General features: G+C 67.7%; 42 protein-coding genes and 2 pseudogenes (1 of these 44 running past the window's edge). 24 read left to right on the top strand and 20 right to left on the bottom strand.

Features of this window, described 5'->3' with window-relative positions:
• Positions 1-28 precede the first annotated feature (28 nt).
• The 6 genes and pseudogenes from QFZ47_RS01565 (at position 29) to QFZ47_RS01540 (ending at position 7,683) form a co-directional block, all read left to right on the top strand.
• Entirely contained in the window at positions 29-1,210 is a 1,182-nt protein-coding gene (locus tag QFZ47_RS01565) for an AAA family ATPase (RefSeq protein ID WP_307653945.1), read from the top strand.
• Between the two features lie 243 nt (positions 1,211-1,453).
• Complete coding sequence (locus QFZ47_RS01560; RefSeq protein WP_307653944.1) at positions 1,454-2,533, top strand: ParB/RepB/Spo0J family partition protein; 1,080 nt, start codon at positions 1,454-1,456, stop codon at positions 2,531-2,533.
• A 677-nt stretch (positions 2,534-3,210) separates the two neighbouring features.
• Entirely contained in the window at positions 3,211-5,376 is a 2,166-nt protein-coding gene (locus QFZ47_RS01555) for a site-specific integrase (RefSeq protein ID WP_307653943.1), read from the top strand.
• Positions 5,377-5,432: 56 nt separating this feature from the next.
• Positions 5,433-6,314: an amidohydrolase family protein gene (locus QFZ47_RS01550; RefSeq protein ID WP_307653942.1), complete on the top strand. Its 882-nt coding sequence runs from the start codon at positions 5,433-5,435 to the stop codon at positions 6,312-6,314.
• Positions 6,315-6,359: 45 nt separating this feature from the next.
• Positions 6,360-6,461: pseudogene (locus QFZ47_RS01545) on the top strand (LysR family transcriptional regulator); the annotation flags it as partial.
• A gap of 139 nt (positions 6,462-6,600) precedes the next feature.
• Positions 6,601-7,683, top strand: coding sequence for a hypothetical protein (locus tag QFZ47_RS01540; protein WP_307653941.1), 1,083 nt, complete (start codon positions 6,601-6,603; stop codon positions 7,681-7,683).
• Between the two features lie 17 nt (positions 7,684-7,700).
• Here the strand turns inward: QFZ47_RS01540 and QFZ47_RS01535 are convergent, their stop codons facing one another.
• From QFZ47_RS01535 to QFZ47_RS01515, 5 genes are all read right to left on the bottom strand, one after another.
• Positions 7,701-8,636, bottom strand: coding sequence for a CsgG/HfaB family protein (locus tag QFZ47_RS01535; protein ID WP_370880552.1), 936 nt, complete (start codon positions 8,634-8,636; stop codon positions 7,701-7,703).
• Between the two features lie 146 nt (positions 8,637-8,782).
• Positions 8,783-9,283 carry a hypothetical protein gene (locus QFZ47_RS01530; RefSeq protein ID WP_307653940.1) on the bottom strand — a complete coding sequence of 167 codons (501 nt, stop codon included), beginning with the start codon at positions 9,281-9,283 and terminating at the stop codon, positions 8,783-8,785.
• Positions 9,284-9,778: 495 nt separating this feature from the next.
• The gene (locus QFZ47_RS01525) at positions 9,779-10,951 is read right to left on the bottom strand and encodes a cadherin-like domain-containing protein (RefSeq protein WP_307653939.1); all 1,173 of its coding nucleotides are present in this window, start codon (positions 10,949-10,951) and stop codon (positions 9,779-9,781) included.
• A gap of 88 nt (positions 10,952-11,039) precedes the next feature.
• A complete protein-coding gene (locus QFZ47_RS01520) occupies positions 11,040-12,860 on the bottom strand; it encodes an ATP-binding protein (RefSeq protein ID WP_307653938.1) in 1,821 nt (606 codons plus the stop codon).
• Between the two features lie 59 nt (positions 12,861-12,919).
• Complete coding sequence (locus QFZ47_RS01515; protein WP_307653937.1) at positions 12,920-13,633, bottom strand: response regulator transcription factor; 714 nt, start codon at positions 13,631-13,633, stop codon at positions 12,920-12,922.
• A gap of 199 nt (positions 13,634-13,832) precedes the next feature.
• Between QFZ47_RS01515 and QFZ47_RS01510 the strand changes: the two genes are divergently transcribed.
• The 4 genes from QFZ47_RS01510 to QFZ47_RS01495 are packed head-to-tail and all read left to right on the top strand — an operon-like array spanning position 13,833 to position 22,688.
• The gene (locus tag QFZ47_RS01510; RefSeq protein ID WP_307653936.1) at positions 13,833-14,705 is read left to right on the top strand and encodes a sterol desaturase family protein; all 873 of its coding nucleotides are present in this window, start codon (positions 13,833-13,835) and stop codon (positions 14,703-14,705) included.
• Between the two features lie 47 nt (positions 14,706-14,752).
• Complete coding sequence (locus QFZ47_RS01505) at positions 14,753-19,936, top strand: beta strand repeat-containing protein (RefSeq protein ID WP_307653935.1); 5,184 nt, start codon at positions 14,753-14,755, stop codon at positions 19,934-19,936.
• Positions 19,854-21,005: an autotransporter outer membrane beta-barrel domain-containing protein gene (locus QFZ47_RS01500; RefSeq protein ID WP_307653934.1), complete on the top strand. Its 1,152-nt coding sequence runs from the start codon at positions 19,854-19,856 to the stop codon at positions 21,003-21,005. The genes QFZ47_RS01505 and QFZ47_RS01500 overlap by 83 nt, the downstream gene beginning before the upstream one ends.
• 33 nt (positions 21,006-21,038) lie before the next feature.
• Positions 21,039-22,688: a serine hydrolase gene (locus QFZ47_RS01495; protein ID WP_307653933.1), complete on the top strand. Its 1,650-nt coding sequence runs from the start codon at positions 21,039-21,041 to the stop codon at positions 22,686-22,688.
• Here QFZ47_RS01495 and QFZ47_RS01490 read toward each other — a convergent pair.
• The 5 genes from QFZ47_RS01490 to QFZ47_RS01470 are packed head-to-tail and all read right to left on the bottom strand — an operon-like array spanning position 22,660 to position 29,782.
• Complete coding sequence (locus QFZ47_RS01490; RefSeq protein ID WP_307653932.1) at positions 22,660-24,978, bottom strand: molybdopterin-dependent oxidoreductase; 2,319 nt, start codon at positions 24,976-24,978, stop codon at positions 22,660-22,662. The genes QFZ47_RS01495 and QFZ47_RS01490 overlap by 29 nt on opposite strands.
• Before the next feature lie 23 nt (positions 24,979-25,001).
• Positions 25,002-25,871 carry a sulfurtransferase gene (locus QFZ47_RS01485; protein ID WP_307653931.1) on the bottom strand — a complete coding sequence of 290 codons (870 nt, stop codon included), beginning with the start codon at positions 25,869-25,871 and terminating at the stop codon, positions 25,002-25,004.
• Complete coding sequence (locus QFZ47_RS01480; protein ID WP_307653930.1) at positions 25,868-26,872, bottom strand: tripartite tricarboxylate transporter substrate binding protein; 1,005 nt, start codon at positions 26,870-26,872, stop codon at positions 25,868-25,870. Before QFZ47_RS01480 ends, QFZ47_RS01485 begins: the two co-directional genes overlap by 4 nt.
• A 57-nt stretch (positions 26,873-26,929) precedes the next feature.
• The gene (purB, locus tag QFZ47_RS01475) at positions 26,930-28,288 is read right to left on the bottom strand and encodes an adenylosuccinate lyase (protein WP_307653929.1); all 1,359 of its coding nucleotides are present in this window, start codon (positions 28,286-28,288) and stop codon (positions 26,930-26,932) included.
• Positions 28,289-28,303: 15 nt separating this feature from the next.
• Complete coding sequence (locus tag QFZ47_RS01470) at positions 28,304-29,782, bottom strand: FAD-binding oxidoreductase (protein WP_307653928.1); 1,479 nt, start codon at positions 29,780-29,782, stop codon at positions 28,304-28,306.
• 172 nt (positions 29,783-29,954) lie between these two features.
• Between QFZ47_RS01470 and QFZ47_RS01465 the strand changes: the two genes are divergently transcribed.
• Entirely contained in the window at positions 29,955-30,776 is an 822-nt protein-coding gene (locus tag QFZ47_RS01465; RefSeq protein WP_307653927.1) for an IclR family transcriptional regulator, read from the top strand.
• Between the two features lie 12 nt (positions 30,777-30,788).
• On the opposite strand, the gene QFZ47_RS01460 is transcribed toward QFZ47_RS01465, so the two are convergent.
• Positions 30,789-31,661: an MBL fold metallo-hydrolase gene (locus QFZ47_RS01460; protein ID WP_307653926.1), complete on the bottom strand. Its 873-nt coding sequence runs from the start codon at positions 31,659-31,661 to the stop codon at positions 30,789-30,791.
• Between the two features lie 74 nt (positions 31,662-31,735).
• Here QFZ47_RS01460 and QFZ47_RS01455 point away from each other — a divergent pair, with 74 nt between their 5' ends.
• A complete protein-coding gene (locus QFZ47_RS01455; RefSeq protein ID WP_307653925.1) occupies positions 31,736-33,133 on the top strand; it encodes an MmgE/PrpD family protein in 1,398 nt (465 codons plus the stop codon).
• Positions 33,134-33,401: 268 nt separating this feature from the next.
• On the opposite strand, the gene QFZ47_RS01450 is transcribed toward QFZ47_RS01455, so the two are convergent.
• The 5 genes from QFZ47_RS01450 to QFZ47_RS01430 form a co-directional block, all read right to left on the bottom strand.
• Entirely contained in the window at positions 33,402-34,934 is a 1,533-nt protein-coding gene (locus QFZ47_RS01450) for a glycoside hydrolase family 25 protein (protein ID WP_307653924.1), read from the bottom strand.
• A 98-nt stretch (positions 34,935-35,032) separates the two neighbouring features.
• The gene (locus QFZ47_RS01445; protein ID WP_307653923.1) at positions 35,033-35,173 is read right to left on the bottom strand and encodes a hypothetical protein; all 141 of its coding nucleotides are present in this window, start codon (positions 35,171-35,173) and stop codon (positions 35,033-35,035) included.
• 400 nt (positions 35,174-35,573) lie between these two features.
• Positions 35,574-36,368, bottom strand: coding sequence for a hypothetical protein (locus QFZ47_RS01440; protein WP_307653922.1), 795 nt, complete (start codon positions 36,366-36,368; stop codon positions 35,574-35,576).
• 26 nt (positions 36,369-36,394) lie between these two features.
• Positions 36,395-36,760 carry a hypothetical protein gene (locus QFZ47_RS01435; protein WP_307653921.1) on the bottom strand — a complete coding sequence of 122 codons (366 nt, stop codon included), beginning with the start codon at positions 36,758-36,760 and terminating at the stop codon, positions 36,395-36,397.
• A gap of 44 nt (positions 36,761-36,804) precedes the next feature.
• Positions 36,805-38,298, bottom strand: coding sequence for a hypothetical protein (locus tag QFZ47_RS01430; RefSeq protein WP_307653920.1), 1,494 nt, complete (start codon positions 38,296-38,298; stop codon positions 36,805-36,807).
• A gap of 268 nt (positions 38,299-38,566) precedes the next feature.
• Between QFZ47_RS01430 and QFZ47_RS01425 the strand changes: the two genes are divergently transcribed.
• Positions 38,567-40,102 carry a metallophosphoesterase gene (locus QFZ47_RS01425; protein WP_307653919.1) on the top strand — a complete coding sequence of 512 codons (1,536 nt, stop codon included), beginning with the start codon at positions 38,567-38,569 and terminating at the stop codon, positions 40,100-40,102.
• Positions 40,099-43,854, top strand: coding sequence for an alpha/beta fold hydrolase (locus tag QFZ47_RS01420; RefSeq protein WP_307653918.1), 3,756 nt, complete (start codon positions 40,099-40,101; stop codon positions 43,852-43,854). The genes QFZ47_RS01425 and QFZ47_RS01420 overlap by 4 nt, the downstream gene beginning before the upstream one ends.
• Here QFZ47_RS01420 and QFZ47_RS01415 read toward each other — a convergent pair.
• Complete coding sequence (locus QFZ47_RS01415) at positions 43,806-46,484, bottom strand: ATP-binding protein (protein WP_307653917.1); 2,679 nt, start codon at positions 46,482-46,484, stop codon at positions 43,806-43,808. The two genes, QFZ47_RS01420 and QFZ47_RS01415, sit on opposite strands and share 49 nt — an antisense overlap.
• 340 nt (positions 46,485-46,824) lie before the next feature.
• Between QFZ47_RS01415 and QFZ47_RS28840 the strand changes: the two are divergent.
• Together QFZ47_RS28840 and QFZ47_RS01410 are read left to right on the top strand one after the other, a co-directional pair.
• A pseudogene (locus tag QFZ47_RS28840) lies at positions 46,825-46,999 on the top strand (IS3 family transposase); the annotation flags it as partial.
• A 172-nt stretch (positions 47,000-47,171) separates the two neighbouring features.
• Positions 47,172-47,738: a hypothetical protein gene (locus QFZ47_RS01410; RefSeq protein WP_307653916.1), complete on the top strand. Its 567-nt coding sequence runs from the start codon at positions 47,172-47,174 to the stop codon at positions 47,736-47,738.
• On the opposite strand, the gene QFZ47_RS01405 is transcribed toward QFZ47_RS01410, so the two are convergent.
• Entirely contained in the window at positions 47,735-48,676 is a 942-nt protein-coding gene (locus QFZ47_RS01405; RefSeq protein ID WP_307653915.1) for a LysR family transcriptional regulator, read from the bottom strand. The two genes, QFZ47_RS01410 and QFZ47_RS01405, sit on opposite strands and share 4 nt — an antisense overlap.
• 115 nt (positions 48,677-48,791) lie before the next feature.
• On the opposite strand from QFZ47_RS01405, the gene QFZ47_RS01400 reads away from it, so the two are divergent.
• The 7 genes from QFZ47_RS01400 to QFZ47_RS01370 all read left to right on the top strand — a co-directional run bounded on the left by QFZ47_RS01400 (position 48,792) and on the right by QFZ47_RS01370 (position 55,453).
• Positions 48,792-49,766 carry a Bug family tripartite tricarboxylate transporter substrate binding protein gene (locus QFZ47_RS01400; RefSeq protein ID WP_307653914.1) on the top strand — a complete coding sequence of 325 codons (975 nt, stop codon included), beginning with the start codon at positions 48,792-48,794 and terminating at the stop codon, positions 49,764-49,766.
• 5 nt (positions 49,767-49,771) lie between these two features.
• Positions 49,772-51,016 (top strand): hypothetical protein, encoded by a 1,245-nt coding sequence (locus QFZ47_RS01395; RefSeq protein ID WP_307653913.1) that lies wholly within the window; start codon positions 49,772-49,774, stop codon positions 51,014-51,016.
• Positions 51,013-51,939, top strand: coding sequence for a hypothetical protein (locus QFZ47_RS01390; RefSeq protein ID WP_307653912.1), 927 nt, complete (start codon positions 51,013-51,015; stop codon positions 51,937-51,939). The genes QFZ47_RS01395 and QFZ47_RS01390 overlap by 4 nt, the downstream gene beginning before the upstream one ends.
• A 126-nt stretch (positions 51,940-52,065) precedes the next feature.
• A complete protein-coding gene (locus tag QFZ47_RS01385; RefSeq protein ID WP_307653911.1) occupies positions 52,066-53,034 on the top strand; it encodes a LysR family transcriptional regulator in 969 nt (322 codons plus the stop codon).
• A 117-nt stretch (positions 53,035-53,151) separates the two neighbouring features.
• On the top strand, positions 53,152-54,030 hold the full coding sequence (locus QFZ47_RS01380) for an alpha/beta fold hydrolase (protein ID WP_307653910.1): 879 nt from the start codon (positions 53,152-53,154) through the stop codon (positions 54,028-54,030).
• A 26-nt stretch (positions 54,031-54,056) separates the two neighbouring features.
• Positions 54,057-54,632 (top strand): carboxymuconolactone decarboxylase family protein, encoded by a 576-nt coding sequence (locus QFZ47_RS01375; RefSeq protein WP_307653909.1) that lies wholly within the window; start codon positions 54,057-54,059, stop codon positions 54,630-54,632.
• Positions 54,629-55,453 carry an amidohydrolase family protein gene (locus tag QFZ47_RS01370; protein ID WP_307653908.1) on the top strand — a complete coding sequence of 275 codons (825 nt, stop codon included), beginning with the start codon at positions 54,629-54,631 and terminating at the stop codon, positions 55,451-55,453. The genes QFZ47_RS01375 and QFZ47_RS01370 overlap by 4 nt, the downstream gene beginning before the upstream one ends.
• A gap of 5 nt (positions 55,454-55,458) precedes the next feature.
• Here the strand turns inward: QFZ47_RS01370 and QFZ47_RS01365 are convergent, their stop codons facing one another.
• Together QFZ47_RS01365 and QFZ47_RS01360 are read right to left on the bottom strand one after the other, a co-directional pair.
• Positions 55,459-56,076, bottom strand: coding sequence for a glutathione S-transferase family protein (locus QFZ47_RS01365; RefSeq protein WP_307653907.1), 618 nt, complete (start codon positions 56,074-56,076; stop codon positions 55,459-55,461).
• Positions 56,076-57,305, bottom strand: a complete 1,230-nt coding sequence (locus tag QFZ47_RS01360; protein WP_307653906.1) for a CaiB/BaiF CoA transferase family protein — start codon at positions 57,303-57,305, stop codon at positions 56,076-56,078. The genes QFZ47_RS01365 and QFZ47_RS01360 overlap by 1 nt, the downstream gene beginning before the upstream one ends.
• Positions 57,306-57,506: 201 nt before the next feature.
• Between QFZ47_RS01360 and QFZ47_RS01355 the strand changes: the two genes are divergently transcribed.
• On the top strand, positions 57,507-57,671 hold the start of the coding sequence (locus QFZ47_RS01355) for a Bug family tripartite tricarboxylate transporter substrate binding protein (RefSeq protein WP_307653905.1). It continues 804 nt past the right edge of the window; 165 of the gene's 969 nt are visible here — the first part of the coding sequence; its start codon is at positions 57,507-57,509; its stop codon lies off the right edge, out of view.

Here is a 57,671-nt window from a genome sequence, read left to right as displayed (position 1 = left end):
TGGAAACCTGGTTTCCAGCGACGTCCAGGTGCCTCCCCGCCAAACCATCAACATGCAGAAGATCGCGGCGCTGGCGACTCGGGCCGGGTCGATGGTGGAGCAGATCCGGGGCATGCTGCTGGCGCCGGAAGCCCGCAAGATTCCACCCACCTACTCCACCGCGCAGCTTGCCGCGCTCTGCGGCGTCGACAAGGCGCACGTGGCCTATCGCATCACCAAGGAAGATCTTCCGGCCGGGCGGCTGACCCCTTCGGGCGGCAAGCGGACCTTCGAGCTGGACGAACTGCGCCGGTGGACCCGGACCTACCGCGCGGAAAAGATGCGGCCGGCCGGCCGAAAGGCCATCACGATCGCCGTGGGCAATTTCAAGGGCGGCGTGGCCAAGACGACCACGGCCATGGTGCTGGCCCAAGGGCTCAGCCTGCGCGGGCACCGCGTGCTCGCGATCGATACCGACCCGCAGGGCTCGCTCACCACGCTGCACGGCCTGCTGCCGGAAGCCGAGGTCACCGAGGACATGACGATCGGGCCGCTGTGCGACGGATCCGAGAGCGACATCCGCTACGCCATCCGGTCGACCTACTGGGACGGGATCGACCTGGTCGCCGCCGCCCCGTTCCTGTTCTCCGCCGAGTTCGCCCTCCCCGCGCGCCAGATGCAGCAGCCCGGCGCCAAGTTCTGGGACGTGCTCAACGAAGGCCTGGAGACGGTGCGGGACCTGTACGACGTGATCGTGATCGACACGCCCCCTTCCCTTTCGTATGTCACGATCAACGCGCTGTGGGCCGCGAACGGCATCGTCGTGCCGGTGCCGCCCTCGGGCCTCGACTTCGCATCGTCGGCCCAGTTCTGGTCGCTGCTCGCCGACCTGGGCGGCAACCTGGACGGCCAGAGCAAGGACCGCGAAGGCAAGGCCTTCGACTTCCTGCACGTGTTGCTGAGCCGCGTGGACGCGGCCGACCCGGCCATGCCGGCGGTGCGGCAGTGGATCCAGGCCACCTACGGCGAATACACCCTGCCGGTGGAAATCCCCAAGACCAGCGTGACCAGCAACAAGGCGGCCGAGTTCGCGACCGTCTACGACGTCCAGAAATACGAAGGCGCCGCCAAGACATACAAGCGCGCGGTGGACGCCTACGATTCGTTCGTGGAGCTCGTCGAGCAATCGGTGATCGGCGCATGGACGGCGCAGGGAAAGGCCAAGCAATGAGAAAGCTGGCGATGCTTCCAGGAGCCGCCCCGAGTGGAAACCTGGTTTCCACCGGGCGGATCGTTCTGTCTGTACGCGGCGCACCGAAAGCCATGGAAACCTGGTTTCCACGGCCGCAAGTTCCGCGAGCCGGCTGCGGCGCAGCGATGCCGCAAAACCTGCCGGATGCCGCGGACTGCGCCTGCAGAAGGCCTCGCTTCCCGACATCGAAGGCGGCGCATGCCGCGCCAAGGAGTGTCCATCATGGCTAGCACCCGCAAGCGGCTGGAGGCATTGACCGCCGGCCTGATGCTTCCCGAAGCCGCAAGGGATCCGGTCGATGCGCCGGCCCCGGCGGCCGCTCCCGCGGTGCCCCCGTCGGCATCGAACGCCGTGGAAACCAGGTTTCCACCGGCCGTCGGCGGCTCGCTCGCGCCGCGCACCGGCCCTGGCCAGATGATGGCTTTCCGGGGCCAGATCCAGCAGGTCGAAGGAGAGATGGCGGCGCTGCGCGAAAAGCTCAGCCAGTACGAAGGGTCGCTGCCCACGCGGAAGATGGACCCGAAAACCATCCATCCCAGCCGCTGGGCGAACCGCCACGACGCCTCGTTCACGAGCAGTGCCTTCGCAGGCCTGAAGGCGGACATCGAGCACGCCGGCGGCAACGTCCAGCCGATCCTGGTGCGGCCGCTCAAGGACGAACCCGGCCAGTTCGAGATCGTCTTCGGCCACCGCCGGCATCGGGCCGCGCTGGAGCTCGGCATCCCGGTGCTGGCGTCCATCTGGGTCGACGAGCTGGGCGATGCGGCGCTCTTCGCCGCGATGGACCGGGAGAATCGCGAACGCGCGGATCTGTCCAATTACGAGCAGGGCCTGATGTACCAGCGCGCGCTGGAAGAGCAGCTGTTCCCAACGCAGCGCCAGTTGGCCGAGGCGCTCGGCGTGAGCCATACTTGGGTGCGCAAGGCGCTGATGGTGGCGCAGCTGCCGACGGCGGTGGTGGAGTGCTTCCGCAGTCCGCTGGAGATCAGCTTCCGGCATGCCGAGCAGATCAACGCCGCCATGGAAAAAGACCGCCGCGGCGTCCTGAAGCGCGTGGAAAGGCTGCGGGGCCACAGCCTCGCGCCGGCGATGGTGGTGGCCCGGCTGCTCGATGCCAAGCCCGGCTTCGAGCGCTCGGAGAAGCTCGACATCCTGTCCGCAGGGGAGAAGATCGGCACGCTGGTGCGCGCCAAGAGCGGAGAGATCACGATCACCATCGTTCCGGAAGCCGCCACCGGAGCCAGCCAGGAAGCACTCGAAGCCGGCATCGCCGAAACCTTGCGCAAGGCACGCACGCTGTAAATTTGCCTGCCGGGGGAGGGCGGCATGGCAATTGTGAGAACCGTTGGGATTTACTTCGACCGCGTCCTCAGACGTTCCGCGGCCGCTGTGGCATCCAGACCAGGAGCCCGCAGGCCGCCGAGCAGGGAGGAGGGCGTGCCCGCCTGGGTTGCCTCATGGCGCCCGGCTCATCTATGCGGGCCGGGCGGCGTTTGCGGCCAAACCACGACTCGCGCCTGATACGCCGGGGCATGCGAGGCGTGGCCCTTGCACTGCGCTTCTCCTTGTCTTCGCGGCCTCCAGTCGTCTCTGCCGCTCTCGTCCTTGCCGGGAGCAAGGTGATCCGGGCCAAGGCGGCGGGCGCTCCTGGCCGACGGCAGGGGAGGCCTGACAGGCGGATCGGGCCGGTGGGCAGGCGCTGCGCAGACAGCTCATCTCAGCGATCTGCGGGCAGTTTCAAGGGCGCCAGGGATCTGGCGGCACTTGGAAGATCTCGACCAACCCGGATAAAATCCAATAAAATCAACAACTTAGGCCGGAGTACTCGTGGAGATGCTTGATTGCAACACAAAATGTGTATTGATGATTACTTCAGTTATCATCAGCCAAATCATGACAACGACCACCGTACCCAACGGCCGGCAGGCACGAGCCAACGCCATGTTCCATCCCGCCGCAACGGCGAGATGGAACGCCGCATGAGTGCGACAGACATGCCTGCCGTCCCCACACCCTCCCAGCTGTCCCACGTCGATGACGACGAACTCGCGCGCCTGGCGTCGAGCTGGCGAGCCCTTGCGGGCCGCGGCGACCGCGAGGCGTTCGGCATCGCGCATGCGCTCGAGGTCGAGCAGCGCCGGCGCACGCGGGTGAGCCAGCTGCAGCAGCTGCCGGAGGATCCCGGGCCCCCCGCCGCGCCCATGGTGGAAGTTCTGGCAGCCGGCCGGCGAGCGGAACCCGACATCGGCCTCATGAAGGCCGTGAATCCGCGCAAGCTGCACCGCGGACACTTCGCGTTCATGCGGGCACTGGCCCAGGGGCTCGACGAACGGGCCAGCTGGGATCGCTACCTGCGGCTGGAGGGCGAGCACACCGATCTGCGCACCGTGCGCCGCACCATCGCCTGGATCCGCGACGAATTCGCGGCGGCCGCGCGGCGCGAGCACAGGCCGGGCACCGCCCGCCTGATCCTGCTCGACGCGGACCGCTTCTCCGCAGCGCCGGCGCTGCCCAGCCTTGCCGAGTTCGCCGAGGCGAACGGCCTGGAAGATTTCTCCGAATCCGAACAGGTCGAGGCTTATGAGGCCGCCTACCCGGCCGCGGGCAGGGCAGGGCAGGGCGCCCGGCCCTCGCGGCGCGCCCGGGTGGTCGAGCGCCAGCTCGAAGCGCTGCGCTGGCTCGAGAACCTCGTGGCCCAGGACCCGCGCCCGCTCGACAGCGTGTCGGCATGGCTCAATCCCTCGATGGCAAGCCGCCTGGAACGCGCCGGCCTGCGCACGCTCCACGCGCTGGTCGAGCGCATCAACGGCATCGGCGCGCGCTGGTGGGCGCATGTGCCGGGCGTGGGCGAGCTGAAGGCGGCGCGCATCCTCGATTGGCTGCGCGCCAACGAGCAGGTGCTCGGGCTGCGCATCGGCGCCCACGCGATGACGCCCAGGGCGCAGCTCGGCCCGCTGGCGCTTGCCGCGGTGGTGCCGGGCGGCACCGCGCTCGTGCCCTACGAGAAATTCGTGCTTCCCGCCGAACTCGACGGCAGCGCAGGCAGCAACCGCGCGCCGCGCGGGCAGTGCCTGCTCATGGCGGCCAACGACCACGAGGCCGTGGGTGCGTGGCTCAGCGCCAAGCGCGCGGGCGATGCCACGGGCGACCTGTCGGCCACCCAGCGCGCCTATCGCAAGGAGGCCGAGCGCCTGCTGCTCTGGGCCGTGCTGGAGCGCGGGAAGGCACTGTCGTCGCTCACCGTCGAGGATGCGATCGACTACCGCGACTTCCTGCTCGATCCGCCCACCCACTGGTGCGGCGCGCGCCATCACCAGCGCTGGTCGCCGCTGTGGCGGCCGATGGAAGGGCCGCTGGCGCCTTCGGCGCTGCGCCAGGCCATCGCGATCCTGCGCAGCCTGCACGCCTTTCTGGTGAACCGGAACTACCTGGTGGGCAATCCCTTTGCCACGCTCGCGCCGCCCGCGAGCCTGCAGCAGCCGCTGGACTCCAGCCGCGCGCTGAGCTTCGCGCAGTGGGACCACGTCGACGCGCTGCTCCAGGCGCATGCCGACACGGAGGCCAGGCGCCGGCTGCGGCGCGGCATGCGCTGGCTCTATGCGACCGGCCTGCGGCTGGCCGAGATCACCAGTGCCAGGTGCGAGGACCTGGAACAGATCGAGTATCGCAGCGCCGACGGCGCGCTGGCCACCGGCTGGCAACTGGCGGTGGCCGGCAAGGGCGGGCGCTGCCGCCGGGTGCCGGTGCCGCCGGCGCTGGTGGCCGAGCTGGAGGACGAGCTCGCCCGGCATGGCTTCGAGCGGCAGGTCGGCGCCGCGAGCAACCGCGGCATCCACCTGCTGGCGCGATTCGACGCCGAACTCCGGCGCCCGGCCGCATGGTCGGCCTCGGGCCTGTACCAGGCGATCAAGGCCTTTGTCGCACAGGCCGCCGCCGGCCTGCGCGGCCCCGACGCGCAGCAGCTCAAGAAAGCGAGCACTCACTGGCTGCGGCACTCGCATGGATCCCATGCGCTTCGGGGCAGGGAAGGGCAGGTGCCGGTGCCAATCCAGGTCGTGCAGAACAACCTCGGACACGCCTCGGTGGGAACCACGGCCATGTACCTGGCGGCCGCGCACGCGCAGAGCCATACCGAATTGCGCTAGCTGCTAGCGCGCCTTGGCGCTCGCTCGCCGGTGGGAATCTGCGCAAGATGCGAGCCATGCAAACGATGGACAAGAACTGGCTGTGCTTCCACCCGAACCCGTTGAAGCCGCGCTTCACGCCGCCGCCCGGCGCAGTGGACGCGCACTGCCACGTCTTCGGCCCGGGTGCCGTGTTCCCCTACGCGCCCGAGCGCAAGTACACGCCCTGCGACGCTTCGAAGGAGCAGCTCTTCGCCTTGCGCGACCTGCTGGGCTTCGAGCGCAACGTGATCGTGCAGGCGACCTGCCACGGCAGCGACAACCGCGCGCTGCTCGATGCCATCGCGCATTCAACCGGGCGCGCGCGCGGCGTGGCCTTGGTCGCACCCGACGTGAGCGAGGCCGAACTGCGCCGCCTGCACGAGGCTGGCGTGCGCGGCGTGCGCTTCAACTTCCTCAAACGCCTGGCCGACTTCACGCCGCGCGAGGTGCTGATGCGCATCGCCGAGCGCATCGCGCCGCTGGGCTGGCACGTGGTCGTGTATTTCGAGGCGCAGGACCTGCCCGAGCTCTGGGATTTCTTCACCCGCCTACCGACGATCGTGGTGGTCGATCACATGGGCCGGCCCGATGTGACCCAGCCGGTCGACGGGCCGCAGTTCGAGCGCTTCGTGCGGCTCATGCGCGAGCATCCGAATGTGTGGACGAAGGTGAGCTGCCCCGAGCGCGTGTCGGTCTCCGGGCCGCCGGCCTACGATGATGTCGTGCCGTTCGCGCAGCGCCTGGTCGAGACCTTCCCGGACCGCGTGCTGTGGGGCACCGACTGGCCGCATCCCAACCTCAAGACGCACATGCCCGACGACGGCACGCTGGTCGACATGATTCCGCGCATCGCGCGCACGAAGCAGCTGCAGCAGCAGCTGCTCGTGGACAACCCGATGGGGCTGTACTGGGCCTGAGACGGGGCAGGCGCTTGCCGCACGGCAAGCCTAGACTCCAGCCCCATGGACCTCAAGCAGCTGGAGTACTTCGTTCGCGTGGCCGAACTGGGGAGCTTCACGCGGGCGTCGATCATGATCGACGTGGCCCAGCCCGCGCTCAGCCGGTCGCCACTCGGGCGGCGCTTCGCTATCCGGGCCGGGCACCTTTAGATATGTCGCGGCGGCATACCTGGCGCGCGCACCTTCCTCGCTAAGATGCGCGCGGGACCGCGCCGCCATTGCCATTGCCACCGAGGAAACCTCTTTGACCATCAACCTGCAAACGCTCAAGTGCGGTGAATGCGGCAGCGGCGTGCTCCAGCGCGCCGGGCTCAACCAATACGCCTGCGCGCATTGCGGTTCGGTGTCGATCGTCGAAGACAACGTCTCTGACCGGCTGGAGCGGGTGCTCGAGCAGGTCAAGGACGAAGCCGGACGAAGGCTGGCGGTCGAGCAGTCGGCGCGCAGCAGGAGCGTGGTCCGGTCGATGGGCCTCGCGGTCGCGGCGGTCGTGGTGCTGGTCACCGGCGTTTTCGGCGTCATGGCCTATGTCGTGGACCGCAACCAGCCGGGTGGCGCCTCGATGGCGTCGCGCACGATTCCGGGCGAGGGCCTCAGGCTCGATGCGCGCCAGGTGCTGGCGGGCAGCGGCAGTTCGGCGCAGCCTTGGCTGCTGGTGACGGCGCGCAACGAGAGCGGCACCGCGCTCGAGCGGCCGAACCTCAAGGCGATCTTCTACGACCGCGACAACCGCATCGGCGAGAGCAGCGAATCGGTGCCGATCGGCACGCTGATGCCCGGCGAGACAGCGCCGGTGCTGATCAAGCTGCCGGGCGACCAGACCGTCACGCGGCACGAGCTGCAGGCCCAAGCGCTGTCGGCGCCGTTCTGGACGACCGAGGGGCCGCCGCTGCAGTTCACGCGTGTGCGCCTGGTGCAGCAGGCGGACGAGGTGTGGCTGTTCGGCCGCCTTGCCAACGCGCGCAAGGACGCCCTGGCGCTGACCATCGTCGAAGTGCTGGTCACGCTGTACGACGATGCCGGGGCGGTCATCGGTGTCGGGCGGGGCTTTTCGCAGGCCACCGAACTCAGGCCCGGCGAACGCAGCGCGGCGGAAGTGCGCATCGAGCGCCTTGGCAACCGCAAGGTGCCGATCGCGGCATGGGACTACCGCATCGACTACAGCCTGACCGAAGGCGCGCAGCAGGTCAAGAAGCGGGTGCTGACCCGCAGCAGCCGCGTGATCCGCACCGCCGGCGCGCCGGAAATCATCCGTGCGTCGCAGCGCCTGAGCAGCGCAGACCTGCTGGCCGACAGCGGCACCGAGCCGAGCGATAAGGCGCGGTGACTTCGCTGCGGGCCGGGTTACTTTCTTCTGCGACCTGACGCCGGCTGCGCCGAAGTCTGCGAAGGCGCCGCGCCGCCGTCCACGCCAAGCCGGCCGCCGCCGCCCAGGCCCTGGCCGCGCACCGTCTGCGCCTTGTAGCTGCGCAGCGAGCGCACCATCTGGTTGAAGGCGTCCATGAAGGCGGCGGCGATCAGCTTGCCCTGCGGCGTGCGGGTGTAGCCGCCGATGTTGCCGCCGCCGCGCAGGCCGCTCAACTCGCCGAGACCCGCGAAGTCGGTCTTGGAGGCGCTGCCTTCCGACGCCGCGACCTGCACGCCCGAGCGGTTGTCGATGAGCGTCAGCAGGGCCGCGGCTTCCTTGGTCTGGAGGCTGGCGCCAAGGCTCGCGATGGCGCGGCCGCGGCCGCCGCCGACCAGCCCGCCAATGGTGCCGCCGAGCCCGCCCGCATCGTTGTTGCTGAACACGATCTCGGGCGAAAGGCCGTAGTCGGAAGCCACCATCTGGCCGCGGCCGAAGTTGCTGCCGCCGCGCATTTCGCCCGACTGCATGAGCGCGCGCTCGCGCGTCATGGCGTTCATGCCCGAGGCGCCGCGCTCGATCACCACGAAGCAGTTCGACTGCTGCACCAGCAGGCGCAGCAGGTTGGCCGTGGGCGGCAGCTTGTATTCGCCGGTGAGCACGGTGTACCAGCCTGCATCGACGTTCTCGATCAGCGAGACGGTGCCCAGCGGCGAATCGCAGCGCTCGAGGGCGCTGCTCTCACCGGACGTGGCCGAGCCCGCGGCGCTGCCCGTGGCGACCGTCTTGGCGGACTGGCTGCCCATTTGCATGTCGAGGCTGGGCATGTTCTGGCAGCCGGTGAGCGCCAGAGCCATGAGCGCCGCCACTGCCGTGGCCATGGCCGAGTTTGAAAGAGCGGACTGCTGGCGTGGCTTGCCCGTGGACTTCTTCATGCGATCCTCCCCCGTTGGTTGCGAAAGGGCCGAGATCAGCCCCCGCGCAAATCTAGAGGGAAAGCAGGATTGCCCACAGTGTCTAAAGTCACTTCTTGGCGCCGATGCCAACGCCGGTTGCCCGGATCGCAGCAGCCCGCAGGATCTCACTTGATGTCGAACACGCTGATCTTGGTGGGCTGCAGCACCTGGCGGATCGTGGGTGCATTCGGGTACTGGCCCACGACCTCCGTGCGCAGTTCAAACCCACGGTACGGGCCTTCCGCGGCGACCCAGCTGATCTTGTCGAAGGTCTGCGTCGTGGGCGAGGAGGTGATGGGAGTGTCCACCTGATGGGTGGTGAACTTGCAGACCGCGAAGGTTCCCACAGCGCTCTGGAGAGTCTCGCGGCCCACGTAGGTGTAGGCCGTCGTCGTCGTGCCTTCTTCGACACGGTCGGCGTATTCGTTCCGGGTCGTGTACGTGAAATCGAAGGTCTGTCCGGGCTCCATGGCGACCGGTTGCCGACGCGGCGGGCTCATCGTCTGGCGGACGTTGCTCCCGGTCATGCCGTAGCTCACCAGGAAGCCGCCCACAAAGGCGTTGTAGCCCATGTTGGTTGCTGCGTAGCTGCCGTCGTCCCCATAGAAATCTACCTTCGTTTCCATGGTCGCCGCACCATTGAACTCCTTGGGTCCCGTGACAGTGCTCACGGTGCGCCGAGGCGGCGTGGCGCCATCCCCGCTGAGGGTGAGTTCGAAATCCATGGTCGTTCCCGTGCGGAGGAACCCTTCGTTGAAGCAGGGCGCGGAACTGGTGGGGGAGGGCGCGGGCGAGGGCGCGGGTGCAGGCGGAGGGGGCGGCGGAGGAGGTGGAGGTGGTGGTGCATCAGGCGTCGGAGCAGGTGTGACGGGGAGGGCTGGAAATCCGCCCCCACCTCCGCCGCCCCCGCCACATGCCACCACTACCGTCGCGACGGCAACGGCTACCGTACCGATCGCCCATGGATTCTTCTTCATACGATTTTCCCTGTTGAGTGTCGAAGGGCCGGGATCCGGCCCTGTGTCAATCTAGGGGAAGCGAAGACGACACTACAGTGTCTAAAGTCACTTCCTGCGCCAATGCCAACGCCGGTTGTCCGGATCGCAGCAGCCCGCAAGAACTCACTTGATATCGAAAACGCTGATCTTGGTGGGCTGCACCACTTGGCGGGTCGTGGGTGCATTCGGGTACTGGCCCACAGCCTCCGTGCGCAGCGCAAATCCCCGGTACGGGCCCTCCGCGGCGACCCAGATGACCAGGTCGAAGGTCTGTGTCATGGGCGCGGGGGTGACGACAGTGTTCACCCCATGCGAGGTGAACTTGCAGGCCGCGAAGGTTCCCACAGCACTCTGGAGGGTCTCGCGACCCACGTAGGTGTAGGACGTCGTTGTCGTGGCTTCTTCGACGCGGTCGGCGTATTCGTTCTTGGTCGTGTACGTGAAGTCGAAGGTTTGTCCGGGCTCCATGGCGATCGGTTGCTTCTTCGGCGGCACGCTTATCTGACGGACGTTGCTGCTGGTCATGCCGTAGAACAGCATGAAGCCATCCTGAATGGCGTTGTAGTCCATGGTGGTTGTTGCGAAGCTGCCGTCGTCCCCATAGAAATCTGACTTCGTTTCGATGGTCGCCGCGCCATTGAACTCCTTGGGTCCCGTGACGGTCCTCACGGTGCGCCGAGGCGGCGTAGCGCCATCCCCGCTGACGGTGTGTTCGAGATCCATGGTCGTTCCCGTCCGGAAGAACCCCTCGTTGAAGCAGGCTGCCGAACTGGTGGCTGATGCCACCGCGACGGTGATGGTGATCGTCGCGGCCGAGGACGTGAGCCCGGTGGTATCGGACACGGTGTAGCTGACCACCGTGGGGCTGCCGGTGAAGCCGCTCGCGGGAGTGAAGACCACCGCCCCGTCGCTGCCAACCTGCCAGCTTCCCTCGTTGGGCACCTGCAGGCTGCGTCCGTCGCCGGACAAGGTGGCGCCGGCCGGTGGCTGCACGAAGCGCACCGAATTGCGGTCGAGGTTGCCGTCGGCATCCTGGTCGTTGTCGAGCACGCCGACGGTAACGCTGGCACCCGCCTGGCCGCTCGCGCTGTCATTGGTCGCCACTGGCGCGGTACCGGTGGGGCTGCCGCCTGTGCCGCCCGTGGGGTTGCCTGTGCCAGCGACGGGGGTACCTGCGCCGGCAGGGAGCCCGCCTGCTGCAAAGCCGGCGCCATTGGAGCCGCCCCCTCCGCATGCCACCACCACCGTTGCGACGGCAACGGCCACCGTACCGATCGCCCATGGATCCTTCTTCATACGATTCTCCCTGTTGAATTGTCAAAGGGCCGGGATCCGGCCCCGTGTCAATCTAGGGGAAGCGAAGACGACGCCACAGTGTCTAAAGTCACTTGTTGCGCTGATGCAGGCTTCGCTGGCCCGCAGGCGCGAGCTCGGCCATGGCCTGCAGGAGCGTTGCGGCGCTCACGGGCTTGAACAGCACCGGCACACCCGAGGCGCGTACGCGCTGCAGCCGCTCGGGTGCCGTCTCGCCGGTGATCAGGAGCAGCGTTGCATCGAGCTGAAAGCGCTTGCGCAGGCGCAGGCCGACATCGAGTCCGTCCACACCTTCGGCCAGCCGGTAGTCGCACAGCAGCAGTGCGAACGGCCTGGCTTGCGCATCAGGATGCGTCAACGATTCGACCGCGGCGGCTTCGTCGGCGACGGCCACCACGTCGAGGGAATAGGCTTGCAGCAGTGCCGTCATGGCTTCCCGGATCTCGGACTCGTCGTCGATCATCAGGATGCGCCCGCGCAGGTCCGGAATCGTGAAGCGATGCCGTACCGGCGACTCGAGATCCTGAAGCAGAAGATCCGCGGGCGCATCCAGTGAGGCCTTCGCAGTCGGAACCACCAGGCGAAAGCACGTACCGCGGCCCGGACGCGAGCGCACTTGCACCGGATGCGCGAGAAGATGCGACAGGCGCTGCACGATCGACAACCCGATGCCCAGGCCCCGCGAGCGGTCGCGCCCCGGATTTCCGATCTGGTAGAACTCCTCGAAGATGCGCTCCAACTGCGCGGGCGCAATGCCGATGCCGGTGTCGCGCACTTCGATCCACACAAGATCGCCGCGTGCCAGTGCCGTCACGGTCACGCCGCCTTGCTGCGTGTACTTCAATGCGTTGTCGACCAGGTTCGAGAGCATGCGATACAGCAGTTGCGGGTCGCTGTGCACCCACAGCCCGCTGGCGCGAATGCGCAGCTGCAGGTTCTTCTGGTCGGCCTGTGCCGAGAAGGTGTGGTTGAGCGGGCGAAACAGCGCGTCGAGTTCCAGGGCGCATGGCTCGGGCACGACCACCCCCGCGTCGAGGCGCGAGATATCGAGCATGGTGTTCAGCGAGGCGCCCAGGGTGTCGACCGCGCGCATCAGGCGCTCGGCATTCTTCATCTCGGGCCGACCGACCAGGGCATTCTCCAGGGCGGCGCCGAACAATGCGATGGCGTGCATCGGCTGGCGCAGATCGTGGCTGGCGGTGGCCAGGAAGCGGGTCTTTTCGGCGCTGGCGCGCTCGGTGGCTGCGATCTGCTCGCTCAGGCGAGCGGCCAGGGCCTCGTTCTCGAAGCGCAGGATCAGCGATTCGGTCAGCCGCCGGTTCTCCTGCAGCCCGGCGCGGAACGTGAGCACCAGGTTGACGGTTCCGAAGGCCGCGAGGAACCAGTTCAGGGCACTGCCATGCCAGACCAGGGCGGCAATGAGACCCGTCATCATGGGAACGCCGTATCCGAACATGGCCGGCTTCAGAGGCCATCGTGCCTGCACCGCGCGTGTCCAACTGCCGATGATGACGACCGTGAACACGGTGGTCATGACCAGATCCGTCGTCGACACAAGGAACAAGGGCGCCGGAGCTGTTGCGACGCTGACCATGGTGACCAGGCGAGCGTACTTGCGCGCCCAATAGGGGCTGTCGGACATCGGTATGCCAGGGGTCCAGCGCGGTGCGAGCAACGCGTACAGGTCCACTGCGGCAAGAACGAGCAACCAGCACAGCAGCCATGGATAGTCGAGACGCGAGTAGCTGAAGATGGCCAGCGCGATGGCAAAGCCGAAATGGGCCAGGATCGCGGTGCTGTGACCGGCGTAGACCGACGCCACATGCTCGCGCAATATGCGCAGGTTCAGCGTGGCGTCGACAGCCAAATGCTTCGACACGATGTCGCTCATCGAATTGCCTCCTGCAGGGTTGGGTCCCTGCATCTGTATTTGCTGCGCGCAGGCGGGGCTCAGCGCAAGCTGCTGATCAACTGGGCACGAGAGCGTACGCCGAACAGCAACAGGATGGTCGACACGTAGTTCTTGACGGTGCCTTCGCCAAGGGACGCTGCCTCCGCAATCTCCTTGTTGGTCTTTCCCTCCAGTACCCACTGAAGCACCTGCAACTGCCGCGGTGCAAGCGCCTGCCAGGCGCGGTCATGGGAGGGTTTGGCCGGCCGAACCGGTGTGGTTGATGGACGAGGCGAGCCGTCGATGGCGTCGCTTCCGAGCAGTCCGCAGGCCCGGATGAAGCTCACCACTTCCTTGAGGTTGGCCGATTTCGGCAGGAAGGCGCTGGCGCCCAGACTCAGCGCGTTCTGGGCGACCATGCTCTGGGCGAGCGAGGTGGTGCCGGAACCGGAGAGCGCAACAATGCGCGCGGCAGGATAGCGAGCGCGAAATTCCACCAGGCCGCTGAGGCCCTGGGTGTCGGGCAAGGCCAGGTCCAGCAGCACCAGGTCGACGGCATCCCGGACTTTGTCATACAGGGCCAGGGCCTCGGCGAGGCTGCCGGCCTCGAAGACTTCGACCGTCTCGCCCGACGGGGAGGACTGTGCTTCCAGCAGCGCACGCACACCCAGGCGCACCAGGTCGTGGTCGTCCACCACCAGGATGGCACGCGGTCGCCGTACATCGGCAGGAGCGCCGTGTTTGGGGGGCCGGTTCGATTCGTGGGTAGTCACGCCACTGAATCTAGCGGTTCCGGGCGGGAAGGTAAGTGAAGAAAGTCACTTTGCTTTTCGCAGACCTGTGCGGCGCCTGAAAACCTGTCGCGTCGCATATGGATTCCTGGATGTTGTTGTATAGCATCTACTTGTTTCCGGGTATTTCCGTGTTGCATGGTGCTGACTAAGCTCGCCGCTTGATTCATGCGCAGTGGAAATGAACGATCTCCCCAACATCATGTTTGCCGCCTTCCCGGCCTTTGCGCTGCTGATGGTGGCTGAGGTCGTGTACTCCCTCAGGGTGCGCGGCGGGCTCTACGACAGCCGCGACACCGCTGCCAACGTGCTGCTGGCGATGGGCAATCTGGCAATCGCCCTGGTCAGCGCGGGCGTCATGCTGGTGTTCCTGAGCTGGCTCTATGCGCACCGCTTCTTCACGATACCGTCCGCGGCGTGGTGGGCCTGGGTGCTGTGCTTTCTGGCGGACGACTTCAGCTACTACTGGTTCCACCGCTTCAGCCACGAGGTGCGCTGGTTCTGGGCTTCGCATTCGGTGCATCACTCCTCCGAGAAATACAACTTCTCGGTGGCTTTGCGCCAGACCTGGACCGGCACGGTCAGCGGCTCGTTCCTGTTCTGGGCCTGGATGCCGTTGCTGGGCTTTCATCCCAAGATGATCCTGTTCATGCAGTCGGCGAGCCTGATCTATCAGTTCTGGATCCACACGCAGGCGATCCAGAAGATGCCCGCCGGCTTCGAGGCCGTGTTCAACACGCCGTCGCACCACCGGGTGCATCACGGCAGCGACTTCGAATACCTCGACAAGAACTACGCCGGCACCTTGATGATCTGGGACCGCCTGTTCGGCTCGTTTGCGCTGGAAACCTTCACGCCGCGGTTCGGCCTGACGAAGAACATCGAGACCTTCAACCCGGTGCGGATAGCCTTCCATGAATGGGCCGGCATTGCCAGCGACCTGCGCAAGGCCCGCAGCCTGTCCGACGTTGCCGGCTATCTCTTGCAGCCGCCGGGCTGGAGCCCCGACGGCAGTTCCCAGACCACGCGCCAGGCGCGCAAGGCCGCGAAGTGACGGGCTGCCAACACGCAGATCGCAGTGCCGCAGGCGGTCGTCCGGGCATGGCGAAGCCGAGGGCGCGGGCGCTCGCACTGGCCGTGTGGACGGGCGCGGCCTGGTGGGGGCTTTGCCAACCGGCATCCGGGCAGACGGGCGCGATCTTCTGGGATCGGCGGGGTGCGGACGGCGGTTGCTGCAAGGACAGCAACGGCCATGACGGCGGCGCTGCGACGGACAATTTCATCCTCACGCAGTCGGGCCTCGATGTCAGGGCCACCGGTGCGGCCATCACGGTCGACGTGAGCGGCGGCAATGGCGGCAACGGCAAGGAGTTCGACAGCAGCCAGAACCACTGGGGCGGCAATGGCGGCTACAGCCGCCTCATCGCCTACACGATCGAAAACAGCACCATCGTGAGCACCGCCGGTGCGGGCATCGTCGCCCTTTCGAAGGGGGGCGATGGCGGCAAATGGGCGGATGGAGCCAGATATGGAAATGGCGCGGACGGCCATACCGTCTCCCTGAATCTCTCGGGCTCGCGCATCTCTGGCATCGGCTATGGCGTTTTGGCGCAGTCCATCGGCGGCAACGGGCAAGAGAGTGCGGTTCCGACGATCAGCGGCAGGCGGGATGCCGGTGTGGGCGGCCAAAGCTATGAGGCCCGGGTCACGCTGACGGACCGTGCCGCGATTTCGGTGCGAGCCTCGGGCACCGGCGGCTACCCGAACGAACTGGGCGCCGGTATCGCCGCTCAATCGCTCGGCGGCCAGGGCGGAACCGGCTTGCACACCGGTGATTTCGGCGGCCACAGCAATGCGGGCAGAGGCGGGGCCGCGGGCAATGTTTTCGTCACGGCGGCCGACGGAACAACCATTACCGCCAGCGGCGACAGAACGGCGGGCATCCTGGCGCGAGCGATCGGCGGCGACGCGCACAATTCTCCCCTCGCCGACGACGGCCATGGTCCGGTCGACGTGGCGGCCGCGAATGGCGGCGCGGCCGGCCGTGTCACCGTCACCAGCGGCGCACGGATCTCGACCAGCGGGGCGGTGTCGCCGGGCATCCTGGCGGCCAGCATCGGTGGCAACGGTTCGAACGGCGGCGACGGCTCCTGGGGCGACGGCCATCCGGGCGGTGCCGGTGGCACACCGGACGGGGTCACTGTCGACAACTCGGGCGCCATCTCGACGACCGGTGCCGCCTCGAACGGCATCACCGCGACGGTCATCGGCGGCAGCGGTGGCGTCGGCGGCGCCGACGGCGCCTCGGGGCATGGCGGCAACGGCGGTTCCGGCGCAGGCACCGGGGCGCTCGCCGTGCAGGTCACCCACAGCGGATCGATCGCGACATCGGGACTGAATTCAACGGGCATCTTTGCCCACGCAGTCGGCGGCGGCGGCGGGGCGGCCGCCACCAGCGGCGGCATCTTCTACGTCGGGGGCGGCCACGGCGGCAATGCCGGCAAGGGCGGTGTCCTGAGCGTCGACAGCAGCGGCAGCATCACGACCGGTGCCGACCATAGCGCGGCGGTACTGCTGCAAAGCATCGGCGGGGGCGGTGGCTCCGGCGGCGAGGCCGACAGCACGGGCGTGGTCGGCGCCATGGCGGTCGGCGGCCGCGGCGGCGCGGGCGGCGACGGCGGCAACATCACGCTGGCGGCATCCGGCCCGATCGCGACCAGCGGCGCCGCCTCGTCCGGCCTGGTGTTGCAGAGCATCGGCGGCGGCGGGGGCCAGGGCGGCCTGGCCCACGCGGTGTCCGCCGGCGTGCTGTTCGACGTTGCAGTGAGCGTGGGCGGCAATGGCGGCAACGGCGGCTCGGCAGGGAGCCTGGGCATCACGCTGCGCCAGGACGCCAGCGTCGGCACAGCGGGCTCGCTCAGCAACGCGGTGACGGCGCAGGCGATCGGCGGCGGTGGCGGCAACGGCGCCTTCGCCGATTCGACGCAAGCCACGATTGCGCCGGTGCTGGGCGATCTGCCGAGCGGCACGGTCAGCATCCAGCACACCGTCGGCGGCGCAGGCGGAACGGGCGGCAACGGCGGCGCGATCACGCTGGACACCAGCGGCCAGCTGACGACGACGGGCGCCAGGGCCTACGGCATTCTGGCGCAGAGCATCGCCGGCGGTGGCGGCAACGGCGGCACCGCGGCGGCGCCGCTGCGCCCGACGACGATCGGGGCCTCCGATTTTTCGCTCAGCTTCGGCCTGACGGTCGGAGGCCGCGGCGCAGGAGCCGGTGCCGGGGCCACGGTCCACATCACGAACCAGGCCGCGGGCCGGATCACCACCAGCGGCGACCAGGCGATCGGCGTTCTCGCGCAGAGCATCGGCGGGGGCGGCGGCAGCGGCGGCGCGGTGCGGCAGGAGACTGCGCGATCCTTCTCTCCGGCACTGGGGTCGCCGAGCGCATTCCTCGAGGCCGTGACGCAGGTGGCGCAATGGCTCGAGAAGGGCCCCAGCGGATTCACGCTGGGCTCCTTCACGGTGGCCGTGGATGCCCGGGTCGGCGGCAGCGGCGGTGCCGGTGGCAACGGCGGCGACGTGAGGATCGACAACCACGGCCTCGTCAGCACCGCCGGCGGCAGCGCACCGGCACTGGTTGCGCAGAGCATTGCCGGTGGCGGCGGCCAGGGCGGCGCGATCAACTCTGCAGGCGTCTCGAGCTTGCTGGCGAGCATCGACAGCATGCTGGCGGCGGCTGCCGGCGGCGTGAGCGGGGCCTTTTCGCTGTCGCCCGACATCGGGGTGAACGTCGCGGTCGGCGGCAGTGGTGGCGGCGGCGGCGATGGCGGGCAGGTAAGCCTCACCAACACCGGCAAGGTTGCCACCAGCGGCTTCGCTTCGCCGGGCATGCTGGCACAGAGCATCGCCGGCGGCGGCGGCACCGGCACGGTCGCGGACCAGAGCCTGGACGCCGTCGTCCGGCAGCAGGGCGGGGCGGACGCGCCGCAGATCCTCGACAAGATCACGACCATCCTCGACCTGTTGGCAAGCCACGGCCTGTCCCTGGGCAAGAACCTCTCCGTCAGCGTGGGCCGCGGCGATAGCGCCAGCGGCAACGGCGGCGGCGTCACGGTCGATGCCTCCGCCGCCACCAGCCGCATCTCGACGCAGGGCAACAGCTCACCCGGCATCCTGGCGCAAAGCATCGGCGGGGGCGGCGGCACGGCCGACGTCTCGACCTACTTCGTCGGCGCGGGCGGTTTTTCCGGCGGCCCGCCATCGATCGGACTGGGCGCGACAAAGACCTTCCCCATTGTCTTTTCCGAACCCGCGACGATGGGCGGTGGAACGGTCAGCGTCACGACCGGCGGCACCATCGACACGCAAGGCAGCAACTCGATCGGCGTCCTTGCGCAAAGCATCAGCGGCGGCGGCGGGGTGGCCTCGGTCAGCATCGAGAGCAGCGACGCGACGCGCCTGGCAGCCGGCCATCAGGCGCAATCGCCCGGCATTGTGCTCGGCGGGAACCTGAGCAGGTCGAGCTTGTTCGGATCGAAACCCGATGTCCACGCCGGCGACGTCACGGTGGCTGTGAACGGCGCCCTCACGACCTCGGGCACGTTGTCGCACGGGATCATGGCGCAGAGCGTGGGCGGCGGTGGCGGCATCGCGAGCCTTGCACTCGGCCGGCAGGCGCAGGCCCTGATCGACACGCCGAGCGTGAGCCTCGGCGCCACCAGCGGGCAGTTAGGCACGCCCGCCAATGGCGGCAAGGTCACCGTCACGGTGGCTGCCGGCGGCGCGGTCACGACCAGTGGCAGCCTGGCTTTCGGCGTGCTGGCGCAAAGCGTGGGCAATGGCGGCGGCTACGCGGTGCTGACCAGTGCCGACCAGGCCTATGGCGGAGCGACGGCGCTGACCTTCGGCGGCAGCGGCATGTCCTCCGGCGCCGGCGGCGCGGCAACGGTCACGCTCGATGGCACGCTTCGAACCTCCGGGCAGGATGCGCACGGCATCGTGGCGCAAAGCGTGGGCGGCGGCGGCGGTATCGCCGGTCTGGCGACGCGGCCCGGCACGGTCGTCCTGCATGGTGCCCAGTCGGGCGGCACCTCCCAGGTCTTTCCGCTCGACACGAGCAATGGGGGCGCCGTCGATGTCCTGGCCAATGGCGTGCTGAAGACAACGGGCGACGGCGCGATCGGCGTCCTGGCGCAGAGCGTTGGCGGTGGCGGCGGCATCGCAGGCGATGCCGCTGCGGTCGACTACTCGTTTGGCATGGTGCAGCGTTTCGGCGCCGCTGCCAGCGTGGGCGCCGGCGGCCAGGTGACGGTGAATGCAGGCTGTGCGTCGGGCGCTTCCTGCGTTCATCGGCCGAGCGCCGTGGTGGCCACCACGGGCGCGAATGCGCCTGCCATCCTTGCCATGAGCCTGGGCGGCGGCGCTGTGTTCAAGGATGGCGGCGTTTTCCTGGGCACCCCGGTGCGCTCGAATACCTCGGCACCCGTCAATGCCGGCGGGCCCGTGGCGGTCAACCTTCACGCCGGCGCGGCGGTGTCGGCAATGGGCGTCAACTCGCCGGCCATCGCGGCGATCAGCATGGGCAGCACGGCCGCAGGTGATGCGCTGCAGGGAAGTGCCGTCGCCATCTCGATCGACAAGGGCGCGAGCGTGGCCGCGAATGCCGATTCAGGCATCGGCATCCTGGCCATCACGACGGATGTCGCCACCATCCGCAACGCCGGCATCGTCTCTGCCAGAACGGCGATCGCGTCCGACCGGCAAACCGGTGGTCGACAACGATGGATCGATCGCCGGCAATATCGATATCGGACGAGGATCGGGCCTTGCCAGTACCTTCAACAATCATGCGGGCGCCACCTTCCAGAGCGGCGACAAGCTCTACATCGCCTGGGGCGTCCTGAACAATGCCGGCACCATCAGCCCCGGCGGTCCCGGCGCTTTCACGACCACCCGGCTGACCTACGGCAAGTTCAACCAGACCTCGACGGGCACCTACGCCGCCGATCTCGACTTCGCCAACAGGAGGAGCGACGTTCTTTCGACCCGCGAGGCCTCCTACTTCGGCGGCACCGTCACGCCGCTCACCCACAACCCGGTGCGCGGCACCTGGCTGACGATCATCCATTCGGACCCGGTGTTCCCTTACTACTCGGTCGCGCTGGCCGTGGCCGACCGATCGCCCGTCTTCTCCTACCCCTTGCGGATCAGCGAAGACAGGCACGATGTGCTGGTCTCGGTCGATGCCAATTTCATGCCACCGGGCATCGCGCTGAACGGTGATCAGGCCGCCGTGGCCGGGCACCTGCAAACCCTGTGGAACACGGGCAGTGTCAAGGCGGCGCCGCTGTTCGGCACGTTCACCGGCATTGCCGATGCGCCCTCGTACCTGCGCGCCCTCGGCACCGTCGCCTCCGACGTCTCCCTGGCGCGCGCGAGCGGCCGCAGCCAGGAGAACTATGCGTTCCTCAACCGGCTGATGAGCTGCCCGTATTTCAGCGAGAGCGCCAGCACCCGGCTGGCCGAAGGCGAATGCTCCTGGGGGCGGGTGCTCGGCGCGAACACCGACCGCGCGACCACAAGCGAGGACGTCGGCTATCGCAGCCGCCAGGTCACCTACCAGGTCGGAACGCAGAAGCGAATCGCGTCCGATTGGTTCCTGGGCGGCTCGCTGAACTATGCGCACACCAACACCACGTCGAGCGACCAGACCGTGACGGCCGCCAGCGACAGCCTGCAAGGCGGCATCACGTTGAAACGGCAGGTGGGCAGCTGGCAATTCGCCGGCGCGCTGTTCGGCGGCGCCGAGCACTCGACCCTGAAGCGCCGCATCGTCCTGTCCGGATACTCCGGCACCGCCACGGGCAAGCCGGATGCCTGGTTCCTGGGAGGCCGTGTCCGCGCCTCCAACCAGATCACCTTCGGCGACTGGTACCTCAAGCCCTTTGCCGACCTCGACGTCGTCTACGACCACAGCGCGGCCTACCGCGAAGCCGGCGCCGGCCTCCTCGATCTGGCCTACCGCTCGACCGGGCGCACCTCGGCGATGGCCACGCTGAGCGCCGAGGTCGGCGGACGCATCGATCTGGCAGGAGACATCTTGCGTCCCTATCTGGCACTGGGCGTCAGCTCCGTGATGAACGGCGATGCCAAGGCGCGCGTCGGTCTGGCGGAGTTTCCGATGGAGCCGTTCCAGATCACGACCTCCCTGCCGAAGGTCTATGGCGACACGACCTTCGGCCTCGAGCTTCTGACGCGGGCCGGCTGGGAACTGCGCGCCGAATACCGCCGGCGCGGCGCCAGGGGCTACGTCGATCAGAGCGCGACGCTCCGGCTCGCCAGGCATTTCTGACAACGCGATGGTGCAACGACATCTGGAGATTCGATGACTGCAAGAGATACGGTCCGCAAGGGGTGGATGACGGCCGTCCTGGGTGTCGGCCTGGCACTGGGCGGTTGCGCCGGCGGCAGCGATGGCCCGGTGGTGTTCGTGCCGGCGGCCGCCAGCTCCGTGCCGGTTGCGGCCGCGTCGCCCTCGGAGACCTATGCGACAGCCATACCGCCGGCACAGATCGATGCCGCCGTGGCGAAGCTCGACCAGTTCGCGGCCGACATCATGCGCCGCTCGAACATTCCGGGCATGGCCGTGGCCGTGGTGAAGGACGGCCGGACGGTGTACGCCAGGGGCTTCGGAGTGCGAACGGTCGGCTCGCCCGAGCCGGTCGATGCAGACACCGTGTTCCAGCTCGCGTCGCTGTCGAAGTCCGTCGGCGCGACCGTGGTGGCGGGGCTCGTGGGCAGAGACGTGGTGTCCTGGAACACGCCCGTCGCTGCGTACTTGCCCGGCTTCAGGCTGTCGGACGACTGGATCACGCAGCAAGTGACGGTGGGCGATTTCTTCGCTCATCGCTCGGGGCTCTCGGCGCACGTCGGCGACCAGCTCGAAGACCTGGGCTACGGACGCCGGGACATGCTGGATCGCCTGCGCTACGTGCCGCTCGATGGCTTCAGAACCCGGTACGCCTATACCAACTTCGGCCTGACGGCCGGGGCCGAAGCGGCGGCCACGGCGGCCGGGCTCGATTGGGCGACGCTGTCCGAGCGCACGCTCTACCAGCCGCTGGGCATGGTGTCGACGAGTTCCCGCTTCGCCGATTTCATGCAGCGCGGCAACCGCGCGTCACCCCATGTGAAGACCGAGGCAGGCTACCAGGCACAGTACCAGCGGGACCCCGATGCGCAGTCGCCGGCCGGTGGCGTGAGCGCCAGCGCCAATGACATGGCGCGCTGGATGTCGATGGTCCTGCAGCACGGAAGCTTCCAGGGGCGCCCGGTGGTCAAGGCCGAGGCCCTGCTGCCCGCGATCAGCGCACAGATCGTTTCGTCGCCATCCCACAACCCGAACGAGCGCGCGGGCTTCTACGGTTACGGTTTCAATGTCGGGACCTCGCCGTCGGGGCGGGTCAAGCTCTCGCATTCGGGGGCCTTCCTGCTGGGGGCGGGCACGGCCTTCTCGATGATTCCGTCGGCGGGCGTCGGCATCGTCACGCTCACCAATGCGGCGCCGGTGGGCGCCGCCGAGGCCATGAATGCCGCCTTCGACGACCTGGTCGAGTTCGGTGCGCTCACGCGGGATTGGTACGAGGCCTACGCGCCCCTGATGCAGGGCCTGTATGCGCCCGAGGGCACGCTGGCCGGCCAGCAGCCGCCGGCGCAACCCGTGGCGCCGCTGGGCAGCAACGCCTACACCGGCATCTATGCCAACAACTACTACGGCAATGCGGTGGTGGAAACCGCCGGCAACGGCCTGATCCTGAAGATGGGGCCGGGCGGCGGCAAGACCTTTGCGCTGCGCCACTGGAGCGGCAACACCTTCGTCATCGACCTGTCGGGGGAGAGTGCCACGCCGGGGTCCATTTCGAGGATCGATTTCAGGCCCGGCGTCTCGGGCCTGTCCGACAGCGTGCAGATGGAGTTCTACGCCGAGGACACGACGCGCGGCGTTTTCACGAGGACGCCGGTCCAGATTCGATGAACCGGTGCGGCACCGGCGGCTCGAACGCGCGGATCGGCGGCAGCGCGCCGTCGTAGCGTTCGATCTGCACCGTGCTGAGCTGGCCCGCGCAGCCTTGCGCGAGTGAGGAGGTGCCGATGTCGCGCGTGAGCACATTGGGGTTGCCATGCGCGCACATCGGGCGGCCCTGGTCGTCCACTGCCGGGTCGTACCAGGCGCCGGTGGGCAGTTGCACCACGTCCTCGCGCATGCCGGCACTCAGGTGCGCGCTGGCCAGGCAGGCGCCGACCTCGTTGAAGAGCCGCACGATGTCGCCCTCCCGGATGCCGCGCGCCGCGGCGGCCGTCGGGTGCAGCGTGCAGACCTCGCGGCCGCGGCGCTTGCTGGCCTGGCTGTGCGCGCCGAAATCGAGCTGGCTGTGCAGCTTGGTGTGCGGCTGGTTGGCGACCAGCCACAGCGGATGCTCGGCGGTCGGCGCGAACTTCGGCGCGAGCCAGGCCGGATGGCCCGGGCAGTCGGCGTAGCCGAAGGCGGCAATGGCGGGCGAGCTGATCTGCACCTTGCCGCTGGGCGTGGGCAGCGGTGCGCCGGCGGGATTGTTGCGGAAGGCGCGCAGCATGCCACCGTCGTCGCCCTTCTGCGGCAGCATGAGTTCGCCGCGCTGCCAGAAGGTCTCGAAGTCCGGCGCGTCGAGGCCCAGTTCCTCGAGTCCGCTGCGCGTGCGTTCGAACAGGTGCGCCAGCCATTCGCGCGTCGTGCGGCCTTCGCTGAAGGCCTCGAGCGCGCCGAGGCGCCGGGCCAGTTCGCAGAAGATGTCGTAGTCGTCGCGCGCCAGGCCGTGCGGCTCGGCGATGCGGTGCATCGCCACCACCATCGGGTCGGTGGGCGTCGCGCCGATGTCCTCGCGCTCCAGCGTCATGGTGCTGGGCAGCACGATGTCGGCATGGCGCGCGGTCGCGGTCCAGGCGATCTCGTGCACGACGAAGGTATCGAGGGTGCGGAAAGCCTCGGCCAGGCGCGCCAGGTCCTGGTGGTGGTGAAACGGGTTGCCGCCCGCCCAGTAGGCCAGGCGGATGTGCGGATAGGTCCGGCGCTGGCCGTTGTAGTCGAAGGGCTGGCCCGGGTGGAGCAGCATGTCGCTGATGCGCGCGACCGGAATGAACTCCTTCACACTATTGCTGCCCTGGGGCAGCGCGGCCGCCGGCACGGCGTTGTTGCGCTTGCCGTAGTGCGCCAGCGTGCCCAGTGCGTAGTTGTAGCCGCCGCCGGGCAGGCCCAGCTGGCCCAGCGCCGCGGCCAGCACCGCGCCCATCCAGACCGGCTGTTCGCCATGTTCGGCGCGCTGCAGCGAGTGCGACACGACCACCAGCGTGCGCTTGCCGACGAGCGAGCGCGCGAGCTCGACGAGCTGCTGCGCCGGCAGGTCGCAGATCGGTGCGGCCCAGGCGCAGCTCTTGGGCACGCCGTCGCTGCGGCCCATCAGGTAGCCCTCGAACGCGGCCCAGCCGTCGCAGCAGCGGGCGATGAACTCGCGGTCGTGCGCAGCGTCGCTGACGATCTGGTGCACCAGCGCCAGCATCAGCGCGGTGTCGGTGTTGGGCCTGGCGGCGAGCCATTCGAACTGCGCCTCGTCGGGCAGGTCGCTCTTGAGCGGGCTGATGCAGACGAAGCGGCAGCCGCGCGCCGCCGCTTCGCGCATCGCACTGCGCTCGACATGGCGGCTGATGCCGCCCGAGGCCACGCGCGAATTCTTCAGCGCCATGCCGCCGAAGGCCAGCACGACATCGGTGTGTTCGACGATCTGCTCCCAGGTCACGTTGCGGCGCGCCACCTCTTCCATCGAGCCGAGGATGTGCGGCAGCATCGGGCCCGAGGCACCGGCGCTGTAGCTGTTGACCGAGCGCACGTAACCGCCGAGCGTGGTGTTGAGGAAGCGGTGCACCTGGCTCTGCGCATGGTGGAAACGCCCCGCGCTCGACCAGCCGTAGGAGCCGCCGAAGACCGCACCGGCGCCGTGCCGTTCCTTCACGCGCCGCAGTTCCGCGGCCAGCAGGTCGAGCACCTCGTTCCAGGGCATTGCCACGTACGCGTCCTGGCCGCGCATCGGATCGGGTCCCGGGCCGCGCTCCAGCCAGCCCTTGCGCACCATGGGCGTGGTCACGCGTGCCCGGTGGCGCAGCGCATCGGGAAAATTGTCGATCAGCGGGTTCGGATCCGGATCGCCCGGGTGCGGCTTCACCGCGAGCGCGTGGCCGTCCCATGCGGCGGAGAACACGCCCCAGTGGGCGCTGTGCGGATGGAAGGTGGGCATGCGCGGGTCTGCGAGGCTTCTGGTCAGGCGGCCGGGCCGGTGGCGATCGGCGCACCGGGCTGCGCGCTCCACTCGCTCCACGATCCGGGGTACAGCGCCGCGCCCTTCAGGTCCGCGACTTCCATGGCCAGCAGGTTGTGGCAGGCCGTGACGCCCGAGCCGCACTGGTTGACCAGCTCCGCGGCGGGCCGGCCGCCGGTGATGGCGTTGAACTCGGCGCGCAGCTGGTGGGCGGGCTTGAAGCGGCCTTCGGCGTCCAGGTTGTCCTTGAACAGGCGGTTCCTTGCGCCGGGGATGTGGCCGCCGACCGGATCCATCGTTTCGTTCTCGCCGCGGAAGCGGTCGGGGGCGCGGGCGTCGAGCACGAGCTTGTGCCGACTCTCGATGTTGGCTCTCACCTGGTCGTAGGAAAGCGTCGTGACCAGCGGTTCGCGCAGCGCGAAGCTGCCGCGCGGCCGCGCGGGTGGGGCTTCGGCCGACACCGCGTGGCCCGCGGCTTTCCAGGCCGCGATGCCGCCGTCCAGCACGGCCACCGCGCGGTGCCCGGCCCAGCGCAGCATCCACCACAGGCGCGCCGCATACATGCCGCCGGCGTTGTCGTATGCCACCACCTGGGTGTCGCTGCTCACGCCGATCGCGGCCATGGTGCGGGCGAAGGCTTCGCGGCCGGGCAGCGGATGGCGGCCATTGCGGCCGGTCTTCTCGGCCGAGAGCGCATGTTCCAGGTGCAGATAGAACGCGCCGGGGACGTGGCCCGCGTCGTAGGCCTGCTGGCCGGCATCGAGATTCGTCAGCTCGAAGCTGCAGTCCAGCACCAGTGGCGGATGCGGGCTGCGCAGTGCGTCGGCCAGCTGGGCGGCGGAAATGAGGGTGTCATAGGTCAGGAGGTTCACTGGGCGATTTCCTTCATCAGCGCAGGCGTGATGGCCGCCTTGTAGCGGGCGATGTCGTCGACGATGAAGCTGCGGAAGCGCTCCATCGACAGGTTGTGCTCGGTGGCGGCGTCCTTGCGGATGGCATCGCGCACTTCCGGCGTCGCCAGTGCGCGGCTGAGGTGCTCGGACAGCAGCTTCACCACCGCCGGCGGCGTGCCGGCGGGCGCCACCAGGCCGTACCACTGCGTCACCGGCACGTTCACCCCGAGCTCCTTGAAGGTCGGCACCTCGGGGATCGCCGGGTTGCGCTTCTCACCGGTGATCGCGAGCAGCCGCAGCTGGCCCTGGCGCACCTGGCCGACCAGGGGCGATGCGGTGGCGAAGAAGCTGTCGACCTGGCCGCCCATCATGTCGGTGATGGCCGGGCCCGACCCCTTGTAGGGCACGTGCAGCATCTCCACGCCGGCCTTCTGCTTGACCATTTCCATGCCGATGTGCGCAGCGCCGCCGGTGCCGGTGGAGGCGAAGCTCAGCTTCTGCGTCTTCGCGGCATCGAGCAGCTCACGCGCCGTCTTGAAGCGCGAACCCTGGCTGACGAACAGGCCGTGCGGCGCCTCCAGGATCAGGCCGATCGCCGTGAAGTCCTCGGGCACCTTGTACGCAAGGCTCTGCGGCTTCATGGCGGGCGAGACCGCCAGGTTGCCGCTCATGGCCAGCAGGATCGTGTAGCCGTCGGGCTTGGCCTTGGCCACGATGTCGGCGGCGATGTTGCCGCCGGCGCCGGCGCGGTTGTCGACGACCACGGTCTGACCGAGCGTCCTGCCCATGGCGTTGGCGATCAACCGGCCGTACAGGTCGCCGCCGCCGCCGGGCGGAAAACCCACCACGAGCTTGACGGGCTGTTCGGGGTAGGCGGCCTGGGCGGCGGGTGCGGCCAGCGCCAGCAGGCCGGCGCCGGCCACTGCGAGGGCGGCAAGGGCACGCAGACGGCGGCGAATCGGGGCGATGGTGTGCTGCATGTCATGTCTCCTGTATTTGTTCGTGCAGCGGGAGGTGCACTCCCGCAGGGGCGCAATTCAGCCGAGCCAGCCCGCCTGCGCGGCCACGACACGGTCCACCGAGGCACCGCACTGGCCCAGGTAGGCCGCGGGGTCCGTCATGTCGCGGATCTCGTCGTCGGCGAGCAGCTTGCCCAGGCCCGCGTGCTGGCGCATCGCATCGGCGAAGCTCAGCTTTTGCGTGATGCCGAGCATCGAGGCCTCGTAGATCCATTCGTGCGCAGTCTGCTTGCCGACGCGCTCCGACAGTTCCAGCATCACGCGTTCGGACAGCAGGTAGCCGCGCATCCGGTCGAGGTTGGCGGCCATGACGTCGGCATTCACCTTGAGGCCCGCCAGCAGGTTCCTGGCCTGGAACAGCATGGCGCCGGCGATCAGGCAGCACTCGGGCAGGGCCTTCCATTCCATCTTCCAGGCGATGCCGTCGCGCTCGCCCTCCTGCACCATGCCCTCGACCATCATCGCGGCGTTGTAGCGCAGCGGGCGCGAGAGGCCCGCGAGGTTCTCGGCCGAGGTCGGGTTGCGCTTGTGCGGCATGGTGGACGAGCCCAGCTTGCCGTCGGAGAAACCTTCCTCGACTTCGCCGAACTCGTTGCGCTGCATGTTGAAGAGCTCGTTGCCGATCTTCGACAGCGTGCTGCCCAGCATGGCGAGCAGGCCCGTGTATTCGGTGAAGCGGTCGCGCGCCGGTGCCCAGCTGATCGTGGGCACGCCCAGGCCGAGCTTCTTCAGCATCAACGCCTCGAGCTCGATCGCCTTCGGGCCCAGGGAGGCCTGGCTGCCCACGGCGCCGGCCAGCATGCCCACGAGCACGCGCGGTGCGGCCTGCACCAGGCGCTCGTGGTGGCGGCCGAGCTCGTCGAGCCACACAGCGCACTTGTGGCCGAAGGTGATCGGCAGCGCCTGCACGCCGTGCGTGCGGCCCGCCATGGGCGTGTCGCGGTGGGCCGCGGCCAGGCGGGCAAGTTCCCGGCCCACGGCCTGCAGGTCGCGCATCGCCACCGCATGGAATTCCTTGAGCTGCAATGCGACGCCGGTGTCCACCACGTCCTGCGTGGTGGCGCCGTAGTGCACCCACTCGCCGTTTTCCTTGCCGCAGGCTGCCTGCAGCTGTTTGAGCGCCGGCACCAGCGAATGCTTGATGCGGCGGATCTCGGCCGACATCGCGGCGATGTCGATGTTCTCGACCCTGGCCTTGCTCGCGATCTCCTTCGCGGCGGCGGCCGGGATGATGCCCAGCTCGGCCTGCGCGGACGCCAGCGCGGCTTCGAAGTCGAGCCACTTCTGGATGCGGTTCTCCTCGCCGAAGATGGTGCGCAGTTCATCGGTGCCCCAGAGGTGCTGGAGCGATTGCATGTCGAAGACGGAAACGGGCATGGAGGTCCTGGTGAGTTAGCGGGAGGTGAAGGAGTCCAGGAGCGCGCGCGGCAGCATGCGGCCCGGATTGAAGGTGTTGGCCGGGTCCAGCGCGCGCTTGATCTGCGCCATGGCGGCCAGCGCGACCGGGTTCTTGTAGTGCATGAAGGCCGCCTGCTTCTGCCGCCCGATGCCGTGCTCCGCGGAGATGGAGCCGCCCAGCCGCGCAGCGGTGGCATGCACGACGTCGTGCACCGCCTCCTCGTGCGAACGGAAATCGGCATCGGCCATGCCGGCGGGCTTGCCCTGGTTGTAGTGCAGGTTGCCGTCGCCCACATGGCCGAAGCAGACGATGCGGATGCCGGGCATCAGCTGCTGCAGCGCCGCGCCGGCCTGGTCGATGAAGTCGGGAATGCGAGAGATGGCGACGGCGATGTCGTGCTTGATCGACGGGCCTTCCAGCCGCTGGGCCTCGGGAATGTGCTCGCGCAGCGCCCAGAAGGCATGGGCCTGGCTGTCGGAGGCGGCGAGCGCCGCATCCAGCACCAGGCCGTCTTCCATCGCCGTGCCCAGCACCTCCTCCACCGCGGGCTGCAGGTCCAGGCTCGCGGAGACCTCGGACACGTCGAGCAGCACCGACCAGGGCGCCACGCCGCCGAGCGGTGCGCGCATGCCGGGCGTGCCGTGGCGCAGCACCAGTTCCAGCGGCTCTTGGCCGATCAGCTCGAATGCGGTCACGCGCTCGCCCACAGCATCGCTCAGGCGCGACAGCAGCGCCACCGCGGCCTGCGGATCGCGCACCGCGGCCCAGGCCGTGACCACCTGGCGCGGCCGGGCAAAGAGCTTGAAGGTGGCGGCGGTCACGATGCCCAGCGTGCCTTCGCCGCCGATGAAGAGCTGCTTCAGGTCGTAGCCGGTGTTGTCCTTGCGCAGCGCGCCCAGCAGGTCGAGCACGCGGCCGTCGGCCAGCACCACTTCCAGGCCCAGCACCAACTCGCGCGTGTTGCCGTAGCGCAGGACCTGCTCGCCGCCCGCGTTGGTCGAGACCACGCCGCCCACCGTGGCGCTGCCTTCGGAGGCCAGCGAGAGCGGGAACAGGCGGCCCGCGGCCTCGGCCGCGGCCTGCGCCTCGTGCACGGTGCAGCCGGCCTCGAGCGTGAGCGTGTTGTCCAGCGGATCCGCGCGGCGCACGGCGCGCATGCGATCGAGGCTCAGCACGATCTCGGTCCCCGAATCGTCGGGCGTGGAGCCGCCGACGAGGCCGGTGTTGCCGCCCTGCGGCACGATGGGCACACCCGCCGCCGCACAGGCCGCGACCACGCGCGACACCTCGCTGGTGCTGGCCGGGCGCACCACGGCACGCGCGGCGCCAGGGTAGGTGTGGCGCCACTCGGCCTCGTAGCGGGCCATGTCGGCGGCGGCCGTCAGCACATGGGCGGCGCCCACGATGCCGGACAGCGTTTCGGCGAGCGTGTCGGTGGCTGGGGCGGCGCGAATGTCGATGGTTACGGTCATGCAGAGGCGGATGAGCTGCCCGGCAAGCGGGCACCAGGCAGGGATAGTTTTCTACTGATTTGCAGTATTTCATTGATTGAAATACAGTTCAATAAACAAAATTCTAGGCGGGCATGAACCGCACTGTCAACCGGGCCGGACCCGACGCGGCAATCGCACACAATCTGCACCCATGAGATCTACCCCAGCTTCGAAGAAGACATCGGATGCGGCTCCGGCCCGCAAGACGACACGGCGCGCATCGGACGCTGTCTCGCCCGTGAAGGCGATGGCGTCCGAGATGGAGGCCAGTGCGCCGCAGCCGCCCTCCGGCGTGCTCGAGCGCGGCCTGTCGATCCTCGAATGCTTCACCGAGGACCGCCTGCGCCTGAAGCTGCGCGAACTGGCCGAATGCACGGGCCTGGACAAGGCCACGCTGCTGCGGCTGCTCGGCGTGCTGGTGCGCGCCCGCATGGTCCACCGCTTCGACGACGGCGCCTACGCGCCTGGCCCGGCGCTGCTGCACATGGGCATGCTCTACCGGCGCACCTTCGACATCGGCTCGCGGCTGCAGCCGGTCCTGCAGGACGTGATGCGGCAGACCAGCGAGACGGTGGCCTTCTACGTGCGCGACGGCGACGAGCGCGTCTGCCTCTACCGCGAGAACAGCAGCAACGAGGTGCGCCACCATGTGGAAGTGGGCGCGCGGCTCAAGCTCTCGGCCGGCGGCTCGTCGTCGCACGTGCTGCGCTATTTCACGGGCGGCAGCACGCCGCATGCGCAGGCCATTGCGCGCGACGGCTTCGCCATCACCCGCGAGGAGCGGGTGCCGCAGATCGCGTCGGTGGCCGTGCCGGTGTTCGACAGCGATGGCGCCTTCCAGGGCGCGCTGGTGGTGATCGGCCTCGCGCAGCGGCAGAGCGCCACGGCCCAGCGCAAGGCCGTGCAGGTGGCGCAGAAGGCGCTGCTGCAGCAGGGCTTCAGCAGCCGTCCGCCGCGCGACTGGCGCCGGTAACACCCGCGGGGCTCACAGCCGGTCGACGGGAATCTTCAGGTAGGCAGTGCCATTGGCGTCGGGCGGCGGCATGCGGCCCGCGCGCATGTTGACCTGCACCGCCGGCAGCATCAGTGCCGGCAGCGCCAGGGTGGCGTCACGCGCCTGGCGGCGCGCAACGAAGTCGGCCTCGGGCATGCCGTCGCGCACGTGGATGTTGCCCGTGCGCTGGTCCGCGACCGTGGTGATGCAGGTGGCCTTTCGCCCCGCGGGCGGGTAGTCATGGCAGAGGTAGAGCAGGGTCTGCGGCGGCAGCGCGAGCAGGCGCCGGGTCGAACGGAACAGGGTGGGCGCGTCGCCGCCCGGGAAGTCGCAGCGCGCCGTGCCCAGGTCGGGCATGAACAGTGTGTCACCGACGAACACCGCGTCCGGGCCGCCCGCCGGATCGGCGATGCGGTAGGCCGCGTCCGCCGGCGTGTGGCCTGGCACATGCAGCGCCTGCGCCTGCAGCCGGCCGATGGCGAAGGCCTCGCCATCGGCGAACAGCCGGTTGAACTGCGAGCCGTCCACGGCCATGTCGCCGGCATTGAAGACGCCGCGGAATTCACGCTGCACGTGGGTGATGCCCGCACCGATCGCCAGCGTGCCGCCGAAGCGCTGCTGCAGCCAGGGCGCGCCGGACAGGTGATCCGCATGCGCATGCGTCTCCAGCAGCCATTGCACCCGCAGCCCCTGCGCCTCGATGTGCGCGGCCACCGCCTCGGCCGGACGCGCATCGGTGCGGCCGGAATGCGCGTCGAAGCCCAGCACCGGGTCGATGACCGCGCAGGTGCCTTCGCCGTCGTCGACCACGTGGGAGAACGTGGCGGTGGCGGCGTCGAAGAAGGAACGGATGGAAAGGCTCATTTGGCAAATTCCTCGCAAGTCGAGTCATTTTATATAATGACACCAATTTCATTCAATAAAACCAGAAGACTGCAGTGGTCGCACCTTCCGTCTCCACCGACTTGCCCGAATCCACGCTGGTGGCGCATCTGTTCCATCAGGCAGCCCAGTCATTGACGTCCGCCACGCGCGCACGTCTCGCGCAGGCGCTGCTGGACTGGTTCACGGCCGGCTGGTCGGCGCAAGACATGCCCGCGGCCGCCACGCTGCGCGGCCTGGGACAGGCGCTGATGCCCGGCGCGGGCAAGGCGGCGCTGTTCGGCGGCAAGCCCGAAGGCGCCACGTCGCTGGCTGCCGGCTTCGTCAACGCCGGCATTGCGCATCTTCGCGAGATCGACGACGCGCACCGCGCGGCGATGCTGCATCCGGGCGTGGTCGCCATCACGCCGGTGCTCGCGCTGGCGTCTTCGCTCGGGCTGACGCGCGAACGCGCCGCACGCGCCATCGTGGCGGGCTATGAGGTTTCGCTGCGTTTGGGCGAAGCCCTGGGCGCGCGCCATGCGGGCCTGTTCCACGCCACTGCCACGGCCGGTGCCGTGGGCGCAGCCGCCGCGGCCGGCATGGCGATGGGGCTCGACGCACCGCGGCTGCACCATGCGCTGGGCATCGCCGCGACGCAGGCGGCCGGCCTCTGGCAGCTGGTCGACGACGATGCGCACGAATCCAAGTCGCTGCATCCCGCGTTCGCGGTGCGCAACGGCATGACGGCAGCCTTTGCCGCACGGGCCGGCCTGCCGGGCGCGCGCGCCTTCTTCACCGGCCGGCGCGGCATGTACGCCGCGCTGGCGGGCGAGGGGCCGTTGGCAGCCGTCGCTGAAGGACTCGATGCACCCGAGCGGCTGCACACCACCACCATCAAGGCCTGGCCGGCGTGCGCGATGCTGTTCACGCCGCTCGACGCGACGCGCGCATTGATCGAGGAACATCGCATCAGCGCTGCCGACGTGCAGGCGATGGAGATCGAGATCTTTCCGCATGCGCTGAAGATCGCGGGCGTGCAGTGGCCTGCCAAGCCGGCCGAGGCCAGCTTCTGCCTGCGCTACCTGCTGGCAGTGCTGCTGGAGAAGGGCGCGCTCGGTATTGCAGACACAGAGGCACCCGACCTCGACAACCCCCGGCTGCACGCCCTGGCCGCGCGCATGCAGGTGCTGCCGAACGAGGAGTTCCAGCGCGCGTTTCCGCAGCGCCGCCCGAGCCGTGTGACGGTCGGGCTGCGCGATGGACGGCAGCTCACGGCCTACCGCGATCTGCGCCGCGGCGATCCTGAAGACCCCTACACCTGGGTCGGCCTGCAGCAGCGCATGCGCACCTTCGTGCCCGCCATGGGCGATGCGCAGGCCGCCGCACTGGTGACGTGGTGCGAGGGGTTCACCGACGCGGCGCAGGACGCTTTGCCCTGTGTGCCTGCCGACGCGCTTTTCGGCGCAGCCTAAATGGTCGTGGCCTTCCAGTCCCGAGGTAGAACATTTCCGTTTTCAGCCGTCCGAAGAATCCTTCACATGCGGCGTTGTCAGGTGAGCATCCCTTGCGGGACATCGATCGGATGAGCTTCGCTTCGAGTCATTGCCGCCTCCGCCGCAGGCGCTCAAAGCGAGCACAAGCAACAATGCACCGGCACATGACGCGGCCGCAGCAGCACGGCGCTCCGTCTTTTCTGGAATGAATGAAGTCTTGGATGTCCTTGAAGTTGATGGGTCTCGATCAGCTCGTCAGATCCTTGTGGTGGCCGATGAACCAGTCGAGGTCCATGGCCAGCCTGTTGTCGTTGGGGGGCAGGTAGTGATCGGTGCGTTGCCAGAAGCGAAAGCCTTGCTGCGCCCAGGTCGCAGGCAGACGCGGCGCATTGCGTTGCGACCAGTCGGCGATCCATAGCGGATAGCGCGCGAAACGCTCGTCATCGAGCCATTTCGTTCCGATGTCCCAGTTGGTATAGATCATAGGAACGCGACCTCCCTGCCGCTCCAGCGCTTGCAGCGCGCGCAGCAGATCGGCCTGCACCTTCTCCTTCGGTGGCGGCGCACCGAGTGGGAAGCTTTCAGCTTCGAAATCGAGCGCGGGGGCGATGTCCCCTTGGTCGGACGCGCCGCCCAGCATGCGAAGGTAGAACTGCGCTTGCTGGTCGGCGTCGATATCGACGCGGTAGAAGTGGTAGCTGCCCCGCACCAAACCGTTGCTGCGAACCGCGGTCCAGTGGCGATCGAAGGCGGCATCGGCGGTCAGGCCATCGCTGGCGCGAACGAAGACGAAGCTGATGCCCGCCAGCGATCCTTTCAGCTGGTCCACCCAATTCCCGTTCCATTTGGACACATCCAGGCCGTACAGAGGGCCCGCAGGTGCCGATGCGGGCGTGACCGTGGAGGTGGGGGCAGGCGTGGGCGCGGCGGCAGCCGGCGTCGGTGCGCTGACGGAAGCCGCCGATCCATGCGTGACAGGCAAATCTTGTTGCATGGACACAGGCGCCGTGCGCACTGCGGCGACAGGCGTGGGGCCAGGCCCGGCCGTGCGTTCGCCAGGATGGACTGCGCCACCCAGCTGGATTCCCGCAATGGCGGCGCACACCAACAGGGTCAGCCAGGTCATCACATTCAGACGAAGCATGGTCCGCGCAACGGCGGCGATGGTGCGAGACCCGCCGCCTGGCGCTTTGGCATGCACTGCTTCCACCGGGGCGCAAACAGGGGCAGGTTGCGGTGCTGGACGCACGAGTGCCAGCAGTTCTTCCAGCGCGAGAGACGCATGCAGCGTCCCGCGCGCCCATTCGCGGGCCAGCGTGAAAGCATCGCCTTCAAGGCGCAGCCCCTCATACGCAACTTGGCCGTGGGCACTGAGCACCTGGTGCGGCTCGCAGCTGTAGTCGCCTTGCGCGTTGAGCACGACGCGCGAGCGCTCGGGGCGCACGGCGTCGAAGGCCTCGCCGACCACCAGCAGGGGTGGCGGCACGTCGCCCTCGTCGTGTTCGACCGCGACATAGCCTTCGCGTCGCAGCCACGCCAGCAGGAGCAGCAGCGCCATCAGCGAACGCCGCTCGTCCCGGGCCGCATCGGCTGTGGCCAGATGTGCGGGCCGCACGTAGCAATAGCCGAAGTGGCCGCGTGGCTGAAGGATCAATGCACGTCCGGCAGCGCGGCTGAAATGCAGGCGTGCCAGAAAGGCCGGGGCCGAGATGGGTCCGATGCGTGCCACCAGCACCAGGCACTCCAGCCAAGCGATTTCCTGCGGGTCGAAGCGACGCATGGTGTGTCTCCTGTTGCCGGGCTCCGAGTCACTCGAGGGAACGCGCAGCGCCTGGCCGATGGAGCATCAAGCCGTGGACGCTGGCGTTCCTGCCGGGCTCAGGACAGCACGACGTGGAAATTGAACATGAAGGCGTTCCAGTTGATCAACGTGACGTTGACCTGGTTCGGATGCATCGGGTCCGGCCCGCGGAAGCCGTAGGACAGTTGCCGGTAGGGCCGCCGGGATGCATGCGGCACCAGACCTGCAGGTTGCCTGCCTGGTTCGCCGGCAGCGTGAAGTTTCCGGTGGGGTCCGTTCCGCAGTTGAAGAGCGCCTGGCCGGCCTGGATGCAGCAGGTGACCGGTACGACGCCGTTGTTGGTAGTGGTGACGTTGATGGTGCCCAATGGGGCGGGCTCTGGTCGTACGCGGCGAATGCGGCGTTGATGCAGTCCTGCATGGAGGCGAGGGTGATTTGGGGCATGGCTTGCTTTCGAATGGGTGGTGGAAAGAAAAGGTGGGCGGCTGTCGGCCCACCCGAGGAGCCGCGTGCGCACTCCGGGAATCGCTGCGCTTCACGCGGAAAACTGAAGCGGGTGCTCCTGTGCGGTCGTCTGGTTGCGCCTCACGGGCAGGTGGCCCTGCCGGTGGCTCCCACTCAGAGCGCGCAGCTCTGCGTGCTGTTGGGCCCCGCACCCGGCGGCGCGTCGATGGGACTCGGGCTCGCGCCCAGCAAGTGGTAGTGCTTGCTGCCGAAGTTCCAGTGCGCCCCGTCCCACCAGAGGAAGTTGGTGATCACGCGCTGGTTCATCGGCATCGCCGGCGGCGGCAGTGCGAACGGGTAGTTGTTGGGGTTGTAGTTGCGGACGATGGGCGCTGCGGCCCAGGCGGCCGGTACCGGCCCCGGCTGCACGGCGTCGACATAGGCCGCAAAGTGAATGACGTAGTTGCCCGCGTGCAGCGCCGCCAGGCTGCGGTGCGAGGGGTCGTGCAACACGCGCCAGTGGCCGGCCGCCAAGGCTGGTGCGGCCGGGTCGACGGCGCTGGCCACGAAGAGGGCGCACCCGTTCATGCCGGTGGTGAACAGCAGGTGCGCGTCGGCCGGGCCGGGCGCGATAGGGATGTCCACATAGGGCAACGCGTTCAACGCCACGCCGCCAATGCCGGCATGGCAGTAGTACGCGTCGAGCGTGGCGAGCGGCGCCAGGGGCGGCTGCGGCACCACGCCACCCGCGGGCACGGCGGCCGGCTGCATGCGCAGCCGCGGCAGGCTGCCAGGCGCCGGCGCCACACCGGGTGCGCCGGTGCTCAGGGTGAAGCGCGAGCGCTGGTTGTTCACCGGCGGGAAGGCCCCGCCCGGCATGTTCTGCCCGATCTGGTCCAACACGATCGGTGACCCGGCGATGAAGGTCAGGGGGTTGGCGAGGAAGGTCGCCGCATTGTCGATGGCCATGGCATTCTCCTGGTTGATGGGGCCGCTCAGGGCACGGAGCCCGTGACGTTCCAGATGGTGCCGCTGTCGAGGCTCTGGTTCAGCGCCGAGATGGCGGCGGCGGCCCCGCCCCTCTGGTTGGCGGCGTCGCCCATCGCCTGGATCGACCCGGCGACGAGTGCGCACGCGGCCGTGCTGTTGCCGATCTGCACCTGCAGGTTCGCGACGCCCGCGGCGTTGTGTCCCTGCATGTCGAGGCGGGCCCCGCCCACTGTATGGAGCGTGCCCGGCCCGCGTCCCAGGTCCGCGAACACGAGTTGGGCGATCACGTTCTGGCAGGCGTTTCGCTGGGCGGCATTGGGAACGATGATGCCGGCGATGGGGTTGCCGCTGTTGGCTTTGACGATGGGCATGATTTGTCCTTTCTGGTCGACTGATGAAATGGGGAGATAGGCGCTCAGGCTGTCGCCGCCTCGGGCGCCGGCGCGGGCGCGGCGCCAGACGCAGCCGGCGTCGAGTCGTCGCCGGCAATCGAGAGGTAGCGGCCGGGGAAGTACTTGGCCACCCACATCTGCGCGAGCTGCACCCGTGTGATGGGCTTGGTGTAGTACATGATCGGCACGCCGATGTTGCCGGCCAGGGCCTTGTTCACGTAGTCCTCGAAGGCGACCATCATCGAGTTGGTGTCGATGATGTTGTTCTGCGAGTTGTCGATGTCGTTCAAGGCCGACAGTGCAGCGGTCACCTTGGAGTTCTGCATCGCCACGAACTGGCCACCGGTCCGGGCCGCGTTGGCCGCGGAATCGACCGAGTCCTGGTCCGCGGACGTGGCGTTCTGAAGCTTGGCCAGCGCAGCCATGCTGCTGGCGCCGTCGCTGTCGACGAAACCCTTGACGCTCATCTGCACCTGGTTGGACTTGATCGAAGGGATGGAGCCCATCGCGTACAACGTGCAATGCGAGGTGATGTTCTGCGCGCTCAGCAGATTCTTCGCATCGTTCGAGAAGCTGTTCTCCACGCCGAAACCGCCCTGCTCGTCGGCAAACCAACCGCCGATCTTGAACGAGGTCTGCAGCTTGCTGGCCACCGAGTACATGTCTTCGCTGGAGTCGGTGGTGGTGGTGTTGAGCACGTGCACCATGCCGATGAAGCAGGAGCCATAGATGGCACCCGAGAGCAAGGTGAGGCATTTGTCCTGGTCTTTTTCCACCTGCTTGGCGATGGTGGCCAGCGACGAGGCGGTGGAGGTGTCGATGAAGAGATCCGGGTGGCAGACATTCCAGACCCGGATGGCCTTGTCGACGTCGATGATGAAGGGGGCCAGTACCTGCGCGTTCTTGTGGGTGCAGGTCGCGCTGATCACCAGCGTGCCGGCGATGTCATGGCGTTGGTGTTGGCTGTTGGTCTGGCTTTGTGCGGCCGTGCTTGCAGCGCCGGAGATGGAGTCGCCGAGCCACGATGTTTCATCGCTGACGAAGGAGGCCACGGTCGCGGCATGGGTCTGGCTGCTCTGCGCATTCTTGTCGAAGGCGAAGTACTGGACGTTCATCTTCATCGAGTCGGCCGAAATAGGCAGCGACTTGATCTGCGTGCGGTTGTAGTCGATCGGGCTCTCGGGCCCTGAGCTCACAGTCTTGATCTTGCGTTTGAGCGGCAGGATGTCCTGCTCGGACTGGATCTTGGCCTTGCTGTATTCCACCGCGGCGGCCGTGATCTGCTTGTTGACCTCGCCGCGCTGCTTGGCCATGTCGGAGGTATCCACGTCCATGTCCATCAACTCCTGGATGGTCATGTCGAAGCTGCGGCGCAGGGTGATCAGGTCATTGAGGTGATCCTCGGCGTCGTCCGCCGGGCTTTGCTTGGCCGCGATCTGCGAAAGCAGATCGAGTCGCTCCTGCGTCACGAGGTTGCCGAGTGCGAGGGTCGGGTCGTAGGGAATGGTGGAAGGCATGGCGTTCTCCTGTTCGAGGGTTGATCGAGCACTGCGCTCGGTGGTTGGGAATCGGTGGGCTGTTCGTGAAGTCATCGTAGGAACGGAGTGCTCTAAACGGTTTAAAGTGTTGCTAAACGTTCCTAAAGGGTTCGCACCTGCATTCCCGAGTGCGGCGGTGCTCGTGACGAAACCCATTCGATCGATCGGGCAGGGAGTTGTCTTTTTTCGTTGTCAGCCAGGTCGCCTCGCCAGGGGCACCAAGGGGCGACCGCACCAGGAGCTTTCAATGGCCGCCTTGCGTCACATCTGCATTTCCGATCTGCACCTGGGTGCCAGCTACAGCCTGCTCACCGGGATCGACGGTGCGGGTCATGTGGCACCGGGAGCGCGTTGCGAAACCCTGGTGGCGCTGATGGATGCGCTGGCTTCCACGCTGGTGCCGCTGTGCGACGACGAGCCTCCGACGCTGGTGTTGCTCGGCGATGTGCTCGACATGGGCCTGTCGCCGATGAACACGGTGTCGCAGGCGTTCCGCATGTTCCTGCGCGAACTGGCGCGACTGCGCAGCCAGGGACTGCGCCTGTCGCCGCGAATACGGGTGGTGCCGGGCAATCACGACCATCACCTGTGGCGCATGGCGCAGGATCAGAGCTTCGTGAGCCGTGCGCGATCCGGCGCGGTGGATGCCGACATGCCGCAGATGACGACGCTGATGGATGTGCCTGGTCGCTCCTGGCCGAGCTGCGAGTTGCTGGCCGCGCTGGCGGGGACCGAGCCGGGGCTGGGCGACCTCAGTTTCGAGTTGGCCTATCCGAACTTCGGGTTGGTCGATGCGGCGCGCCGTCGTGCGGTGGTGCTGCACCATGGCCACTATGTGGACCCGATGTACCGCGCGATGTCGATCCTGGTCGAGCACCAGACGCCGCGGCCGCCCCATGCACCGCCGCGGCCGTTGACCGTGGAGCAGATCGAGGCCCGCAACGGCGCGTGGGTGGATTTCCTCTGGTCCGACCTCGGCAACGCCGGCGCCGTGGGACCGGAGTCCGAGAAGCTCTATGAAATCATGCGCGACGCGGGCGCATCACAGCGCTGGTCGCAGCATCTCGCACGATGGATCACCGAGCGCCTCGGCGAGACCCTGGACGTTGCCGCCGTGATGCCCTTGATCCAGGGCGTCACCGTGCAGCAGGCCGTCAGCGGGGTGGTGGACGCCACGCTGGTCCGTGGCGCCGAAGCCCAGCGCGGAGACTACCGACGCCTGGTCACGCCCGACGACGCCGCTCATCTGCGGTGGTACCTCGGGGGAGCGGTGACGACGCAGTTGAAGAGCGAGGGCATCGATCCGCAGGACATTGACCTGCGCTTCGTCTACGGCCACACGCACAAGCCCTTCGAGGACGAGCTGCCCGTGCCCGGGTTGGCGCGTCCGGTGAAGGTCTACAACACGGGCGGCTGGGTGATGGATCAACCCACGATGACGAGCCCGCAGGGCGCGGCCATCGTGCTGATCGATGGCGATCTCAACCTCGCGTCGCTGCGGCTGTTCAATGATCCGGTGCATGGTGCCAGCCCTGCCGTTCACGCTGCCGGCACGGGGACCCCCAGTGACCGTGACAACCCCTTGGTGCTTGCGCTCGATCAGGCCCTGGCGCATCACGCCGGCGATTGGGAGCACTTCACCCGTTGCGTGGTGGCCGCTGCACAGCGCCACGCGCGTGAATTGCTGGACGAGTTCTTCGACCCGTCGGCGGGCGGTGGTGATATCGGCCCGTCGCGACACCACGCTCGACCCCCGATGGCGGTGAACGGAGGCTGCGCATGAACGGTTACCAGACCATCTCGCGTCCGCTCGCCGAGATCGGCGACAGCTATGACGTGGTCGTCGTGGGCTCCGGCTATGGGGGCGCCATTGCGGCGTCTCGAATGGCGCGTGCGGGCCGGACCGTCTGCGTCCTGGAGCGTGGACGCGAGATTGCGCCCGGGGAGTACCCCAACGACCTGCACAGCGCACAGGCCGATCTGCAGGTGGATGGCCAGCGCGGCAGGCTGGGGCCGCGCGATGGCCTGTTCGATCTGCGCATGAACGACGACATGCTGGCGATGGTGGGCTGCGGACTGGGGGGCACCTCGCTCATCAATGCCAATGTCGCGCTGGAAATGGACCCGCGGCTGTTCGACGACCCGGCATGGCCCGCGCCGTTCCGCACCGAACCTGGCGTGCTGGAGCCCTATGCGCAGCGCGTGCGCTCCGTGCTCGATGTGCAACCCTACCCCGAAAAGGCACCCGTTCTCAACAAGATGCGGGCCTTGCAACATTCAGCGCGTGCGCTGCGGCGTCCGTTCCGCCGTGCGCCTCTCGCGGTCAATTTCAAGGATCAGCTGAATCCCTTCGGGGTGACACAGCCGGCGTGCAACAACTGTGGCGACTGCACCAGCGGCTGCAACGTCGGCGCGAAGAACACGACCTTGATGAACTACCTGCCCGACGCGTGCCGTCACGGCGCGCAGGTGTTCACCGGCGCGCTCATCACGCACCTGGAGCGAGAGGGCACGCGCTGGCGTGTGCATTTCGAGGCGATCCCCCTGCGCACGGCACGCGCGGGACTGCCATCCGAGCCTGCCTCGGCTGGCAGCGTCCTGGCCGACATCGTGATGCTGGGAGCGGGGGCGCTGGGTTCGACGGAGATCCTGTTGCGATCCAAGGCGCGTGGGCTTGCGTTGTCGGATCGCGTCGGCCGCTCTTTCTCGGGCAACGGCGACGTGCTCGCGCTCGGGTACGACAACTTCTGGCGCACCGGCGAACCCGGTCCGAATGGCGAATGCCAACCCGTCCCGGTCTACGGCATCGGCGCGGGCAGCAACAAGCTGCAGCCCGAGCAAATGCCCGGCCCATGCATCACCGGCGTGATCGATGCGCGCCGCGAAAAGAATCCGCGCGAGGGCCTGGTGATCGAGGAAGGGGTGATTCCCGGTGCGCTGGCGTCGCTGATGCCGCCCTTGCTTTTCGCGGCCAGCGCCATGGTCGGGGGCGAGACGCAATACGGCGCCAGCGAGGCCGCCACGCGTCTCGAAAGTGCGCAGGCACTGGGCGACGTGGTGCAGAACCATCCCGCCTCCCTCACCGAGCAATCCTACATCGGCCCGGTCGCCCGCACGCAGACCTACCTGGTGATGAGCGTGGACGACGCCGGTGGCGAGCTCAAGCTGGTCGACGACCGTCTTCGCATTCACTGGCCGGATGCCGGCATGAGTTCCACCATCGCCAACGACCATCGTTGGCTGGCCGAGGCCAACGAAGCGGTGAAGGGTGTGTTCCTGCCCAACCCGCTGTGGAGCGATGCCCTGGGCCACAAGCTCATCACGGTTCACCCGCTGGGTGGCTGTGGAATGGCGGACGATGCGGAGCGCGGTGTGACCAATGCGGACGGGCAGGTCTATGCCGGCACCAGTGGCAGCGATGTGCACGAGGGGCTTTATGTTTGCGACGGCTCCTTGCTGCCCGCGGCCGCGGGTGTGAACCCGCTGCTGACCATCGGCGCGCTGGCGGAACGCTGCTGCCAGCGCCTGTGCGACTCGCGCGGCTGGACGCTGGATCTCACGCTGCCCGCTGCCCGGCCACTGCCTTACACGACGGATGAAACGGCGGCGCCGGAGAGCGTCACATCCCTGCAGGTGCAACTGGAGGAGGGCGCCGAGTATCTGCTGAAGACAGCGTTGCAGCACTTGAAAGAAGGTGCGATCGACGCGGCGCGCAAGCTGTTGTCGAACTTGATCTCCGAGCACCCGGAATACCTCAGTCCGAGCTTTCAGTTCACCGAGCGCATGCAGGGGTTCGTGAGCCTGGAATGCGAAGGCGGCTTGGGCGAGGGCCTGCCGCCCAGGCTGGTCAGCCGCTACGAGCTGTCGGCCGCCTGGGGGCGCGCTGCCGGCCACGCGCTGGACTTCGAGTTCACCATTCGCACCGAGGACCTCTACCGCATGATCAGCGATTCTTCGCACGAGGCGCAGATCACCGGACAAGTGACGTGCATGGCGCTGAGCCCCACGCCCATGCAGGTGCAAAGCGGCCATTTCCGACTGCTGCCTCCTGCGCCGGAAACGGTGGAGACCTGGACCATGCGCTACGAGATGGCGCTTGTGCGGCCGGACGCGACCCCGCTGCGCTTTGCAGGTTCCAAATGGCTGCACCAGCAGCCCGGATCCTCGCCGTGGACCGACCTCACCACGCTCTTCGTGGACATCGATGAAGCGGGCCCCACGCCGCGCCGGATCGCGCAGGGCATTCTTTCGCTGGGCCTGGAGGATCTCATCTGGCAAGCCAACACGCTCTCGACAAGCCCGCCGCACGATCTCGATGGATACCTCGAGAATCTGCTTCCGGAAGCCAGATCGGCCATCGATCGCGCCTACCTGGCCAAGTTCGCCGGATTCTTCGGCCGCACCGTGTTTCGCGCTTACGGCGGGTTGTTGTCGGACCTGGCGGCGGCCACGAAAGCGTCGACATCGCCCGCACCCCCGATCTCTTCGCGACGTATCCCTAGGCTTCCGGTCGCGCAGGTGTTTCCGCTGGACCTGGCCCATGGCGTGGTGCTTCGGCTCACCCGCTACCGGGCGGGTGCCAAGGGGCCGGTGATCCTTGCTGCTGGCGTGGCGATGCGGGCCTCATCCTGGACGGCCACGACGACATCGGAAAGTCTGGCCGAAGCGCTGTGTGCCCGGGGCTACGACGTCTGGCTTTTCGACTACCGTGGCAGCCCCGATGCCGTGGGCTCGCAACAAAGCTTCTGCATCGACGACATCGCCCGCACCGACTGGCCGGCAGCGGTGGACTTCGTGCGCCGTGCGACCCGTGCGGACACGGTGCAGGTGGTGGGGCATTGCGTGGGTTCGATGAGCGTTCTGATGGCGCTGCTGGACGGACTGCAGGGCGTGCGCTCGGTGGTTTCTTCGCAAGTCACGCTGCACCCGTTGACCTATTGGCTCAACCAGGCCAAGACCGACATCGGCCTGGCGCGCTTGCTGGAGCACGGTCGGCAGCTTGGCGGCCTCTTCTCCCCGGTGCCGGGCACGACGCAGGCAGACCGCGAGGTGGATGTCATGGCCTGGAGTGTGCCGGTGCCGCGGGGGCAGACCTGCAAGAGCCCGGTGTGCAAACGGATCAATGCGTTCTTCGGACCGGTGGTCCTGCATGAACATCTGAATGAGGGAACGCATTTCGCCATGGGCGAGATGTTCGGCCCCATCTCCCTGTCCGTCTTCGACCAGCTCGCGCTGATCATGCAGCGCGGACGCGTGGTCGACGCGCAGGGCGGTGACACCTATCTCACGGCCGACAAGGCGCACCGCATGGCCCTGCCCATCAGCTTCATGTCCGGTGGGTTGAATACCCTGTTCAACCCCGAATCGTCGCTTCGCACCGAGGCCTGGCTTGCGCAGCACAACGGGCCGCGGTGGTACCGGCGCCGTGTGATGGAGCGCTACGGCCACCTGGACAATTTCGTCGGGCGCCACGCCGCGCGCGATGTCTACCCTTGGGTGTTGGCGGAGCTGGAGCGAGGAGACGCGTCGCCTTGACGTGCCCGGGCGAGCAACAGGCGCAGCGCGTTGCCGGCATCGCCTGCGACTTGCTCGCCGTGTGCCAGCGATGCAATGGCGGCCTCATCCAGTCGCGCGCCGTCGGCATACCAGGAAGCCAGCTCGGTCTGGGTGTGAAATTCAAGCACGCGGTCGCGGACGGCCGAAGCCACTTTGTGTTCCAGCCATGGCGTTGCTTCGCCGCGGTGCTTGCGGCCCGCGATATCGGCACCCTGCAGCATGGCGGCGTCACGCAGGCGCCCCTGTCCCGCCGCGAGGTAAGCCAGGGTGCCGGCGAACTGGCGTGCGCCAGTGGCGCGACGCATGAGCGGCAAGGCTTCTCGCAGGCGCTCCGTCGCGCGGTCCACTGCCTCGCGCTCCACGTCCAGGCGGATCAGGTACGAATGCGCGAAGGCCTCCGAGGCCGCCATCCTGAACTTGGCGCGTGCCTCGCGTGAATCCAGGAATGCGAGCAGGCAGCGCTCGGCGTCCTCGAGCCGTCCTGCCAGATGAAAGGCGACGCCGCGGTTGGTGAGCAGGTAGGCCTCCGTGCGCGAGTCGCCTGCCGCCTGCGCGAGCGGTATGGCACGTTCGATGCACGCCAACGCCGCGGCCGCATTGCCCTGACCCAGATGGACGACCGCCGATGGAAACAGCCAGCGCGCACGCATGGCACCGAGCGCAGGAAACTGAACGAACAAGGGCTCGCACGCATCAAGGTGCTGCTGCGCCTTGGCATATTGCCCGGCGACCGCGCTGATGAAAGCCGTCAGGCAATGCACCGCGACGAGTTGGTCGAACTGGCTGTGCTGCTTGAATACGGCGCCGGCCGAGTTCAGCAGCGCCATGCGCTCGTCGTAGGGCAATGCATATAGCCCGACGACGGCCAGGCCGAACTCGAAGTTGGCGCGTGCGGTCTCGGGCGTGGCCGGACCGAGCAGCGAGCGCCCGGCCTGGAACCACTGGAGGCATTCGCTGAAGCGGCCGAGCTGGTACATCAGCGGTGCTGCCATTGCCAACAGGCCGAGCGCCAGCGACGGGTCGCCATCCGGTCCGCTGGTCCATTCGATGGCTGCACGCAGGTTGTCCACTTCGGGGGCGAAGGTCATCGTCCACTCGTCTTGCGTGATGCGCTCGGCCCCCCGCAGCGAGAGGTGGCTTCGAAGGGCCCGTAGCAGGCCATTCGCGTGCCGGGTGCGCATCGCGGCCAGCTGGTCGTCCTCGGAGAGCTTCTCCAGGGCATAGGCACGCGCGCTTTCAAGCAGACGGAAGCGCGGTCGTGCATCGCCTTCGACGACCACGAGCGAGCGGTCGACCAGCGCCCCCAGCGCATCGAGCCAGGCGCCGGCGTCCGTCCCCGCCGGCTGCTCGGCAACCTGTTCAGCCAACTCGAGGCCAAAGCCACCCACCATCACGCCCAGTCTCCGGAAGGTACTTTGTTCGCTTTCGGAGAGCAGCGCATAGCTCCAGTCGAGCGTCGCGCGCAGCGTTCGGTGGCGCGCGTCGCGGTGGCGTTGCGCGCTGGTCAGAAGGCGAAAGCGACTCGCAAGCTGGCGATGCACTCCGGCCACCCCCAACAGAGCCACGCGACCGGCCGCCAATTCGAGGGCCAGAGGCAAGCCGTCCAGTTCGCGGCAGATCTTGATGGCGGTGGCGACATTGCTGTCGTCGATGTCGAAGCGGGAGTTGCCGGCGCGCACGCGATCGCGAAACATGGCAATAGCGCCGGCTCCGCAGGCTTCATCAGCGCGTGTTCCGCTGGCCGGGACCTGAAGTGCACCGACTCGCAGCACGTGCTCGACGTCCAGTCGCAGCGGCTCCTGGCTGGTGGCGAGCACGTGCACACCGCGCGTGCCGCTCAGCAAGGCCTTCGCGAAAATGGCGGCCTCGTCGATCACATGCTCGCAGTTGTCCAGTACCAGGCAAACCGACTGGTCGCGCAGGCGCTCGGACAACTCCTCGATGGCCGGGCGCGTGCCTGCCAACTGGATGCCCAGCACTTGGGCGGCTTGGCTGGCCAGGTCGGCCGGCGGGCGCAAGCCCACGAGCTCGATAAGCCAAACGCCGTCGGCGAATGAAGCCGACAGCGTGTGGGCGGTCGCGACCGCCAATCGGGTCTTGCCAATACCACCAGGACCCACGACGGTAGTGAGCCGATGCTCCGTGGCGACTTGGATCAGCTCAGCCAGTTCCCGGTCGCGGCCCAGCAGCGGCGCGCGAACGTTCGCGATCGCGGCGGAACCGCGCCATGCGGATGGTGGCTTCGGCATAGGTGGGACTGTTGCGTCCGGCGTGACGACGGGTGCGGGACGGGCGGCGTCGGGCACCGCCACACGATCCACCTGCGCGCTGAGGCGATAGCCCCGCCCGGGGATAGTCGCAATCAATTTGGCGCCGAGCACTTTGCGCAGCGCGCTGACCTGAACGGACAAGTTGTTTTCTTCGACCACCAACCCGGGCCAGACGCGATCAAGCAACTCCTGCTTTGTCAGCAGTTGATCGCGGTGCTGGATAAGTACCAGCAGCAGGTCGAAGGCGCGGGTGCCGAGAGCGACCTCCTCACCGTCAAGGAATACGGTACGTTCGGTAGGGCGCACCTCGGCGAGACCGATTCGATAAATCTCTTGCATGTGAGGGTCCGCTGAGAGTTGAATCCGTGCGCAGTCCTGACAAGGGCTCCGCGCAGAACGCGGATGACGTTCGCGGCGAATCAAGATTGGAACGAATCTTAAGGGAACCTCTCGGCAACCGTGCATTTCCCGCACGATCCAGACGGACGTAGAAAAGATCGCCTCGGGAGTACCAGTCTTTTAGACGAGTGCGAAGTTTTTTTGAACGTGGCATAGCAACGCCGAAGCACTACAGGCATTTCAAACCGCGGCAAAAATTCGGACATGCCTCAGTCTTTTCGAGCTTGGGTCACATTCAGGTGGGATGCTGACAAAAACTTGGACTACCAGGAGGTAGTTCATGTATTCATACGAGGACAGGATTCGAGCGGTCGAGCTGTATCAAGCTCGGCAAACGCATCAGGGCGACCATCCGTCAGCTGTGTTCCCCAACCAAGAATGCCCTGAAAGGCTGGTACCGCGAATACGAGCAGCGGCTCGATGTGCATGAGTGGTTGGCGAGGCGCCTGCCGAAGGGGCCTCGGCTGCAATGACGATCCTTGTCGGACAGAGAGATATCTTTGCATCTTGGGGCGCTTCTTTTTGAAGCGCTTTTTTTTGATCAAAGAGGACCATGGTTCGCCGGTGTCGAAGGCGGTCGATTAACCGCTCGCGAATGCTGAATTGACGCCTCACACGGCCTTGTCGATGCTGATCGCCGAGGAACTTGAAATCTCGCTCGCTCGCGTCAGGCTTGCGCATGCGCCGCCCGATGCTTCCCGCTATGGCAACCCTCGCGCCGGCGGTGCGCAGATCACGGGGGGCTCCAACTCGGTTCAGGGTGCCTGGGAGCCGCTTCGAACGGCAGGCGCCATGGTGCGGGTCATGCTCATCGAGGCGGCGGCACAGGAATGGCGCGTCGCGGCAGCCGAGTGCCGCGCGCAGGACGGCGTCGTGATTCACGCATCCAGCGGTCGGCACCTCAGCTACGGGCAACTGAGCCAGCGAGCGGCCGGCTTGCCGTTGCCCAAGCAGGTTGCGCTCAAGGCACCCGAAGCGTTCAAGCTCATCGGGCGTCCGCTCAAGCGCCTCGATGCGGCCGAGAAGGTCGATGGCCGTGCGCCAGGTGGTTCGCATCGACAACACCGTGGCGGTGCTCGGCGACCACTCCTGGGCGGCGAAGCAGGGGCTCGCCGTGTTGAAGATCGTCTGGGACGACGGGCCGGCGGCGAGCATATCGACGGCCGGCATCCGCAAGAAGCTGGAGGATGCTAAACCGCGAGCTCGTGAACGACAGCGTGCAGCAGCTTTATCACAGGATCACCGGCTGACGCGGCTCGGTAGACAAGCGCGACCGGCACTCGAGAAGGCGTCATCTCGACGCGAAGAACCGCGATCTGCCCCAAGCGCTGTTCTGCCGTGGCCATGGCCCGTGGCACTGCGGCCAGCCCCGCCCCGGCTGCCACCAGTTGCACGTTGGTGGCTGGGTTGTTCGAGACGATGCACGGTGCCGGTACTGCGACACCCGCCCGCAGGAACTGGCTCTCAAGCGCCTGGCGGCTCAGCAGCGCCGGCTCCGGCATGATCCATTGGCCATCCACAAGCGCATCCCATCCGACGTTTCTTTTTCTTGCCAAGGGATGCGTGGGCGGGGCGATCACCACATACTCGTGCTCTGCACAACGTTTGTAGACCAGGCGCGTGGCTCGCTTGGCGGCAAACGCTGCTTGATTGAACGAGGTCAACAAGGCATCGAGTTCTCCCTGCAACAGGGCCTCGAACAACTGCGGTACGGCCTGCTCGCGCAGCCGAACGACAACGCGTTCACTGCGAGCCTGCAGCAATGCCAGCACAGCGGGCAGTGCGCCGCCGGCCGCCACGGCGGGTGGTGCGCCGAGATGCAACACCGCAACGGGTTCTTCGCTCGAGGCGTGTGCCGCCTCGCTGAGATGCCCGAGCGCCGCCAGCAGCGTTGCCGCGCCCTGCACGATCACCTCGCCGCGTGTCGTGGGCGCCAAGCCGCGAGCGCCGCGCCGGAACAACGGAAACCCGAAGGCCTCCTCGACCTCCTTGAGCGTCTTGCTCAACGCGGGCTGAGACAGATGCAGCGTGGCGGCGGCCTTGCTCAGGGTGCCGCAGCGATGCAGTTCCACCAGCAGCCGCAGATGCCGGAAGCGCAGGCGTGACACAAGGCTGTCGAGCTCGTCCTGCATGGCAAGGCATTCCATTAAGTTATAACTAATTGAAAATATATCACTGTTCTCATAAGTGCCATGCGACCTATGCTGTGTCAACGGCGCTCTCGCGCCAACAACGGAGACAGGTCTGATGAGACGATGTTTTGCCGCGCTGCTTGCCACCTTCCTGGCGCTGCCAACGATGAGCGCAACCGCAGCCGATTTCCCGATGGGCGGCAAAGCAATCCGCCTCATCGTCGGTCTTGCCCCAGGTGGGCCGACAGACCAGCAGGCGCGCTTCCTGGCCGAGCAGCTGCGCAAGGAACTGGGTACCACGGTGGTCGTTGAGAACCGCCCTGGCGCCAGCATGAACATGGCCACCGCAGAAGTCGCCCGCGCCGCGGCGGACGGCTACACCCTGCTCTACAGCCCCTTGAGTCCCTTCGCCCAGAATCCGCACTCGTTCGCCAAGCTGCCATTCGATCCCTTCAAGGACTTCACGCCGCTGTCGCTTGCCAGCGTCGGTCCGCTCGTGCTCGTCGCCCACAAGTCGGTGCCGGCGGAGAACCTTGAGGAACTCGTGGCTTATGCCCGGGCCAACCCCGGCAAGCTGAACTACGCCTCGTTCGGCAAGGGCAGTTCATCGCACCTCTTCGGCCAATGGATGGCCAGGCACTACGGCCTCGACATGGTGCACATTCCCTACAAAGGTGCCGGTGACGTGCAGAAGGATCTGGTCGGCGGGCGCGTGCAGATCATGTTCGCCGCAGCGGGCGGTGCCTTGCAGTTCGTACGCACCGGCAACGTCAGGATGATCGGCATCGCGGCGCCGCAGCGCTCGCGGCTGCTGCCTGGCGTGCCGACACTGGTGGAGCAAGGTGGCACGGGCCTGGACATCGACGGCTGGGTCGGCGTCTTTGCGCCAGCGAACCTGCCGCCACCCATTACGGCACGCCTGAACGCGGCGCTTGTGAAGGTGCTGGCGACGCCCGAACTGAAGCGTGAGTTCGAGAAGGGTGGGTACGAGGCGGCCTCCTCGACGCCCTCGGAATTTGCGGCGATGGTCCGTGAAGCGTACGAACGCTGGGGAAAGATCGCCGCATCCTTGGGTGTGCAGAAGGAGTGATTCGCATGGATGAAGAGATCGATGCGCTGACCCGCACCCTGGCGGCTGACATGGTTCGACATGCCGCCTTCGGAGACAAGATCTCCGGGGGCCCCGGCGACGCGGCGGCCACGCAGTGGATCGCGGGCCGCCTCGCCGAGCTGGGCTATGGCGTTGATCATCAGGACATCGATGTGCCTTTCTTCGATCCGATCGATTGCCGCCTGATCGCGGGCGAGGCCGCGGCGCCGGTGTACTGGCAGTCGCCCGTCACTGCAACCGGGATGCAAGGCCTGCGCGCACCGTTGGCGGTGGTGCGCGCGCCGTATGAGGCGATGGATGCGGCCGGCCGTATTGCGCTGCTGGTCTTGCCGCATGCGCGCCATGCCTCGGTCGATTCACCTCTCGTTGCGCCCCTGATTGCGGCTGCGTCGGCAGCGGGCGCCGTCGCTCTGGTCATCGTGCCGGTCGGCCCTACCGGCGAGGTGGTGGCATTGAATGCCGGTATCGGGGCACCCGTCGCACCGGTGCCCGTCGCGGTTCTCGCGCCGGCGCTTGCCGAACCATTCCTGCGCGCAGCGCGCGGCGGATTGCCCGCCACGCTGTTTCTGCATGGCCAGACGAGCGTGCGGCAGACCTCGAATCTGCAAGCCACGCTGCGGCGCGGCCCGCGATGGCTGTGCCTGTCCACGCCACGCACCGGCTGGTTCGGCTGCGTTGCCGAACGCGGTACGGGAACGGCGGCATTTCTGGCGATGGCGGCGTGGGCCGTCGAGCGCCTTCCGGACCTCTCCCTGTTCCTGCTGAATACAGGGGCGCACGAGTACCGGTTTGCCGGCGCGCACCGCGCGCTGGCACAAGCCCCCGCGCCTGCCGACACCTTGGCATGGGTTCATCTGGGCGCCGCGCTCGCGGTGCGCGACCGGCTCGAATTCCGCGGCGAGCTCTTCGACCTTCCTTCGGCCGACGCGAACCGCATGACGATGGCGACCGAATCGCTGCAAGACGCCGCGCGGGCGGCGTTTCGCGGCCTTCCCGGGCTGGAGCGCATCACGACACCAATGTCTGGCGTCAGCGAGCTTGGCGCGATCGTGGAACGCGGCTACGGCCGCGCGCTGGCGGTACTGGGCATACCGCGAGCCTTTCACACGCGCGCAGACGATCTTGGCGAGGTCGATGCCCGTCTGCTGGCACCGGTCGTCCGCGCGCACATCGAGGTGGTGGAAGCCGTCCATCGCCAGGCCAGCCCGACTTTGGGGGGGGTCGCATGATGCGCGCGCAGCGCTGCCTGTCGCAGCCGCTGATACATGCGGGACTCGACGCCTCGCTCGGCAACAACATCAATGGCCCGTCGCTGATTCGGGTGCCCGATTGGCTGCCCAACCCGCTCGGGCGCTACTACCTGTATTTCGCGCACCACCAGGGCCGGCACATCCGGCTCGCCTATGCCAATGATCTGCTGGGCCCGTGGACCATCCATGCACCGGGCGTATTGCCGGTTGCAGATTCGCGTTGCTCCGATCACGTGGCCTCGCCCGACGTGCATGTGGATCACGCTGCGCGAAAGATACGCATGTACTTTCACGGCGTGGCATTCCCTGCAGGCCAGACGGACGGCCACGAAGCCCAGTTCGGGGAAGCAGCGCGCTGGATCGGCAACCAACGCAGCAAGCTGGCCATTTCAGATGACGGCCTGCACTTTTCGGCGCAACCACAGGTGCTGGGAGCTTCCTACTTCCGCGTGTTCGAGTGGCAAGGGCGCCAGCATGCGCTGGCAATGCCCGGGGCGTTCTATCGCATGGACGAACACGGCGGCTTCGAGCTTGGCCCGGTGCCATTCGAGCCCAGCTTTCGGCATTGCGCGGTACGTGTGGCCGGCCCGCTGCTGCACGTCTATTTCACGCGAGTGGGCGACACGCCGGAACGCATCCTTCACACCACCGTCGATCTCAGACCCCACTGGGCCAGCTGGAGACACGGGGATGTCACCACGCTGTTGCAGCCTGAACTGGCCTGGGAGGGCGCTGCAATGCCTGAGGCGCCATCGCGCCGCGGCCCTATCTTTGAGCTGGTGCAGCAGTTGCGCGATCCTGCGGTGTTCGTCGACGAGGGCAAGGAATATTTGTTGTATGCCGCGGGCGGCGAGCAGGCCATCGGTTTGGCTCAGTTGGTATGCACGGGCTCACCCTTTTGAACCAAGGCCGTTATTCACCTTGAGGGCACGCTGGGCAACTGGCGGTCTTCGACCCGCCTGCTGCAAACCCGCTACCGAGGAAGGGCACTGTCCCTACACAATCGGTACCTCCATGTGGTGCCCGACATGCAGCCCGCCAAAGCCACCAAGCTCCAACTCGACCTCACCTCCGACCTGCAGAAGTGGCGGGCCTTCCTGGCCATCGCCGAACTCGGCAGCCTGACGCGCGCAGCGCTCTTTCTCGACAGCAACCAGTCGTTGTTGAGCCGGCACCTGAACGCCCTCGAACGCGAATGCAACGCGCGCCTGTTCAACCGCACCGGTCGCGGTGTGGCGCTGTCCGATGTGGGGCAGAGAATCTTTCCGCACGTCAAGGCGCTGCTTGCGGATGCCGAACAACTGGAGCTCGAGATTCGCGGCGAGGCGCGCGAACCGATGGGGCGCGTCACCATCGGCTCGCTGCCTTCGATCACGAATCCGATCGTCGGGCGCCTCTTCAAGCAGCTGCGCGCGCGCCACCCGGGCGTCCAGCTCAAGATCCTTGAAGGCTCGAGCGGACAGGTGGAAGAATGGCTGGCCGATGAGCGCGTGGACATTGCCATCCTCTATCGCTACGGCAACTCCCTGCCGCAGCAGGAACAGGCGCTGGCCACGGTCGACAGCTACCTGATCGGTGCCGCCGGCGACCGCCTCACAGCCGCCGCCGAAGTGCCCTTCAGCGCGCTGCATGAACTGCCCTTCATCCTGCCGGGCGCGCCCAACGGCCTGCGCACGGCGCTCGACGGCATCGCGCGGCAGGAGCGCATCACGCTGGCACCGGCAATCGAAGCCGATTCGCTGCCGCTGATGCGCTCCACCGTGGCCGAGGCTCGCCTGTACACCGTGCTGCCGATCCACGCCGTATGGGCCGAGGTGCAGGACGGACGCTTGCAGGCCGCGAAGATCGTCTCGCCCGGCGTGCAGCGCATTGTTTCCATGGCGCTGGCCCGCACCAAGGGTCCGGCCAAGGCCGTGTCGACGGTGGCGGCGGAGATCGTCGACATCGTCAACGACAACGCCCGCAGCGGCATGTGGCGTCCGATCGAGCCGGCGTAGCGTTGCGGTCCGCTGCATAGCAGCATTGCGCCGTGCGGGCAGCCACGGCGCCCGACCCGCGCCTATGCTCGTCCACTCAAGTGGCCATCCTCGAGGCCACGCGTGACGGAGACATGCATGCCCCTGCGATGGTTCGATCGACAGCTGCGCAAGGCCGCCATCGGCGCGGCCGCGCTGTCGCTGCTGGCGTGCACCGGCTTCGCCCCCGTCGACGCCCCGGCACGCCAGCGCGTGCTGTTGACCGAGGGCCCGGCCCGCATCGACGTGATCGTGGAAGGCCGGGGGCCCGCGGTGGTGCTGCTGCCCTCATCGCAGCGCGATTCGGAAGACTTCGACGATGTGGCGGCGCGCATCGCCGCCACCGGCTTCAAGGTTCTGCGACCGCAGCCGCGCGGCATGGGCGGCTCGACCGGACCGATGCAGGGATTGAGCCTGCACGTGCTGGCCGCCGACGTGGCGGCCACGGTGCGGCAGCTGGGCGGCGGACGCGCCGTGCTGGTGGGCCATGCCTTTGGACATTTCGTGGCGCGCGTGGCCGACCTCGACCACCCACAACTGGTGCGCGGCGTGGTGGTCGCCGGCGGCGCGGCGCGCACATTTCCGGCCGGCATGGCCGAATCGCTGGCCATCGCCTCCGATCCCGCGCAGCCGCGCGAGGCACGCTTGCGCGGTTTGCGCCACGCATTCTTCGCGCCCGGCAACGACCCCGAGCCCTGGCTCTCGGGCTGGCACCCGGCGCTGCGCCAGGCCTACCGACAGGCCGGTGCAGTGCCGGCCAAGGAACTGTGGTGGCCGGTGAGCCATGCGCCGCTGCTCGACCTGCAGGGTGCCGACGACCCGTGGCGCCCGCCCGCTTCGCGCAACGAACTGAAAGACGTGCTCGGTGACAAGGTCACGGTGCAGGTGATCCCGAATGCCAGCCACGCGCTGTTTCCCGAGCAACCCGCGGCGGTGGCGCAAGCTATCGTGGCGTGGATCGGCACGCTGCCACCCTGAACCGGACACCTTCAAGAAGCCACCTCATGCCACGCATACCCCTCTTTCCGACGGACACCATGAGCCCTGAGCAGTGCGCGGTCCACGACAGGATCGTCTCCGGCCCGCGCGGCAGGATCCAAGGGCCGCTGCGCGCCGCGCTGCACAACCCGGAACTGGCCGATAAATGGCAGGCGCTCGGCGCGCTGCTGCGCTACGGCACAAGCTTGCCGCCGCGGCTGTCGGAGATCGCGATCCTGGTCACCGGCCGCGCCTGCAACTCGCCTTTCGAGTGGTATGCGCATCGCGCAGAGGCCGAGAAGGCGGGCATCGAGCAGCCCGTCATCGAGGCGATCCTGACGGGCTCCGAGCCGCTCGGCCTGTCGGCGGACGATGCCGCCGTCTACTGCTATGCCGTCGAACTCAATCGCCACAACTCCGTCTCCGACGCCACGTACGGCGTGGCGCTGGCGCGCTTTGGCGCGCGCAGCGTGGTGGAGCTCACGGCGCTGATCGGCTACTACACGATGGTCGCGATGACGCTCAACTGCCACGAGATTCCCCTGCCCGAAGGCGTGGCGCCGGCCTTTGCCCTGCCGCAGCACGCGGAGCTTGCCTCATGAACGTGGCGCCGGCCACCGTGGCCGGATGGGACTGCCACGCCCATCTGTTCGGCCCCTACGACCGCTTTCCGCTGGCCCCGGAACGCAGCTACACGCCGCCCGAGGCCGTTGCGCCGCAGTACCTGGCGCTGCTGGCCCGGCTCGGCTTGTGCAACGGCGTGCTGGTGCATCCCAGTGCCTATGGCGAAGACCACTCGCTGCTGCTGCATGCGCTGGCGGCCCATGCCGATTTGCGCGGCGTGGTCGTCGTGCAGCCGGGCAGCCGATTGGCACTGGCCGGCCTGCACGGCCAGGGCGTGCGCGGGGCGCGCTTCAGCCACCGAAGCGGCGCCGGCACCAACTTTGCGGGGAGTGCCTCCTTCGATGACCTGCGTGCGCTGGCCCCGGCACTGGCCGATGCGGGCTTGCACGCCGAACTGTGGACCGACTGCCAGGCCTTGCCCGGCATTGCCGCCGAGCTCAAGGCACTGCCGGTGCCGATAGTGATCGATCACATGGGCGGCTTCGATGCCCCGGCGGGCGTCGACGCCCCCGGCTTTCGCGTGCTGCTCGACCTGCTGGCCTCGGGCCGGGTGTGGGTCAAGCTGTGCGCCTACCGCAATCTGCTCAACGTACCCGACTGGCAAGCCGGCCGTGCGTTCCAGCAGAAGATGATCGAGGCCAACCCGCAGCGCCTTGTGTGGGGCAGCGACTGGCCGCACCTGCGCGTGGCGCCGAGCCCGGACGCGGCATCGCTGCTTGCGATGTTCAAGGACTGGGCCGGCAGCGACGAAGTCGTCCGGCAAGTGCTGGAAACCAATCCAGCGGCGCTCTACCGCTGAAGCGTTCAGCCTTCCACCGGCTCGGTGGCGGCAAAAGAGGGCCGCGCGCGCAGCGTCTCGAACCAGGCCGCAAGCGCAGGGGCCGATGGGCGCCATCCGAGCGTGTCGAAACGGTAGTCGAGGTAGCCGAGCGCGCAGCCGAGCGTCACATGGCCGATGGAGAACGGTGCATCCCGCAGAGCCTGCGCCTCATCGTCGAGCATGTGCAGCGAGGCGCGGGTCTTGAGCTCGAACGCGGCGAGCAGGTCCTGCAGCGGCACTTCGCGTTCGCGTTCGTTGCGCCAGAGAATCAGCGCGTCGAGGAGTCCGTCGCCGAAAGCCTGCCAGCGCAGCGCCTGCCAGCGCGGCTCGCCCCGCGGCGGGAACAGCGCGCCGCCGGCCAGGTCATTCAGGTATTCGCAGATCACGATCGAATCGAACAGCGTCGAGCCGTCCTCGCGCACCAGGGTCGGGATCTTCGACAGCGGGTTGTCCGCCATGAGGGCCGGATTGGGCTTGCGCATCGCAGCAACCGAGCGAACCAGTTCGAGCCTGGGCAGCAGCCCGAGCTCGTGGGCGCAGACCATCACCTTGCGCACATAGGGCGACTTGGGCGACCAGTGCAGCTTCATCGCCTGGGCCATCAGATCGCTCCGGCTTCGCGCAGCGCATCGATGTCCGCCGTGCTGTATCCCAGTTCGGACAGGATGTCGTCGCTGTGCTGGCCCAGCAATGGCGGCGCGCTCTGCGTTTGCAGCGGGGCATCCGCAAAACGCATCGGACTCGCGACCTGCGGTGCGTCGACACCGCTCGGATGAGGCACATGGCGAAGCATCTCGCGCGCCTTGACCTGGGGCTCTTCGAACACCTCGGCGACCGTGTTGATGGGGCCGCAGGGCACGCCGGCCTTGTCGAGCGCAGCGATCAGCTTCTCGCGCTCCCACTGGGCGAACGCGTCGCGCAGCATGGCGGACAGCTCATCGATGTTGCGGACCCGCTGGGCGTTGGTCGCGAAGCGCTCGTCCGCGATCCAGTCGGTGCGTGCCAGGACTTCGCAGAGCTTGGCGAACTGGGCGTCGTTTCCGACCACGAGGATCACGTCGCCATCGACGCAGCCGTACACGTCCTGCGGCTGGATATTCGGATGCGCGTTGCCGCTGCGCTGCGGCACCTTGCCCGACACCAGGTAGTTCATCGCCTGGTTGGAAAGCGTCGCGACCTGCACATCGAGCATCGCGATGTCGATGGCGTCGCCGGCGCCGGTTTCATTGCGGCGCGCCAGAGCGGCAAGCACCGAGACGGCGGTGTACATGCCGGTCATCAGGTCGACGATCGGGATGCCGACTTTCTGCGGACCGCCGCCGGGGCGGCCGTCTTTTTCTCCGGTGACACTCATCAGGCCTCCCATTGCCTGGATCAGGAAGTCGTAGGCCGGCTGGTCGCGCCGGGGCCCTGTCTGGCCGAAGCCCGTGACCGAGCAGTAGATGAGCCGCGGGTTGAGCTTGCGCAGCGATGCCTCGTCCAGGCCATAGCGCGCCAGTGTGCCAGCCTTGTAGTTCTCGAGCACGATGTCGGCCCGCCTGGCGAGTTCCTTGACGATCTTCTGGCCCTCCGGCTTCTCGAGGCTGACAGTGATCGAGCGTTTGCCGCGGTTGACGGCCAGGTAGTAGCCCGCTTCCTTCGTGTCCTTGCCTTCGCCATCTTTGAGGAACGGAGGTCCCCAGGTCCGCGTGTCGTCGCCCATGCCGGGCCGCTCGACCTTGATCACCTCTGCGCCAAGGTCGGCGAGGATCTGGCTGGCCCAGGGCGCGGCGAGGATGCGGCTGAGGTCCAGCACCTTGACATGCGCCAGCGGCCCCTTGTTCGTGGTCATTCGAATTCTCCTTGTGTAGGGTGAATTCTGGAATCCGGTTCCGTCCCGGGCTACCAGCGAGCCCGCAAGACTGTGATGCGCGGCGGCGCATAGCGGCAGGCCTCGCGTGGGCGGCATCGCATAGCAGCTATGCGCCGCAGCGCGGTGGCACGGCGCGCTGCCCTGCCTAGAGTTCGGTCACGACAATCGGAGACATCGACCATGAATGGACTTTTCAGATCCGCAGCGGCACTCGCTCTTGCGCTGGCCGCAGCTTCGGGATGGGCGCAGGCCTATCCCTCCAAGCCGATCCGCGTGGTCGTTCCCTTTCCTGCCGGTGGACCGGTGGACCAGACAGCCCGCGCACTCGGCGCCAAGCTGGGCACG

It is taken from the genome of Variovorax paradoxus (genome assembly GCF_030815975.1).
In the GTDB taxonomy this organism is placed as follows: Bacteria; Pseudomonadota; Gammaproteobacteria; order Burkholderiales; family Burkholderiaceae_C; genus Variovorax; species Variovorax paradoxus_N.
The sequence above is the reverse complement of the archived record's forward strand: the minus strand, read 5'-3'. Positions and strand labels throughout refer to the sequence as shown.

Excerpts from the sequence above, each read along its gene's own strand:
- QFZ47_RS01395 (WP_307653913.1), top strand. The coding sequence starts at position 49,772 with ATGGATGAAGAGATCGATGCGCTGACCCGCACCCTGGCGGCTGACATG.
- QFZ47_RS01470 (WP_307653928.1), bottom strand. The coding sequence starts at position 29,782 with ATGACCGTAACCATCGACATTCGCGCCGCCCCAGCCACCGACACGCTC.
- QFZ47_RS01480 (WP_307653930.1), bottom strand. The coding sequence starts at position 26,872 with ATGCAGCACACCATCGCCCCGATTCGCCGCCGTCTGCGTGCCCTTGCC.
- QFZ47_RS01385 (WP_307653911.1), top strand. The coding sequence starts at position 52,066 with ATGCAGCCCGCCAAAGCCACCAAGCTCCAACTCGACCTCACCTCCGAC.
- QFZ47_RS01425 (WP_307653919.1), top strand. The coding sequence starts at position 38,567 with ATGGCCGCCTTGCGTCACATCTGCATTTCCGATCTGCACCTGGGTGCC.
- QFZ47_RS01375 (WP_307653909.1), top strand. The coding sequence starts at position 54,057 with ATGCCACGCATACCCCTCTTTCCGACGGACACCATGAGCCCTGAGCAG.
- QFZ47_RS01530 (WP_307653940.1), bottom strand. The coding sequence starts at position 9,283 with ATGGAAACGAAGGTAGATTTCTATGGGGACGACGGCAGCTACGCAGCA.
- QFZ47_RS01555 (WP_307653943.1), top strand. The coding sequence starts at position 3,211 with ATGAGTGCGACAGACATGCCTGCCGTCCCCACACCCTCCCAGCTGTCC.
- QFZ47_RS01420 (WP_307653918.1), top strand. The coding sequence starts at position 40,099 with ATGAACGGTTACCAGACCATCTCGCGTCCGCTCGCCGAGATCGGCGAC.
- QFZ47_RS01535 (WP_370880552.1), bottom strand. The coding sequence starts at position 8,636 with ATGAAGAAGTCCACGGGCAAGCCACGCCAGCAGTCCGCTCTTTCAAAC.
- QFZ47_RS01520 (WP_307653938.1), bottom strand. The coding sequence starts at position 12,860 with ATGAGCGACATCGTGTCGAAGCATTTGGCTGTCGACGCCACGCTGAAC.
- QFZ47_RS01550 (WP_307653942.1), top strand. The coding sequence starts at position 5,433 with ATGCAAACGATGGACAAGAACTGGCTGTGCTTCCACCCGAACCCGTTG.
- QFZ47_RS01435 (WP_307653921.1), bottom strand. The coding sequence starts at position 36,760 with ATGCCCATCGTCAAAGCCAACAGCGGCAACCCCATCGCCGGCATCATC.
- QFZ47_RS01360 (WP_307653906.1), bottom strand. The coding sequence starts at position 57,305 with ATGACCACGAACAAGGGGCCGCTGGCGCATGTCAAGGTGCTGGACCTC.
- QFZ47_RS01365 (WP_307653907.1), bottom strand. The coding sequence starts at position 56,076 with ATGGCCCAGGCGATGAAGCTGCACTGGTCGCCCAAGTCGCCCTATGTG.
- QFZ47_RS01405 (WP_307653915.1), bottom strand. The coding sequence starts at position 48,676 with ATGCAGGACGAGCTCGACAGCCTTGTGTCACGCCTGCGCTTCCGGCAT.
- QFZ47_RS01510 (WP_307653936.1), top strand. The coding sequence starts at position 13,833 with ATGAACGATCTCCCCAACATCATGTTTGCCGCCTTCCCGGCCTTTGCG.
- QFZ47_RS01390 (WP_307653912.1), top strand. The coding sequence starts at position 51,013 with ATGATGCGCGCGCAGCGCTGCCTGTCGCAGCCGCTGATACATGCGGGA.
- QFZ47_RS01410 (WP_307653916.1), top strand. The coding sequence starts at position 47,172 with ATGCTGATCGCCGAGGAACTTGAAATCTCGCTCGCTCGCGTCAGGCTT.
- QFZ47_RS01505 (WP_307653935.1), top strand. The coding sequence starts at position 14,753 with ATGGCGAAGCCGAGGGCGCGGGCGCTCGCACTGGCCGTGTGGACGGGC.
- QFZ47_RS01440 (WP_307653922.1), bottom strand. The coding sequence starts at position 36,368 with ATGGCCATCGACAATGCGGCGACCTTCCTCGCCAACCCCCTGACCTTC.
- QFZ47_RS01495 (WP_307653933.1), top strand. The coding sequence starts at position 21,039 with ATGACTGCAAGAGATACGGTCCGCAAGGGGTGGATGACGGCCGTCCTG.
- QFZ47_RS01560 (WP_307653944.1), top strand. The coding sequence starts at position 1,454 with ATGGCTAGCACCCGCAAGCGGCTGGAGGCATTGACCGCCGGCCTGATG.
- QFZ47_RS01490 (WP_307653932.1), bottom strand. The coding sequence starts at position 24,978 with ATGCCCACCTTCCATCCGCACAGCGCCCACTGGGGCGTGTTCTCCGCC.
- QFZ47_RS01400 (WP_307653914.1), top strand. The coding sequence starts at position 48,792 with ATGAGACGATGTTTTGCCGCGCTGCTTGCCACCTTCCTGGCGCTGCCA.
- QFZ47_RS01460 (WP_307653926.1), bottom strand. The coding sequence starts at position 31,661 with ATGAGCCTTTCCATCCGTTCCTTCTTCGACGCCGCCACCGCCACGTTC.
- QFZ47_RS01370 (WP_307653908.1), top strand. The coding sequence starts at position 54,629 with ATGAACGTGGCGCCGGCCACCGTGGCCGGATGGGACTGCCACGCCCAT.
- purB (WP_307653929.1), bottom strand. The coding sequence starts at position 28,288 with ATGCCCGTTTCCGTCTTCGACATGCAATCGCTCCAGCACCTCTGGGGC.
- QFZ47_RS01465 (WP_307653927.1), top strand. The coding sequence starts at position 29,955 with ATGAGATCTACCCCAGCTTCGAAGAAGACATCGGATGCGGCTCCGGCC.
- QFZ47_RS01380 (WP_307653910.1), top strand. The coding sequence starts at position 53,152 with ATGCCCCTGCGATGGTTCGATCGACAGCTGCGCAAGGCCGCCATCGGC.
- QFZ47_RS01450 (WP_307653924.1), bottom strand. The coding sequence starts at position 34,934 with ATGCGTCGCTTCGACCCGCAGGAAATCGCTTGGCTGGAGTGCCTGGTG.
- QFZ47_RS01430 (WP_307653920.1), bottom strand. The coding sequence starts at position 38,298 with ATGCCTTCCACCATTCCCTACGACCCGACCCTCGCACTCGGCAACCTC.
- QFZ47_RS01415 (WP_307653917.1), bottom strand. The coding sequence starts at position 46,484 with ATGCAAGAGATTTATCGAATCGGTCTCGCCGAGGTGCGCCCTACCGAA.
- QFZ47_RS01525 (WP_307653939.1), bottom strand. The coding sequence starts at position 10,951 with ATGAAGAAGGATCCATGGGCGATCGGTACGGTGGCCGTTGCCGTCGCA.